Source organism: Actinomyces israelii DSM 43320 (assembly GCF_000711965.1).
Taxonomy (GTDB): Bacteria; Actinomycetota; Actinomycetes; order Actinomycetales; family Actinomycetaceae; genus Actinomyces; species Actinomyces israelii.
Map to the genome: position 1 here is coordinate 56,666 of NZ_JONS01000005.1, position 57,554 is coordinate 114,219.

53 protein-coding genes (2 of these 53 running past the window's edge) are annotated in these 57,554 nt (G+C 69.8%); 11 read left to right on the forward strand and 42 right to left on the reverse strand.

Going from position 1 to position 57,554, the window contains the following annotated elements:
* From O145_RS03600 to O145_RS03610, 3 genes are all read right to left on the reverse strand, one after another.
* Nucleotides 1-246, reverse strand: the 5' portion of a protein-coding gene (locus O145_RS03600) for a cupin domain-containing protein (RefSeq protein WP_043559892.1). Its footprint begins 192 nt before the window's first position; only the first 246 of its 438 coding nucleotides appear in the window; its start codon is at nt 244-246; its stop codon lies beyond the left edge, outside the window.
* A 147-nt stretch (nt 247-393) separates the two neighbouring features.
* On the reverse strand, nt 394-1,749 hold the full coding sequence (locus tag O145_RS03605; RefSeq protein WP_229118324.1) for an NAD(P)-binding domain-containing protein: 1,356 nt from the start codon (nt 1,747-1,749) through the stop codon (nt 394-396).
* Nucleotides 1,750-3,003: 1,254 nt separating this feature from the next.
* Nucleotides 3,004-3,738 (reverse strand): CDP-alcohol phosphatidyltransferase family protein, encoded by a 735-nt coding sequence (locus tag O145_RS03610; RefSeq protein ID WP_229118336.1) that lies wholly within the window; start codon nt 3,736-3,738, stop codon nt 3,004-3,006.
* Nucleotides 3,739-4,098: 360 nt separating this feature from the next.
* Here O145_RS03610 and O145_RS17930 point away from each other — a divergent pair, with 360 nt between their 5' ends.
* Complete coding sequence (locus tag O145_RS17930) at nt 4,099-4,245, forward strand: hypothetical protein (RefSeq protein ID WP_156966588.1); 147 nt, start codon at nt 4,099-4,101, stop codon at nt 4,243-4,245.
* 96 nt (nt 4,246-4,341) lie between these two features.
* Here the strand turns inward: O145_RS17930 and O145_RS03615 are convergent, their stop codons facing one another.
* The 10 genes from O145_RS03615 to O145_RS03660 all read right to left on the reverse strand — a co-directional run bounded on the left by O145_RS03615 (nt 4,342) and on the right by O145_RS03660 (nt 12,996).
* The gene (locus O145_RS03615) at nt 4,342-5,127 is read right to left on the reverse strand and encodes a DUF3152 domain-containing protein (RefSeq protein ID WP_229118325.1); all 786 of its coding nucleotides are present in this window, start codon (nt 5,125-5,127) and stop codon (nt 4,342-4,344) included.
* 229 nt (nt 5,128-5,356) lie between these two features.
* Nucleotides 5,357-5,773: a type II toxin-antitoxin system VapC family toxin gene (locus O145_RS03620; RefSeq protein WP_043559897.1), complete on the reverse strand. Its 417-nt coding sequence runs from the start codon at nt 5,771-5,773 to the stop codon at nt 5,357-5,359.
* A complete protein-coding gene (locus O145_RS03625) occupies nt 5,773-6,060 on the reverse strand; it encodes a type II toxin-antitoxin system prevent-host-death family antitoxin (protein ID WP_043559899.1) in 288 nt (95 codons plus the stop codon). The genes O145_RS03620 and O145_RS03625 overlap by 1 nt, the downstream gene beginning before the upstream one ends.
* A gap of 822 nt (nt 6,061-6,882) precedes the next feature.
* The gene (locus O145_RS03635) at nt 6,883-7,233 is read right to left on the reverse strand and encodes a hypothetical protein (RefSeq protein WP_229118326.1); all 351 of its coding nucleotides are present in this window, start codon (nt 7,231-7,233) and stop codon (nt 6,883-6,885) included.
* 251 nt (nt 7,234-7,484) lie between these two features.
* Nucleotides 7,485-7,850, reverse strand: coding sequence for a hypothetical protein (locus O145_RS03640; RefSeq protein WP_052374641.1), 366 nt, complete (start codon nt 7,848-7,850; stop codon nt 7,485-7,487).
* Between the two features lie 29 nt (nt 7,851-7,879).
* On the reverse strand, nt 7,880-8,155 hold the full coding sequence (locus tag O145_RS19810) for a DUF2599 domain-containing protein (protein ID WP_411265941.1): 276 nt from the start codon (nt 8,153-8,155) through the stop codon (nt 7,880-7,882).
* Nucleotides 8,092-8,883 (reverse strand): hypothetical protein, encoded by a 792-nt coding sequence (locus O145_RS18885; protein WP_052374625.1) that lies wholly within the window; start codon nt 8,881-8,883, stop codon nt 8,092-8,094. Before O145_RS18885 ends, O145_RS19810 begins: the two co-directional genes overlap by 64 nt.
* 493 nt (nt 8,884-9,376) lie before the next feature.
* On the reverse strand, nt 9,377-9,796 hold the full coding sequence (locus tag O145_RS03650; protein WP_229118327.1) for a nuclear transport factor 2 family protein: 420 nt from the start codon (nt 9,794-9,796) through the stop codon (nt 9,377-9,379).
* Entirely contained in the window at nt 9,793-12,213 is a 2,421-nt protein-coding gene (gene purL, locus O145_RS03655; protein ID WP_043559904.1) for a phosphoribosylformylglycinamidine synthase subunit PurL, read from the reverse strand. Before purL ends, O145_RS03650 begins: the two co-directional genes overlap by 4 nt.
* Before the next feature lie 321 nt (nt 12,214-12,534).
* Nucleotides 12,535-12,996 carry a TM2 domain-containing protein gene (locus O145_RS03660; RefSeq protein ID WP_043559906.1) on the reverse strand — a complete coding sequence of 154 codons (462 nt, stop codon included), beginning with the start codon at nt 12,994-12,996 and terminating at the stop codon, nt 12,535-12,537.
* 187 nt (nt 12,997-13,183) lie between these two features.
* Between O145_RS03660 and O145_RS03665 the strand changes: the two genes are divergently transcribed.
* Nucleotides 13,184-14,614 (forward strand): glycosyltransferase, encoded by a 1,431-nt coding sequence (locus O145_RS03665; RefSeq protein WP_043559907.1) that lies wholly within the window; start codon nt 13,184-13,186, stop codon nt 14,612-14,614.
* An 894-nt stretch (nt 14,615-15,508) separates the two neighbouring features.
* On the opposite strand, the gene purQ is transcribed toward O145_RS03665, so the two are convergent.
* From purQ to O145_RS03715, 10 genes are all read right to left on the reverse strand, one after another.
* Nucleotides 15,509-16,207, reverse strand: a complete 699-nt coding sequence (gene purQ, locus O145_RS03670; RefSeq protein ID WP_043559909.1) for a phosphoribosylformylglycinamidine synthase subunit PurQ — start codon at nt 16,205-16,207, stop codon at nt 15,509-15,511.
* Nucleotides 16,204-16,461 (reverse strand): phosphoribosylformylglycinamidine synthase subunit PurS, encoded by a 258-nt coding sequence (gene purS / locus O145_RS03675; protein ID WP_043559911.1) that lies wholly within the window; start codon nt 16,459-16,461, stop codon nt 16,204-16,206. Before purS ends, purQ begins: the two co-directional genes overlap by 4 nt.
* Before the next feature lie 189 nt (nt 16,462-16,650).
* Complete coding sequence (locus O145_RS03680; RefSeq protein ID WP_043559913.1) at nt 16,651-17,562, reverse strand: phosphoribosylaminoimidazolesuccinocarboxamide synthase; 912 nt, start codon at nt 17,560-17,562, stop codon at nt 16,651-16,653.
* Nucleotides 17,563-18,164: 602 nt separating this feature from the next.
* Entirely contained in the window at nt 18,165-18,833 is a 669-nt protein-coding gene (locus tag O145_RS03685) for a hypothetical protein (RefSeq protein ID WP_043559915.1), read from the reverse strand.
* Between the two features lie 61 nt (nt 18,834-18,894).
* Nucleotides 18,895-19,416: a hypothetical protein gene (locus tag O145_RS03690; protein ID WP_043559917.1), complete on the reverse strand. Its 522-nt coding sequence runs from the start codon at nt 19,414-19,416 to the stop codon at nt 18,895-18,897.
* An 84-nt stretch (nt 19,417-19,500) separates the two neighbouring features.
* On the reverse strand, nt 19,501-20,763 hold the full coding sequence (gene purD, locus O145_RS03695) for a phosphoribosylamine--glycine ligase (RefSeq protein ID WP_043559918.1): 1,263 nt from the start codon (nt 20,761-20,763) through the stop codon (nt 19,501-19,503).
* Between the two features lie 457 nt (nt 20,764-21,220).
* Entirely contained in the window at nt 21,221-22,081 is an 861-nt protein-coding gene (locus O145_RS03700; protein ID WP_052374626.1) for a DUF559 domain-containing protein, read from the reverse strand.
* A 759-nt stretch (nt 22,082-22,840) separates the two neighbouring features.
* Entirely contained in the window at nt 22,841-23,059 is a 219-nt protein-coding gene (locus tag O145_RS18890) for a hypothetical protein (protein WP_052374627.1), read from the reverse strand.
* Nucleotides 23,060-23,295: 236 nt separating this feature from the next.
* Complete coding sequence (locus O145_RS03710) at nt 23,296-25,359, reverse strand: hypothetical protein (protein ID WP_043559920.1); 2,064 nt, start codon at nt 25,357-25,359, stop codon at nt 23,296-23,298.
* Between the two features lie 243 nt (nt 25,360-25,602).
* On the reverse strand, nt 25,603-27,456 hold the full coding sequence (locus O145_RS03715; RefSeq protein ID WP_043559922.1) for a phosphoenolpyruvate carboxykinase (GTP): 1,854 nt from the start codon (nt 27,454-27,456) through the stop codon (nt 25,603-25,605).
* 168 nt (nt 27,457-27,624) lie between these two features.
* Here O145_RS03715 and O145_RS03720 point away from each other — a divergent pair, with 168 nt between their 5' ends.
* From O145_RS03720 to O145_RS03740, 6 genes are all read left to right on the forward strand, one after another.
* Nucleotides 27,625-28,437: an LppM family (lipo)protein gene (locus O145_RS03720; protein WP_229118328.1), complete on the forward strand. Its 813-nt coding sequence runs from the start codon at nt 27,625-27,627 to the stop codon at nt 28,435-28,437.
* Nucleotides 28,438-28,629: 192 nt separating this feature from the next.
* Nucleotides 28,630-29,667 carry an LppM family (lipo)protein gene (locus tag O145_RS17935; RefSeq protein ID WP_156966589.1) on the forward strand — a complete coding sequence of 346 codons (1,038 nt, stop codon included), beginning with the start codon at nt 28,630-28,632 and terminating at the stop codon, nt 29,665-29,667.
* Between the two features lie 421 nt (nt 29,668-30,088).
* Nucleotides 30,089-30,913 carry an LppM family (lipo)protein gene (locus O145_RS03725; protein ID WP_156966590.1) on the forward strand — a complete coding sequence of 275 codons (825 nt, stop codon included), beginning with the start codon at nt 30,089-30,091 and terminating at the stop codon, nt 30,911-30,913.
* 137 nt (nt 30,914-31,050) lie between these two features.
* Entirely contained in the window at nt 31,051-31,896 is an 846-nt protein-coding gene (locus O145_RS03730; protein ID WP_043559925.1) for an LppM family (lipo)protein, read from the forward strand.
* Nucleotides 31,897-32,043: 147 nt separating this feature from the next.
* The gene (locus O145_RS03735) at nt 32,044-33,012 is read left to right on the forward strand and encodes an LppM family (lipo)protein (protein ID WP_156966591.1); all 969 of its coding nucleotides are present in this window, start codon (nt 32,044-32,046) and stop codon (nt 33,010-33,012) included.
* A 227-nt stretch (nt 33,013-33,239) separates the two neighbouring features.
* Nucleotides 33,240-33,989 (forward strand): DUF5129 domain-containing protein, encoded by a 750-nt coding sequence (locus O145_RS03740; RefSeq protein WP_229118329.1) that lies wholly within the window; start codon nt 33,240-33,242, stop codon nt 33,987-33,989.
* Between the two features lie 174 nt (nt 33,990-34,163).
* Here O145_RS03740 and O145_RS03745 read toward each other — a convergent pair whose 3' ends face one another.
* From O145_RS03745 to fbaA, 3 genes are all read right to left on the reverse strand, one after another.
* Nucleotides 34,164-35,450: an adenylosuccinate synthase gene (locus O145_RS03745; RefSeq protein ID WP_043559927.1), complete on the reverse strand. Its 1,287-nt coding sequence runs from the start codon at nt 35,448-35,450 to the stop codon at nt 34,164-34,166.
* 426 nt (nt 35,451-35,876) lie between these two features.
* On the reverse strand, nt 35,877-36,104 hold the full coding sequence (locus tag O145_RS03750; RefSeq protein WP_043559928.1) for a hypothetical protein: 228 nt from the start codon (nt 36,102-36,104) through the stop codon (nt 35,877-35,879).
* A gap of 78 nt (nt 36,105-36,182) precedes the next feature.
* Nucleotides 36,183-37,235 carry a class II fructose-bisphosphate aldolase gene (gene fbaA, locus O145_RS03755; RefSeq protein ID WP_043559930.1) on the reverse strand — a complete coding sequence of 351 codons (1,053 nt, stop codon included), beginning with the start codon at nt 37,233-37,235 and terminating at the stop codon, nt 36,183-36,185.
* Between the two features lie 242 nt (nt 37,236-37,477).
* Between fbaA and O145_RS03760 the strand changes: the two genes are divergently transcribed.
* On the forward strand, nt 37,478-37,930 hold the full coding sequence (locus tag O145_RS03760; RefSeq protein WP_084682355.1) for an Hsp20/alpha crystallin family protein: 453 nt from the start codon (nt 37,478-37,480) through the stop codon (nt 37,928-37,930).
* A 190-nt stretch (nt 37,931-38,120) separates the two neighbouring features.
* On the opposite strand, the gene O145_RS03765 is transcribed toward O145_RS03760, so the two are convergent.
* The 6 genes from O145_RS03765 to O145_RS17030 form a co-directional block, all read right to left on the reverse strand.
* Complete coding sequence (locus O145_RS03765; protein ID WP_156966594.1) at nt 38,121-38,867, reverse strand: TrmH family RNA methyltransferase; 747 nt, start codon at nt 38,865-38,867, stop codon at nt 38,121-38,123.
* A gap of 934 nt (nt 38,868-39,801) precedes the next feature.
* The gene (locus O145_RS03770; protein WP_043559933.1) at nt 39,802-40,623 is read right to left on the reverse strand and encodes a carbohydrate ABC transporter permease; all 822 of its coding nucleotides are present in this window, start codon (nt 40,621-40,623) and stop codon (nt 39,802-39,804) included.
* Entirely contained in the window at nt 40,620-41,528 is a 909-nt protein-coding gene (locus O145_RS03775; protein WP_043559935.1) for a carbohydrate ABC transporter permease, read from the reverse strand. The genes O145_RS03770 and O145_RS03775 overlap by 4 nt, the downstream gene beginning before the upstream one ends.
* Before the next feature lie 2 nt (nt 41,529-41,530).
* Nucleotides 41,531-42,880, reverse strand: coding sequence for an ABC transporter substrate-binding protein (locus tag O145_RS03780; protein ID WP_229118330.1), 1,350 nt, complete (start codon nt 42,878-42,880; stop codon nt 41,531-41,533).
* A gap of 11 nt (nt 42,881-42,891) precedes the next feature.
* Entirely contained in the window at nt 42,892-44,676 is a 1,785-nt protein-coding gene (locus O145_RS03785; RefSeq protein WP_229118331.1) for a glycoside hydrolase family 36 protein, read from the reverse strand.
* Between the two features lie 24 nt (nt 44,677-44,700).
* Nucleotides 44,701-45,009, reverse strand: a complete 309-nt coding sequence (locus O145_RS17030; protein ID WP_156966592.1) for a hypothetical protein — start codon at nt 45,007-45,009, stop codon at nt 44,701-44,703.
* A 200-nt stretch (nt 45,010-45,209) separates the two neighbouring features.
* Between O145_RS17030 and O145_RS03795 the strand changes: the two genes are divergently transcribed.
* On the forward strand, nt 45,210-46,472 hold the full coding sequence (locus O145_RS03795; protein WP_052374632.1) for a LamG domain-containing protein: 1,263 nt from the start codon (nt 45,210-45,212) through the stop codon (nt 46,470-46,472).
* 860 nt (nt 46,473-47,332) lie between these two features.
* On the forward strand, nt 47,333-48,313 hold the full coding sequence (locus O145_RS03800; protein ID WP_043559937.1) for a LacI family DNA-binding transcriptional regulator: 981 nt from the start codon (nt 47,333-47,335) through the stop codon (nt 48,311-48,313).
* Nucleotides 48,314-48,457: 144 nt separating this feature from the next.
* Here the strand turns inward: O145_RS03800 and pyrE are convergent, their stop codons facing one another.
* The 10 genes from pyrE to O145_RS03850 all read right to left on the reverse strand — a co-directional run.
* Nucleotides 48,458-49,027 (reverse strand): orotate phosphoribosyltransferase, encoded by a 570-nt coding sequence (pyrE, locus tag O145_RS03805; RefSeq protein ID WP_043559939.1) that lies wholly within the window; start codon nt 49,025-49,027, stop codon nt 48,458-48,460.
* A gap of 567 nt (nt 49,028-49,594) precedes the next feature.
* Complete coding sequence (locus tag O145_RS03810) at nt 49,595-50,431, reverse strand: TlpA family protein disulfide reductase (protein ID WP_084682349.1); 837 nt, start codon at nt 50,429-50,431, stop codon at nt 49,595-49,597.
* The gene (ccsB, locus tag O145_RS03815) at nt 50,424-51,356 is read right to left on the reverse strand and encodes a c-type cytochrome biogenesis protein CcsB (RefSeq protein WP_043559941.1); all 933 of its coding nucleotides are present in this window, start codon (nt 51,354-51,356) and stop codon (nt 50,424-50,426) included. The genes O145_RS03810 and ccsB overlap by 8 nt, the downstream gene beginning before the upstream one ends.
* Entirely contained in the window at nt 51,349-52,908 is a 1,560-nt protein-coding gene (locus tag O145_RS03820) for a cytochrome c biogenesis ResB family protein (RefSeq protein WP_084682350.1), read from the reverse strand. The genes ccsB and O145_RS03820 overlap by 8 nt, the downstream gene beginning before the upstream one ends.
* Nucleotides 52,909-52,921: 13 nt before the next feature.
* Nucleotides 52,922-53,611, reverse strand: a complete 690-nt coding sequence (locus O145_RS03825) for a cytochrome c biogenesis CcdA family protein (protein ID WP_043559943.1) — start codon at nt 53,609-53,611, stop codon at nt 52,922-52,924.
* A gap of 4 nt (nt 53,612-53,615) precedes the next feature.
* Nucleotides 53,616-54,608, reverse strand: coding sequence for a tetratricopeptide repeat protein (locus O145_RS03830; protein ID WP_043559945.1), 993 nt, complete (start codon nt 54,606-54,608; stop codon nt 53,616-53,618).
* 46 nt (nt 54,609-54,654) lie between these two features.
* Entirely contained in the window at nt 54,655-56,208 is a 1,554-nt protein-coding gene (locus O145_RS03835; protein ID WP_043559947.1) for an ammonia-forming cytochrome c nitrite reductase subunit c552, read from the reverse strand.
* Nucleotides 56,209-56,214: 6 nt separating this feature from the next.
* Nucleotides 56,215-56,712, reverse strand: a complete 498-nt coding sequence (gene nrfH, locus O145_RS03840) for a cytochrome c nitrite reductase small subunit (RefSeq protein WP_043559950.1) — start codon at nt 56,710-56,712, stop codon at nt 56,215-56,217.
* Between the two features lie 284 nt (nt 56,713-56,996).
* The gene (gene tpx / locus O145_RS03845) at nt 56,997-57,494 is read right to left on the reverse strand and encodes a thiol peroxidase (RefSeq protein WP_043559952.1); all 498 of its coding nucleotides are present in this window, start codon (nt 57,492-57,494) and stop codon (nt 56,997-56,999) included.
* Between the two features lie 52 nt (nt 57,495-57,546).
* Nucleotides 57,547-57,554, reverse strand: the 3' portion of a protein-coding gene (locus tag O145_RS03850; RefSeq protein ID WP_043559954.1) for an SDR family NAD(P)-dependent oxidoreductase. The gene runs 823 nt beyond the window's last position; 8 of the gene's 831 nt are visible here — the last part of the coding sequence; its start codon lies beyond the right edge, outside the window; the stop codon is at nt 57,547-57,549.

Below are 57,554 nucleotides of genomic sequence, written 5' to 3' on the forward strand. Positions count from 1 at the left end.
CCAGCCGGAGCCGGCCGTGCAGATGAGGACCTGGCCGCCGCCGCTGGTGGCGTGGTGGATGTGCCAGCTGTTGCGGCAGCCCGGCTCGAAGGTCACGTTGTGCACCCCGACGGCGCACTCGGGGTCCGTCACCAGGTTCCGCAGGAAGCTCTGCCCGGTGAAGTACTGGGCGTAGGCGGTGTTGGGCTCGCCCTTGCCGAAGATGTTCTCGGTCGCGAAGGCGGTCTCGTCGGTCGTGGAGGTCATGGCTGCTCCTTCAAAACGATACGTACCGCCAGGCTAGGGGCGACGCCGCGGCGAAACCAGGCCCCTCCAGGCCTCCCCTCGCCCCCGGTGCCGACCCGGACTCACATCCAGTCCGATCTCACACGGACGCTCCAGACGCGAGGCCCCTCACCCCTGGTGCCGCAGACGGCGCCAGATCCTGCGCGCCGCCTCCGCGCCGGCCCGTGACGCGCCGAGGGTCGAGGCGCTGGGACCGTACCCGACCAGCAGCACGCGCGGGTCCTTGGCCACGCCGGTGCGCCCCTCCATGCGGATGCCCGACTCGTAGCGGTGACCGTCGTCGCCGCCGTCGTCCGGGGCCTCACCCATCCGATCGCGCAGGCGCAGCGGCGACAGGTGCGTCAGCGCCGCCCTGAACCCCGTGTTCCAGAAGATGGTGTCGGCCTCGACCCAGGTGGGCTTCGGGTAGGGGTCCCACGAGTCCGGCACCGCCAGCCCCCCGCCCGTGGTCGCGGTGGGGTCCAGCCCGTCGGGCTGGGCGCCGGTGGCCGCCGGGGAGAAGCGAACCGCGCGCTCGCCTATGAGGTTGATCATCCCCCTGGAGACGAGCAGCCCCCGGTCGACGCCGTCGATGTACTCCGCCAGGACGGAGGCGCCCACCGGCCGCACGACGCCGGCCGGGACCGGACCCGCGACAAGCGCGCCGGCCGCCCGCTCCACGGCGGCTCCCCAGAGGTCGCCCAGACCGGCGGCGAAGTTCGGCGGACGCCGCGTGGCCCAGGTCACCGAGGCGGCGTAGGGGGCGATCTCCAGGATCATCTGCACGGCGGTGAGCCCGCCGCCGACGACGACGACGCGCCGCCCGGCCAGCTCCTCGGCCCGGCGGTAGGTGGCGGTGTGGAGCTGCTCGCCGGCGAACCCGTCCTTGCCCGGCACGTGCGGGATGTAGGGGTGGCTCCAGGTGCCGGCCGCGGAGACGACCATGCGCGCCAGCCAGGTGCGCCGTCCTCCCCTGGTGTCCGCCTCGACCTCCAGGAGGGTGTCGCGGCGCACAGGGTCCGGCCTGCGGCTCATGCGCGTCGGGATGCTGCCGGACGCGGAGCCGCCGGCCGCGTGGGCGCCCCCCGTGGACAGCAGCCGTGCGGGCACCTGCGTGGAGCGCACTGAGGTCACACGCACCGGGCGCAGGACCCGAAGGCCCCGCGCCTCCTCGTAGCGGCGGTAGTACCGGGGCAGGACGATGTTGCTGGGGGCCGCCTCGTCCAGGTCGCCGGCGGGGAACCGGGGCAGGTCCGCGATCCGGCGCCCCCCGCCGATCGTCAGGGAGTCCCAGCGGTGACGCCAGGCGCCCCCGGGGCCCTCCTCGGCGTCGAGCACGACGAGCTCGCGCCCCGGTCGCAGGCCGCGGCGCACGAGCTCGCCCGCGGTGGCCAGCCCGGCCTGCCCGGCCCCGATGACGACGACGTCGGCAACGGCGGCATCGACTGCGTCAGGGGCATGCGGGTCTGGGTCCGTGGCGTTCACATCACCATCATGCGTCATCGGCTGCGGCTCGTCCGCATCGGGGCGGGTGCGCCCGGCGGCCCGGCAGGCGGGCTCGCCCGCATTCAGCCGCCGCCCCGCCCGACGGCGCACCGGCGCGGGACGGCCCGACTCGCCGAGAGCACCCCCGATCTGGCAGTCTGCCGCCTGTGCTCTCCTCTCCGTGCGTCGTCGCAGTGCGCGCCCTGACCGCGCGCTCTGTGCTCGACCAGCGGCTCATCCGCCGTCACCGCATTGACGCGGCGCGCATCCGCGAGCTGGCGGGAGTGGCCCGCTGCGGGGACCTGGGGGTCAGGCGGGTGCTGGAGCTGCCGGCACTCGCCGATCTCGCCACGACGACGGCGCCCCAGCTGCGTCTGCCCGACGGCGCCGGGTGGCGGCTCGGCCAGGCGCTCGGGCACGCCCTCGAGCAGGGGGTGCGGCTGTGGCTGTGCGAGGTGGCGGCCGAGGCGGTTCCGCTGATCACCCGCACGATCGGCGACGGGCTCGTCCACGTCGTCTCGCTGCCCGGGCCCATCGCCGAGGGCGCCGAGCCCGACGACGCCGGAGCGCCCGCCGCCGCCGTGCCCGCCCCACCAGCACCCGGCGCCGTGCCCGCCCCACCAGCACCCGACGCCGTGCCCACCCCACCAGCACCCGACGCCGTGCCCGCCCCAGCCGAGACCGTTGTCATTGCCGTGAGCCCGCTCGCGCTTCTCCTGGCCCTGACCGACGACGGCGACGACTCGCGCCGCTACCTGCGCACCGTGCTCGCGGGCGTGGACACCCTGCGCTGCTCGTCCCGGGCGATCGGGGCGCTGCGACGCAGCGGCGTGGAGGTGGTCCCGCGCTCGCGAACCCTGCGAATGCTGTGGAACCCGGTGGCGCTGGCCTACCTCGTGGTGTTCATCTACTCCTCCCTGCGAGCCGTCCCGGTGGCCTTCGTCCCGGGCTTCCACGGCCGGGTGTGGGTGCTGTGGACGATCGACGTCCTCACCGCCATCCCCTACACGTGGGGCCTTGTCGAGATGGTGACGGGACGCAGGATCCGCTACCGGCTCCTCGGCCTGATGACCACGCTCGTCACCTTCCTGGCCCCCTACGTGTACTTCTGGACCAAGGGGCGCAACTACCCGCCGGAGGTGATTGCGATCGTCGTGGCGATGATCGTGGGCAGCGCCGGGCTCGAGGCACTGCGGTGGTGGCGCGAGCGGCTGATCGTCCGGGGCCTGGCTCGGCCCGGCGAGGACCGAGACCTCAGTCTTGCGAGGGTCGGGGATCCTCGCCCCGGACGGAGCGCAGCACGCCGACGCCGAGCAGCCAGGCGCCGCTCGCGACCGACAGGACCACCGCCACCAGCGGACGCCCCCGATGCGCCTCCACGAGCGGGTGCACCGGGTGCACGGCGAGGAGCCAGGCGGTGGCTGCGATCCATACGCCCACCGCGGCGATGTTGAGCGCGCGGAAGCGCCTGACGCGCACCGGGTGGACGTAGTGGGTCGGCACGAGAGTGAGGACGGTCAGGACGAGCGTCGCCGCCACGTTGAGCCAGTCCGGGGTGTGGAGCACCCACAGCATGACGGCGACAATGTTCCAGGCCGCGGGGAAGCCGACGAAGTAGTTGTCGTTCGACTTCTCGCCCTCGTTGGCGTAGCAGAACATCGAGGAGACCAGGATCACAATGAGCAGGACGCCAGCGATCGGCTTCGGCCCCATCGGAATCCTGAGGTACATGAAGACCGCCGGGATGAAGGTCCAGGTCAGGTAGTCGATGACGATGTCGACCACGCTGCCGTCGAACCACGGGATGACCTCCTTGACCCGGGCGCGGCGGGCGAAGGTGCCGTCGATGCCGTCCACGACGAGGGCGATGGCCAGCCACACCCACATCCAGCCGATCTCGTCATGAATGATGGAAAGCACCGCCAGGGACGCGAAGATCAGCCCCGACATGGTGAAGGCGTGCACTCCCCAGGCGAAGAGACGCGACATATGAGTGCCCGCGGGGCCGGGCGAGCCGACGGAGACGGATGCGGCAGCAGGTGTGGGAGGCACGATGAACCTTCTCAAGATGCTAGGGGATTGCCGTAGGTTACGGGGTCTCCGATGCCGACACGTCCCCGGCGAGGGGGAGCCGTACCCGGAGCCGGTCCGCAAGGATGCGGTTCCGCACTCTAAGCATATTCACAGCCTTCTCGTGAGGCCTTGAGTCCTACAGCCCCCGCCCCGCCGGCCACCCGCCCCCTTCGCCGAGATCGGTCGAGCTCCGCGTCGAGAGCGCCCGCAGACTCGCGGCCCTCGGCGGCACGGACGCCCGCGCCGGGCGGCGCCGCGTCACCGGGGCGGGCAGCCGTGATCCTCGTCGACACCAATGTCTGGTCGGCCGTGGATGCCCACCTGCTGGCGTCGGTCTTGGCGGAGGCCGGCTCCCTGGTGTGGACGCGAGATGAACGGCTCATGGCGGCGGCTCGCGAGCTCGACGTACTGTTCGCCGAGTGACCGGCGCTGGGCGCGCAGAGCACGACTCCACCCGGCGTCGGCAACCGGCTGCGCAGCGGACCGATCTTGACGCGGAACCGAACCGATCTCGGCCTCTCAGGGGGCCTGGTTGTCCTCGGTGGGCCAGCCGTTCTGCGTGCAGCCGCCCTCGCGGGTGCGGCTCTGTTGCGCCATGGTGGGCGACTTGAGGCCGGCTCCGGCGCAGAACTCGTGCTCGTGCCCGAGAAAGTGCCCGACCTCGTGGTTGATCACGTAGACGTGGTAGGAGTCGATGTCGGAGAAGGTGGGGGTGCCGTAGGTCCAGCGGTCGGAGTTGAGGACGACGTTGTCGCCGTTGCGGCAGTTCCACATGCCCTTGGTCTCCAGCGGGGCGCATATCGAGTCCACCGTCGGCGGCGTCGCGATGGACAGGACGAAGTCCGCCGCCTCCGGGTCGCCGATCTGCTCGAAGGACACGTTCTCAAGGGTGCGCCAGCCCCGGTCGTCGTTGAGGACGCTCTGGACCGTGGCGGCGGCCGCCGCCGGGTCGACGCCAGCGCCGCCCTCGACCCGCAGCGCGTAGTGGTAGACCGTGTCGGCGCCCGGCTGGGACGGGGGCACCGGGTCGGCGACGGTCCAGGTGCCGTCGCCGACGACGTCGCTGTGGGTGAAGCCCTTGTCATCCACGCGCGGCGAGGGGCTCGCCGTCGGCTCGGAGCTGGAGCTGGGGGCGGCCTCAGCGGCGGGCGCCTCAGCGGGCTCCTGCGCCGCGTCCGAGGCCGTGGGCACCGCGGTGGCGCCGATGCCGTGGCCGGTCCACACGCGCACGCCCACACCGACAAGTGCGATGACGGCGACGAGGATCAGGAGGGCGCGGACGAGCTTCCACGGCCGGGTCAGCACGAGGCGGCCGGCACGACGGCGCCGCGCACCCCCGTGCGCTGCGCGGCCGGAGGCGACGCGAGTCTCGGAGCCCGCGCGGTCGCGGCCGGTTGAGGCCGACGACGGACGGGCAGGCCGCCGAGGAGGACGTGAGAGCGACGGGGACATGACTGCATAGTAGGCACAGTCATTCCGAGAAGGCCGGTGAGATCAGGACCACCGCCCCGCCCGGCATGCACCCGGCGCCGCCTCAGGCGTGCCAGGGGTCGAGCAGGGCGACGCCGGTGGAGGCGAAGTCGTTCACGTTGCGGGTCACGAGAGTCATGCCGTGGACGAGGGCGGTCGCGGCGATGTACATGTCGCGCTCGGGACGGGGGTAGGGCACCTGGAGGGCGGCCGCCTGACGCGCGACGTCGGCGTCGAGCAGCAGGAGCCGGTCGCCGAAGGCCTGCAGGAACTGGTCGTCGATCCAGCGGCGGAGCCGCCTGCCGCCCGCGTCGTCACGGCGTGCGAGCCTGCGCACGCCGACCTCCAGCTCGTAGAGGGTGACCATGCTGACGTAGAGGCTGGTCGCGTTCTGCGTCGAGACCCACTGCACGACCTCGGGCGAGACTCTCCCCTCGGGCTTGCGCAGTTCGCTAATGACGTTGGTGTCGAGGAGGAACATCAGAGCTCCGGAATCTTGGCGCCGAAGAAGCCGGGCCTGAAGTCGGCGTTGACATAGCTGACGTAGTCTTCCTCACTCATGCTGAGCTGCTTGACGAGCTCCTCGCCGCTCGGCTCCTCGTCCGGCTGCCCGGTGAGTCGCCGGTAGTCGTCGATCTCGAGCAGCACGTACGCGGGACGCCCGCGGTCGGTGACGATGACCGGGCCGTCGGCTGCCGCGCGCTTGGCGGCGCTCACGTCCCGGTTGAACTCACGTGCGGTGAACGTTGCTGTTGCCTCCGCTGTCATTCAGGCCACCTCCGGAGTAGGTACGTGTAACGACGTAAGGATGTACCTCCCGAAGGGCCGCGTCAACCTCCCGCGTGATCGGCCGCTCGGCCGCCTCGGCGCCGCGCCCGGAGACGGGCGCCATTCCGCCATTCCACGGGCCTCTCGGGCGGTCGTCGGCCGGCACCGGATCGGCATGAGAGGCGGCGTGGACGGGCCCGACGGCGGCGTCCGCGCCGGCGGCCTTGCGGCACCGGTCGACGGCGGGCTGCGGCCGGCCCCGGGACTGCGAGCACCGCCCAGTCGGCCCCCGTCCCCTCTGCGGAGTCAGCGCGTCGACGGCGGCGCGGGTCGCCGAGTATCGCGCGGCAGCAGCTGTTGCGGATCGAAGCCGTGCTCCTCTCTGGCACCCGAGACCCTCTCAGGGCCAAGCCACCGCCCTCAACGCCGCACCCGGACGGTATGTCCCCCACCTCGTCGAGCGCCATCGGCCCGCACCTCCGCGACAGGGCCCAGCAGTCTGGCGGCAGCTTCGCCGAGAGCCGCGCAGCTCCGCATGAGAGCATCAGCACGGTTGCGATCCTGCTCGACCTCAGCCCGTCCCGAGGACCCGACGATATCGATGATCCGCACGGCGGCGTCGCGCATCTCACGAACGTAGAGGTACTCAGGCCGCCTCACAGAGCGTCTTCGCTCTACCACGGCCCGGTCGCGGATCACGGGGTGGAGCGAGCACCGCGAAACCAGGTCGACCGGCCTGTGGAAGACCTCTTCCAGAGACTCGGCAAGATCGCTGACGGGCCACCCCGCCGCCGTCTGCCAACGGGTCGTCAACCAGCCCGCTCAGAGCGCTGCGCCCTCGGGTCCGGCGATCGGCCCTCCCCTCTCGGGCGGAGCGTTGACGGCTCCGGGCCGTGGATCCTGGCGGCGCCGCCGCGCCCGGCGCCAGGCAACAATAATGACGAGCGCGTCGAGGGCCAGGAGGCTGAGCAGCGAAGCCTGCGCGGCAAACCAGAACAACATATCGTGAGGCAGCAGCTGCTGCGGATCGAAGCCGTGCTCCTCAGCCCGGTTGACGGTAATCATGTCCGCCGCCTGCCACAGCCCGTAGAAGCAGATGACGCTCACATTGAGCACCACCAGGACGGCAGCAACCGCCCTGCGCAGTGCGATGTCATGCTGTTGTTCCCTCACTAGTTGCACCCACCCTGGGTGTACCCACAGGTCAGAGGTGCGCAGCACCTCTCAGACGGCGAGACAGTGGTATTGACAACTACCGATATTGGACCTGATTCTCGGATATTCATCGGAATTCCTCCCATAGCCGAGTGAACGAAAAGCGTTGATACGGGACAAGACTCACCGCCCCAGAGGCCTGCCGCCGCCGATCAACGGCGGCTGCCATGGCCGGCCCCGCCGCCGACAATGCAGAACCGATGCGGTTCTCACTGCGTTGATGGCGGCGCGGGCGGCTGACTCGACTGCTCAGACTGCTGTGCCGGCGCCGCCGCCTGCGACCAACCCGCCCGGACCATCTGCTCGGGCGGGGTAACGACTCCGGGCCGTAGATCCTGGCGGCGCCGCCGCACCCGGCGCCAGACGATAACAATGACGAGCGCATCGAAGGCCAGGAGGCTGAGCATCGATGCCTGCGCGGCGAAATAGAACGGCACGAAGTTCGGCAGCAGCTGCTGCGGATCGAAGCCGTGCTCCTCAGCGCGATTCCCAGTGATCGTATTCGCACTGGCCCACAGCCCGTAGAAGCAGATGACGCTCATATTGAGCGCCAGCAGAGCAATGCCGGCCAGCATGCGAAGCACAGCGTCACGCCATCCAGACATCAGTTGCACCCGCTATCGAGAAATCCGAAGTATCCTTTGTCAGGAAGCCCGGTATCAAGATTCCAACTCGACTTATAAAATTGCGCCGCCCTCACCCAGTCCCAGTGGCAGTAGAACTGATTGCGCATGGAACTGGTATCAGGATCAGGATGGCCCTCTCGTTCCGTCTTGTCGAGAGTCTCCTGCCAGCCGAACTCCCTATACATGAGTGTCATACCAGGCCCGGTCGATATCGCGCCTCCGGCAACTCGCCCCCACCAGGTCGGGTAGACCATGAGGGTGGGGCTCCACTCCCACAGGTCATCCGCCCACTCGGTGTGATCAATGAGGGTTCCCCACCACGGGTCCGCCACGACGGGAAGGCCGTGGTCTTATCGAACGCGATGTGCTGAGTCAGAGTGTTGCCATCCACGCTGTAGGTAGTCTCCACGGGATTGCCGTTGGCGTCCTTGGCCCAAGGGGGCGCCGCGCCTCCTTCCCAGCTCCCATCCGCGCTGAGCAGGGAGACCATGCCGTTGTCCTCCAGCTGGAGGTGAGAGCCCTCACTGCCGGTGACTGTGTAAGTGTAGTCGCTGGGCCCCTGTGCAGAGGTGATTGTTGTAGCGATCTGCAGCGAGCCATCACTCTTGGGAAGCGCCGTGGTGGTGCTGTCATTGTTGTTGTCGTAGGTGATGCCGCCAAGATCGGAGGGCTGCGCTTCGCCCGCCGCATCCGCGTAGGGCAGGCCGATCGCAGTTCCGGGGGCGGTCGGGTCCTTGCCGTCCAGCACGATTCCCGATGAGGGCTGCTGCGGAAGAGTGGTTGTTGTGGTGTCCGCCTGCGCGGTGAAACCGTCCTGGTCCTGCCCTGCGGTGAGGTTCTCCTGCGTGAGGGTTCCTCCCGCAGCGACCAGCGCGTCATCCGAATCCTTCGCCTGAGCGGCACCGGCCGGCGCGACAACTGCGGACAACGAGAAGATGGTAGCGATGGCTACCAGGATCGGGCCTGTTCTTCGGGTCTTCATCAGGTGCTCCTTCCGTTACCGAGTGCACGTGATGGGGTCTGAATCGCTCCAATTGGTCGTGGCCTGGATCATGAGCGTCACCTTGATGCTTCCTGGATGAATCTCCTCCTTCGATTGATGCCTATCACGTTATCGCAGAGTGATATCAGACACAAGGGGCATTCGCCCCTGCACCGCCCCGTACGGTCACGATCACAGCAGCGGCCGCACTGAGCATCACCACGAGCAGGCGCAGCGGGGGCAGCCAGTCGACGTCGAGCCCCATCAGGCCACGAGGCGGCAGACAGGCGCCGGCACCCAGGCGCCGCACCTCGACCGGGCGCACGCTGATCCAAGCGGGAGCATGGGAGTGGTGGCCCGCGGCGAGGTCTGGCGGACCGACTTCGGTGAGCCGATCGGCTCAGAACCCGACTGTCTGCGCCCCGACCTACGACTGCGCCCAGGAACAAGTACACTCAGCCAGCTGAGGACACGGCTGTCCAGGCGCCGCGTATCACACCGCCGGAACGGTCCCGCCGTCCCAGCCCGGCCCCGCTCCGAGCAGGAACTCCCACTCGCGCACGATCACTCCCCCGGAGAACTCGAAGACGTCCAGGGAGCGGCGCCCCTCGGAGTCGACGAGCAGGGTGGCGACCACCCGGCCGTCCGCGGACTCAATGAGCTGGTGCACGCGGAAGCGCGCGTCGGACCCGGCATAGGACGCCCTCATGGCGCGCACGTAGTCCTCGCGCCCGGTGATCGTGCGCCCGCCGACCGTCCACTCCACGTCCGGGTGGAGGAGGCCCGCGTAGGCCTCCCAGTCCCTGCGGTTCTCGGCCTCGAAGAACGCCTCCAGCGCCTGGCGCGGCCGCACAGGGGCAGGGCTGCGGCTCTCCCGGCTGGGGCCCGCCCCGACGGCCCCGGCGCCGCTCACCCGAACAGCCCGGGCAGGGTCGCGCCCACCCGCTCGCCCAGCTCGGCCAGGTCCAGGACGAGCGGCCGGCCGCCCCCGCCGTCGGAGAGCACGTCCCCGCCGGAGACGACCAGCATGTCGCCGCCGGTGGTGCCCAGCCGCGCCCAGGCGACGTCCTCGGCCTCGGCCGCGGCGGCCACGGCGGCCACCGCCCACTCGGGCACGGCCACGACGGCCCGCGCCCCGGACTCGGACAGCAGGGCCGTGAAGTCGTCGACGCCGTCGCGCCCCTGAAGCTGGACCAGGTCGATGCTGGCGCCCACCCCGTGTCGCAGGACGGCGTCCACGAGAGTCTGGACGAGCCCGCCGGCGGAGCAGTCGTGGGCGGCGCGCACGAGCCGCTCGCCGCCCGGCCCGTCGGCCTCGCTCAGGGCGAGCAGCACCCGGCCCAGCGCCATCTCGGCCTGAAGGTCCACGCGCGGCGGCAGGCCGCCGAGGTGGCCGTGGACCGCGCGCGCCCAGGCCGAGCCGTCCAGCTCGTCGCGGGTGGCCCCCAGGGCGATGACCGCCAGGCCCTCCTCGAACCAGCCCGACGGGTTGGCGCGGCGCACGTCGTCCATGACGCCGAGGACCCCGACCACAGGCGTGGGGTTGATGGAGGAGTCGGGCCGCCCCTTGGCCGCCCCGTGGGAGTTGTACAGGGAGACGTTGCCGCCGGTGACGGGCACGCCCATGGCCTTGCAGGCGTCGGCCAGGCCGGTGATGATCTCGACGAGCTGCCACATGGCGTCGGGGTCCTCCGGGGAGCCGACGTTGAGGCAGTCGGTCACCGCCAGGGGGCGGGCGCCGACGGTGCACACGTTGCGGTAGGACTCGGCCAGCGCCTGGGCGGCCCCGGTGGCGGGGTCGAGCTTGGTGAAGCGGCCGTTGGCGTCGGTGGAGACGGCCACCCCGCGGCAGGTCTCCTCGTCCACGCGGACGACGCCGGCGTCGTCGGGCTGGGCCAGGGCGGTGCCCCCGCGCACGAAGCGGTCGTACTGGCTGGTGACCCAGGCGGCGGGCGCCTGGTTGGGGTCGGCGACGACGGCGAGGACCTGCTCGGCCAGGTCGGCCGCGGTGGCGGGCCGCTTCAGGCGCGCCGAGGAGTCGGCGTTGAGAGCGTCCTGCCAGGCTGGGCGGGCGTAAGGGCGCTCGTAGGCGGGGCCCTCGTGGGCCACGGTGCGCGGGTCCACGTCCACGATCCGCTCCCCGAAGTGGTCGATGGTCAGCCTTCCTGAGGCGTTGACCTCCCCGATGACGGCGGCCTCGACGTCCCACTTGTCGATCACCGCCATGAAGTCGTCCAGCCTGTCGGGGGCGACGACGGCCATCATGCGCTCCTGGGACTCGCTCATGAGGATCTCCCCGGCACTCAGGCTGGGGTCGCGCAGGAGGACCTTCTCCAGGTCCACGTGCATGCCGCCGTCGCCGTTGGAGGCCAGCTCGCTCGTGGCGCAGGAGATGCCGGCGGCCCCCAGGTCCTGGATGCCCAGGACGAGGCCAGCGGCGAAGAGCTCCAGGCAGCACTCGATGAGGACCTTCTCCATGAAGGGGTCGCCCACCTGGACGGATGGCCGCTTGGCCGGCACGCCGTCCTCGAAGGACTCGGATGCCAGGATGGAGGCGCCGCCGATGCCGTCCCCGCCGGTGCGCGCCCCGAAGAGCACCACCTTGTTGCCGGCGCCGGAGGCGCTGGCCAGGTGGATGTCGCCGTGGCGCAGCACGCCCACGCACAGGGCGTTGACCAGGGGGTTGTCCTGGTAGGAGGGGTCGAACTCGGTCTCGCCGCCGATGTTCGGCAGGCCCAGGCAGTTGCCGTAGCCGCCCACGCCGGCCACGACGCCGTGGACGACGCGGGCGGTGTCGGGGTGATCGGGGGCGCCGAAGCGCAGCTGGTCCATGACGGCCACGGGCCGCGCCCCCATGGAGATAATGTCGCGCACGATCCCGCCCACCCCGGTGGCGGCCCCCTGGTAGGGCTCGACATAGCTGGGGTGGTTGTGGGACTCGACCTTGTAGGTGACGGCCCAGCCGTCCCCGATGTCGACGACGCCGGCGTTCTGCCCCATGCCGACCAGCAGGTGGGCGCGCATCTCGGGCGTGGTCTTGGCGCCGAGCTGCCTCAGGTGGATCTTGGAGGACTTGTAGGAGCAGTGCTCGGACCACATGACCGAGTACATGGCGAGCTCGGCGGCCGTGGGACGACGCCCCAGCAGGCCCTTGATGGAGGCGTACTCCTCGTCCTTGAGGCCGAGCTCGCGGTGGGGCATCTCCCGCTCGGGCGTGGCGGTCGCGTCGGCGACGGTGTCCGGGTGCTCGACGGGCCGGGGCCCGACGGCGCTGCCGGCGCCGCAGGCGGGGCGCGCGGGATTCGTGGACGCGGTGGGCTCGACGGCCATGGATGCTCCTGAACGAGGGCGGAGTGGGACCATGCGCGACAATACCCGGGTTGCCGGTACGAGTCCGCACCGCCGGCCCGACGCGCGCTGCGCCCCGCGGGCACGGCGGGCGGCGGGCCTCGGTGGGGTCCGCGGACCTGCTGGTGCGCTGCGCCCCGCGGGCGCGGCGGGCGGACCACGCAGCCCGCCGCGCGCAGACGACGACGGCGCTCGCCCCGCGGGGAGAGTCCGCAGGGCGAGCGCCGCCCGTTGCCGAGTGCCGCGCCCGGGCGCCGGTTCCGCAAGGCTCAGCGCGCCAGGGCGGGGAGGGCCGACAGCGATTTACTGGAGCGAGCCGTCCTTGGAGACGAGGATCATAATGAACTCCACGAACGCCCAGATGCTGTTCCCGATAAGGATCAGGTAGCCAAGAACGCCAGCGGTGCCGACACCGGCGCTGGCAGAGTCGGGCACGTTGCCATGGGCGTCCACGCTGCCGACGAGCGTAGCAATGGCAATGATGAACAGGATGATACCGAGCGCCACAAGCCCGAGGTGGCCGAAGCCGCGGCCCTTCTGCCCGCGGTAGAAGTTGTGAATGCCGAGTCCGCCGAGGAAGAAGGCCAGCAGCGCGGCGGTCGTCTTGGACTTGGGGGCGACGCCGGTGCCGTATCCGGGCTGGCCGTAGCCGGCGGGGTACCCGGGCTGGGCCGCAGGGTATGCGGGCTGCTGGCCGGCGGGGTACCCGGGCTGCTGACCGGCGTCGGGGTATTCGGGCTGACCGTAAGGGGATGGGGTGCTCATAGGTCCTCCAGTGATTGCGGGCCTCGGAACAGGCCCTGACTCATCGCCGCATCATGACTCGTCGGCGGCCGCAACGCAAACGGGCACAACTGCCCATCGCCGCGAAGGAGCTCGAGCGTACTCTGCCGTACGACACACCACGCCCGAAAGTGCCTCGCATCACACGCATGTGGTGCAGGATCGGCTCATGAGAAGTATCGACGTCGCTCCCCTTCCCATCCTGGAGCTCGAAAGCCACTTGGACGAGGTCGCCGACCACCGCCTGAAGGGCGGTATCGCCGCCGCCCGCACCCTGCTCGAAGGACGCACCGTGTGGACCGTGACCCCGTCGGCCGCGGCGGGCTCCGGCCCCGCGGAGACCGTCGCCCCCTTGGTGGGCTACGCCCGCGGCCTCGGCGTCGAGGCGCGCTGGCTGGTACTCGATGCGCCCGCGGACTTCGCGCGTGTGGCGTCGCGCCTCCATGCGGGCATCCACGGCGACCGGGGCGACGGCGGCAAGCTCGGCGAGAAGCAGCGCGACCTGTATGAGCACGTTCTGTCGTCGAACGCCGAGAACGTCGTCGACGACGTCCGCGAGGGCGACGTCGTCATCCTCCACGACCCGCCCACCGCCGGCCTGGCGCGCGCCTTCAGGCGGGCCGGCGCCGCCGTCATCTGGCGCTGCCACCTGGGCGGGGGCCGAGCCGGGGAGGCGGCCGAGCGCGCCTGGGCCTTCCTCGACCGGTACCTGGAGGACGTCGATCTCGTCGTCGTCTCCCGGGAGGAGTACCGTCCGCCCTTCATCGAGCCGGAGCGCTGCGCCGTCGTCAAGCCGTCGATCAACCCCGACTCCCCCAAGAACCGCGTCCTCGACCTGGACGAGTCCTGGTCGGTGGCCCGCCTGGCGGGGATCTTCAACGGCGAGCCGCCCTTCGAGGCGGTCCCCTTCGTGCATGAGGACGGCCGCCCCGACGCCATCCGGCAGATGCCCTCCCTGGCGGGCGCGGGGCTGCCGGTGCCGACGGGGGTGCGCACGATCGTGCAGGTCGGCCGCTGGGACCGTCTCAAGGGCGCTAAGGAGCTCATCGGGGCCTTCGCCTCGAGCCTCGGGGCCCTTCCCGAGGACGCGCACCTGCTCATCGTCGGCCCGGACCCGGACCCGGATCGCGACGTGACCTCCGCCGCTGTCCTCGGCGAGGCGCTCGACCGGTGGGACCTCCTGCCGGAGTCCGTGGCGCGGCGGGTGCACATCGCGGCTGTGCCCATGCACGACCGGGAGGTCAACGCGACGGTGGTCAATGCCGTCCAGCGCGTCGCCGACGTCGTCACCCAGCGCTCGCTCGTGGAGGCCTTCGGGCTGCCCGTGGCGGAGGCCATGTGGAAGAAGGCGGCCGTGGTAGCCTCCGCGGTCGGTGGCATCCAGGACCAGATCGCCGACGGCGTTGACGGCGTCCTGGTCGATCCGGACGACGCCGGCGCGTGGGCCGAGGCCGCCGCCGACCTGCTGCGCTTCCCGGAACGGGCTCGGGAGATGGGGCTGGCGGCGCACGAGTCCGTCCGACGCGAGTTCCTTCCCGACCGGCACCTGTGCGAGATCGCAGGGGCCATCGACCGGGCGCTGGAGCTCCACAAGGACTAGGGCCCGGGTCCCGGGAGCCCGGACGCCCTGCTCCGCCGCCCCATTCGCTGCCCCCTTCGCCGAGATCGGTCCAGTTCCGCACCGAGATCGGTTCACTGAGTCTGGCGCGCGCTCCGAGACCCGGCGCGGGCGGACGCAGCATCTGTAACCTCGGGACGCCCGCCCGGAGCACGCCGAGGCGTGAACGTGCCTTTGCCGCAGTCGACGTTGGGCGCAATCAGCGCGACGGACCAGTCCGGACAGGTGTGCGACGTGCGAGGCGGCCCGCACAGGCGCGCAGCAGCGCCTCCGCGCCCCGGAATCAACCAGCGTGCAGACGACGACGCCGGACGGTCCGGCCCGGGCCGCAACCGCCTGTTATCCACAGGTCGAGTCCACAGGCATGTGCACGAGGTGGTCGAACGTCGTCGTGACGCGGCTAACGCTGTGGGTACCCGACGGCCAAGTCCGCCAGTCGAGACGAACGGCATCCGGAGCGGATGACGCCGCGCCCGACATGTCCAATAGACCGTCGGCACCCCCGTGGTCAAATCGTTGCCAGCACGCGGCAATCCACCCTCCGGCCGGACAGGCGCCGGAGACGGGACCCGCTCCACGACGCGCCAAAACCGTTACACGATCGTTACCTTCGACGTCTCACGACAGGCTTCCGCGCCTCCGCCGTTCGCCGACGGCAGAGCCGTCCCTGCCGCCGTCATCCACAGCTGTCCACACCCTCGGCGAGTTTTCCACAGGCACGGCCGGTATGTGAGCGCCGCCCGGCCCAGTGGGCGCTGCTCCCCCGGGCGGCGCTGTCCGCCCAGTCGACGCCGCTCACCCGGCACCCGCCGCATCCTGACGGAGCCAGGGGCCCGGCCAGCGGGCCCCCGACCGCCCGGGCGGCGCCCCAGCCCCTCAGGCGCCCACCAGCGAGCTGATGGCGGACTGGAAGAGCCGCAGGCCGTCCACGCCGGTGCGCGGGCCCGCCGCGGTGTCGGGGCCGAAGCCAGGCTCGACGGCGTGCTCGGGGTGGGGCATGAGGCCGACCACGTTGCCGCGCTCATTGCGCACGCCGGCAATATCGCGCGCCGACCCGTTGGGGTTCACACCGACGTACCGGAAGACGACACGCCCCTCGCCCTCGAGCCGGGCGAGCTCGTCGGGAGCGGCGATGAAGCTGCCCTCCCCGTTCTTGAGCGGGACGGTAATCTCCTCGCCGTCGGCGAACAGGCATGTCCACGCCGTCGTCGTGGACTCGATGCGCAGCCGCTGCTCGCGGCAGATGAACTTCTGGTGGTCGTTGCGGATAAGCGCGCCAGGCAGCAGGTGCGCCTCGGTGAGGATCTGGAAGCCGTTGCAGACGCCCAGGACGGGCATGCCCCCGCTCGCGGCGACGACCACCTCGTCCATGACGGGGGCGAAGCGGGCGATGGCGCCGCAGCGTAGGTAGTCGCCGTAGGAGAACCCGCCGGGGACGACAACGGCGGCCACGCCCTTGATGTCGGCGTCCTTGTGCCACAGTGCCACGGGCTCGGCGCCGGCCAGGCGCACGGCGCGGGCGGCATCGACGTCGTCGAGGGTGCCGGGGAAGGTGATGACGCCGATACGAGTCACTGGGCCTCCTCGTCGGCGGCGACGGAGACGACGTCCTCGATGATCGGGTTGGACAGCAGCGTCGAGGCGGCCTCGCGGGCCGCGGCCAGATGCTCCTCGGTGACCGGGCCGTCCACGGTCAGCTCGAAGCGGCGGCCCTGGCGCACGCCGGTGAACTGGTCGAATCCGAGGCGCGGAAGGCTCCCTACGACCGCCTTGCCCTGGGGGTCAAGAATCTCCGGCTTGGGCATGACCTCGACGACGATGCGTCCCATCGGTCCTCCTGGGTACGGGGTGGAGAGTGCAGGTTGGAGAGCGTCGGAAGGAAGAGTACCCGACGCTCCGGCGGGACGGTCGCGCCACCCCGCCCGCCGAGACCGAATGGCCGCGCGCCGGCGCACGGGCTCCGGCCAGGTGGCGGCCCGATCCGTGCGGCCAGCCGAACCGGGGATGTCGCCGGGTCCTCACACCGCCAGCGGCGCGCCGGTGAGGCGCTCGTAGGCCTCCAGGTAGCGCGCCCGAGTGCGCTCGACGACGACGTCGGGCAGGGCGGGCGGCTCCCGGTCACCGCAGCGGTCCCATCCGGAGGCGGGCGAGGCGAGCCAGTCGCGCACGTACTGCTTGTCGAAGGAGGGGGTGACGCTGCCGGGGACCCACTGGTCAGCGGGCCAGAAGCGCGAGGAGTCGGGGGTGAGGACCTCGTCGCCGAGCACGAGCCCGCCGTCCGGGCCGGCGCCGAGCTCGAACTTGGTGTCGGCCAGGATGATGCCGCGCTCGCGGGCGATGTCGGCGGCGCGCGCGTACAGGGCGAGGGTGGTCGCGCGCAGGGCCGTCGCGTTCTCAAGGCCGACCATGTCCGCGACCCGCTCGAAGGTGATGTTCTCGTCGTGGTCGCCGAGCCCGGCCTTCTCGGCGGGGGTGAAGACCGGCTCGGGCAGGCGCGAGGCCTCCGTGAGGCCCTCCGGCAGGGGGACGCCGCACACGGACCGGGCCCTGCGGTACTCGGCCAGGCCCGAGCCGGTGAGGTAGCCGCGCGCCACGCACTCGACGGGGTACATGTCCAGGCGGCGGCACACCATGGCCCGACCGGCGACGACGTCGGGCGCCTCGAGGCTGAGCAGGTGATTGGGGACGACGTCGGCGAGCTGCTCGAACCACCAGGCGCTCAGGGCGGTCAGCACCCTGCCCTTGTCCGGCACAGGCGTGGTCAGGACATGGTCGTAGGCGCTGATGCGGTCGGAGGCGACGACGAGCAGGACGTCCTGCCCGGCCCACGTGGAGCCGGCGGCGGGGGTGTAGACGTCGCGGACCTTGCCGCTGGAGCGGTGAGTCCAGCCGGGCAGGGCGGGAGCGGCGGGCGGAGTAGGGGCGCTCATGGGCCCATCCTGCCACCGGGGCCGCCGGCGGCCCGCCTCAGCGCTGCGGTCCAGTGCGGGCCGGTGGTGCTTACTACGCTCCTTTGTCCCTTACTGTACGGGGAAAAGGAGCGTAGTAAGGAACAAAGGAGCGTAGTAAGCGTCGGGGTCGCTCGTCGTCGAAAAAGCTGGGGCCGTAGTGCGTCGCCTCCAGCCTCTCCACCGACTCGGTTCTCAAGGTGACATTGGCAACGAAGTCCGGATCCCTGTTGTCCTCTTCCACCAGGCACTGGACCGCGCTCACGGTCATGGGCCCGTCCCCGGCGTCCCGTACTGTCTGGACCAGATTGCGCCCGCCCCAGGCTCCGATCCCCAGGCTCATCACCACCAGAAGAAGGCCCTTTGTGCGTGAGACGATGGGAGCGGCCCCATCACCTCGGAGACCGAGCCTCCCACGACTCCCACCAAGCCGATCGCGACCCTTATCAGGTCAACGACAATCGTTCTCATGACCCCGATTACGCCGGTTCCAACGCCCTCGCCTGCGTCTTCTGCTTCTCGTCATGCGGGCGTCCGGCGCACGACACTGCCATCCACTTGTCCACGATACCGCGCGGCCCGGCTCAGGCGGGCACGATCCCGGCGATGATGTCCGTCTGCCTCCACAGGCGGACCTCCACGGGACCGCCCCCGCGGCACGCCCGCCGGACGCCCGGGTCCACCGGCCCGTCGCCCAGGTGCACGTAGTCGGCCCGCCCGTCCGCATCCACCAGCGCAAGGCGGTCATCGGGTACCGACACGCCGTCCGGCTCCCGGCCCCAGTCCCACGGCCCGTAGCAGTGTTCCACGTGAAACGTCTCAGGGCCCTCCAGAAGATCCCCGCCGATCCTGCCCACGGTGAGAGCAGCGATCGGCACGCCGACCACGAGAAGAACAGCACCCAGGCCGGTGGACACGACCTGGGCCGCCCTGACCCGCAGGGCGCAGCCCTCCCGACAGCGCTCCACACGATCGGCCCGCTCCTTGCCGAGACCCGCACCGATGGCATCGAGCTCGCCGGAGCGCGTACGGGACAAACGGCGCTCCAGGGCCTCCACGCCCACGAGGAGGGTCACGGAGAACAGGAGCAGGCCCGCCGGGAGCAGCGCCGGCCGCAGCATGCCGAAGGGCCTGGTGCCCGGCAGGGCCCTGGGGACGAGGAGGCAGATCAGGCAGCCCGCGAAGGTCACGCCCGCCACGACCGCCGGCGGCACGGGCCGGTCGCCGGCCCTGAACAGGCGGGGCGTTCTCACACGCTCATCCTGCCATTCGGTCGCGTTCCGTGCCCCCGCCCGACGGCGCGGCAGGCTCGGCTCAGCCCTCGCGGATCTCCAGGACGGGGCCCTTGGGCGGGTGCCAGCGCATGGTGAAGGGCTCGCGCGCGGCGCACAGCCGCCGGAGCCGGTCGTCCACGTCGCTGCCGATGCTCCCGGAGACGTCGACGTCCAGCCGCTCCCCCGTCCCGGTGACCAGCTGCGCCTTCTGGCCGCTGCGCGGCCCGCGGCTGGACAGGCCCAGGCACTGGGCGACGTCGACCTCCTGCGGCCCGGCGACCAGGGACCGGACGGTGAGGCCCAGGATCATGACGGCGCTGGCGCCGAAGACCACGGCGATGACCGCGACGACGGCCGTCGCCGCCCGCACCCCACGACGTCGGAGCGCGGGGTTCGCGGCCCGACGGCGCCACCCGAGCCGGAGCGCCCCGCTGAACAGGGCGCACCAGAAGACGCACACCAGGACGAAGGCGGCCCGCTGCACCCACCACCAGCCCCCGTTGACCGGGGCGACGACGGCGGTGACGAGGATCGCGAGAACCGCGAGCGGCCCGCCGATCACGCAGGCCCACTGTCGCGGGGTCGGACGCGGCCGGTCGGCGCCGGGCCTTCCCAGCCGCCCCCCGGGGCCCGACCGGGTCACGGCTCAGCGTCCGGCGGCGATGTCGGTGCGGTACTGGCCGCCGTCGAGGTGAATGCGCGACAGGCCCTCGTAGGCGAGCTCCCGGGCGGCGGCGACCGTGTCCCCCACCGCCACCACGGACAGCACCCGCCCGCCGGAGGCGATCAGCCGGCCGTCGTCGTCGAGCCCGGTGCCGGCGTGCAGGACATGGACGCCGGGGAGGGCCTCGGCCTCCTCAATACCGGTCACGAGGCCACCGGCGACCGGGGCGCCGGGGTAGCCGGGGGCGGCCAGGACCACATCGACCGCGGCCTGGTCGGACCAGGTCGGCGCGGGCGCCTCGGCGAGGCGGCCGGTCGCGGCGCTGTGGAGCAGCTCGGGCAGGGAGGAGGTCAGGCGGGCCAGGACCGCCTGGGTCTCGGGGTCGCCGAAGCGCACATTGAACTCGACCACGCGCAGACCGTCGCCGGTCAGCGCCAGCCCGCAGTAGAGCAGGCCGATGAAGGCGGTGCCGCGCCGGGCCATCTCGTCGACGACGGGCTGGGCGATCTCGCGTACCACCCGCTCGGACAGGTCCTCGGGGGCCCAGGTCAGCGGCGAGTACGCGCCCATGCCGCCGGTGTTGGGGCCGGCGTCGCCGTCGGCCAGGCGCTTGAAGTCCTGGGCGGGCGCCAGCGGGCGGACGGTGGCGCCGTCGCACACGCAGAACACGGAGGCCTCCGGGCCGTCGAGGTAGTCCTCGACGAGGACGGTGCCGTGCTCCTCGGGCCTCTTGGCCAGGCAGGCCAGGCCGTGGTCCATGGCGGCGGCGCGGTCGGAGGTGACGACGACGCCCTTGCCGGCGGCCAGGCCGTCCTCCTTGACCACGTGCGGCGCGCCGAAGCGGTCCAGCGCGGCGGTGAGCTCGGCCTCGGTGGTGCACACGGCGGCCTCGGCGGTGGGCACGCCCGCGGCGGCCATGACCTCCTTGGCGAAGGCCTTGGAGCCCTCCAGGCGGGCCGCCCCGACGCCGGGGCCGAACACGGGGATGCCGGCGTCGCGCACGGCGTCGGCGACCCCCGCCACGAGCGGGGCCTCCGGACCCACGACGACGAGGTCGGCGCTCATCTGGGTGGCGAGCTCGACGACCTCCGTCGGGCTGGCGGGGTCGATGGCGAGGTTGGTGGCCACCGCGGCGGTCCCCGGATTGCCCGGGGCGACGACGAGCTCACTGGTGGCCGGGTCTGAGGCGAGGCAACGGGCCAGGGCGTGCTCTCGCGCGCCGGAGCCAAGAAACAGGATCTTCACGCCTCCAGGTTAGCGGCCGGGCCGCCCACGGTCGCGTCCTTCGACCGGTATCACAGCAGCATCACAGAATGTTCGTGTTCAATCGGTCGTTCCCTGCCCTGCCCCCCGCGGCCTCGCCTTCCTCTCGCATCTCCCGCGCATCCGCCTTCCTCGCAGCCGACTTTCGTCGAAATCGGTCGAGTTCCGCGCCGAGATCGGTTCGCTCCGGCCCGAGAGCATCAGAAGCGACTGCCCTTGCCACCACACGCCCTAACACCCGCATCCGCTGGCAAATCACTCCCGTCCTTGTCCGTCAGAATGACATTGGAATCGGACGACGTCGTGCCCCGCTGTACAATCCGCAGAATTCCAACGCTCGCCCCACCGCCGCGCCCGCCCGGTGCGGCCAATGTCATTCTGACGGACATCCAGGACGGCAGAGCGAACCGGCCCCACGCCGTCGTGCCCCATACCGATCTCATGCCGGCCGGGGCCCGCCCGTCTCCGGGCGAGCCGCAACGATCCTGCGGACCTCCGTGACGATCTTGCCCGAACGCACGTCGTTCGAGGTAAAGCGGACGACGGCATAGCCCCGTCGGACGAGCTCGCGGTCCCGTCGCCGATCTTGGTCGAAGGTCCACGGATCAGAATGGAAGGTGAACCCATCCAGCTCGACAACCAGCCAGCCGTCCACCACCAGATCGACCTCTCCGACTCCAGCGATGACGACACCGTCGGCCACATCCAGACCAGCTGCCCGCAGCTGGATGCGAGCCAGTGTCTCCAGCGGGCTGCGGGCCCGACCACTGGCCCGCCCCAGCCGAAGGCGACCCCGAGCCCGTCGCGGCCCTCGCAGATGCGCAAGCACCTGTGCCCTCGTCGTACCGCGGTGCAAGGCGGCGTCTGCGACCACGAGCGAGGTCCGCTCATCGCCGCAGCACAGCAGGTCGGCCACACAGTGCTCCACAGAAACGACCGGGAAAGCGGTCGGCGGAAGAATAGAACGCCCCCGAACCTCATGAACACGCTCGCCACCAACCGAAGGAATCTTACTGCCCTGGGGAGCCAGCACGTGAATCTCCCGCGGAGCGCCGAGCAGCGGCAGGCCGTAGTAGGCAGCGGCGTGCTCACAGGTGATGAGACCGCGGTGGATGCGGGCCACCAGCACACGTCGGTCGGCATTGGGGACGGCGACAACGCCGTGGGGGTGGAGCCGGAGGCGGCCCGATTCAACGAGCCGCTCAAGGTACCTGCGCTCATTTCGAGTCAGGTGCAGATCAGCCCGGCGCACGGCGCCCCGGGCCGCGCCGACACGGGAGAGCAAGACGTCGTCGTCCATGGAACGATTGTCGGCCGCGTGCGGGAAGCGGCGCCAGGGAGGAGCGCGCCTGTGGATAACTCTCCGCAGCCCTTGGCGCTCCCATACGGATGGATTCTGGCGACCTCAGCGGGTCATGTGCTCCCGTCCGTGTCCGTCAGAATGACATTGGAGCCGGAAGGAGCAGCTCCCCGCCACACGATCCGCAGGATTCCAACGCTCGCCCCGCCGCCGCGTCCGCCCGGTGCGGCCAATGTCATCGTGACGGACATCCAGGACGGCGGCGCGGGCAGGGGAAGGCCAGGGGGTCGGCAAAGTTGGTTTAGGTGGGTGGTTGGGTGAGCAGTCTGATGGCTTGTCCGGGGTGTCTTGCCGGGGATCTGGTGGTGGCGATGGGCTGGCGGGGCCGTGGGTCAGGCGAATGAGGCTGGTGGCGGCGCTCCTCAGGGTGGCCATGACTTGTGGGCCGCCTGCGGTGCGCGGCTGGTGGCGGTCCTCGTCGAGGGTGGCGTCTTGGATCCGGCGGAGGCGGTTCTCTGTTCCCCGGTGCCCCTGGACCCAGGTCAGCCACCGCCCGGGGGTGGGCCTGGTCAGCAGGTAGGGAGCAGGTCAGGTAGACCACCTCGACAGTGGTCTTCCTGGCGCTGCCCGAGCCGTTGCCGCCCTTGCTCCTTGGGTCCTTGATCGTCCTGGTGCGCCCGACCTGGAGGACCTGGGCGGCTGCGGGGAAGTCGGTCCAGGCCGCGGTGGCGGCCTGGGTGCGCATGGCGTCGGCGGTGATCACGGCCCCGTCCAGGCCAGGGGCTCGACCGGCTCGGGCAGGGCGGGGATCTCGTTGGACCTGTCCGCCACCTTGCGCTGGGTCAGGACCGTTCCGGTGGCGTGGTCCAGGGCCGCCAGCAGGTGCGGGGCGGCCTGGTCGCCGCTACGGGCGCCGCGCACGGTCCTGCCGTCCACCGCGATGAGCCTGCGTCCCTGGACTGCCAGGGGCAGCCTCAACGCCCTCCACCGTCACCAAGAACCACGCCGCACCCGCGCAAGCACACCGAAACCCCCACACCCCCAGAAACTCCGCCGACCCCCTGCGGGGAAGGCCCGGGCCGGACGCACGACGGCGCCTGGGTGCCCGAGCTGCCCGGGGGCTCCTCGAGCCCGATGGGTCCGACGCCGCCCCCGACGGTTTCCGCCCGGTCGCTCCCCGCAGGCACGGGGAGATCGTAGGGAATCGGCTAGGCTCAGGGAATCTCCCAGGCGATCCTGTCTCCAGCGGAGTTGGTGAACTCGAGGAAAGCGTCATCCGATAGCTCTCCCGTTACAAATGCAACTTTTCTCTTTACGCATTGACCCTCCTTAAGGACATTCACCCACTCCTCGTCATCATCAGCATCGCTGACCAACTGACTCGGCGTGACGCTATGATCACTGCCGTCCCAATGAAGTAAGACTCTATCTACATACATTTCACGCTGAGAGGAAGCAGAGGCATTGGACGCCCTCGTATCCCTTCCTCCACACATTTCCAACACATACGCATGCCTTCTTGGATTCACATCGGAATCGCGGAGGCCATAGGTCTCCGCGCGCGCAACCGTCCCGTTGCTGAGCGTCACCGACTGCCCCAACGGAACAGTGGTATCCACGACATCCGCCATGCGCAGCCAGTAGGAGAATACGTAGCCGCCGACCAGCAGCAGGGGGGCCACGCAGACCACGCGTCGCACGGCGCGCCGCCTGCGCCCCTGCTCAAGCCTCCGCTTCCTCGCCTCCATATAATGCCGGTATCCGGTATCGAAATCGCACGACAGTACGGGTACACCGGCGAGCGCCGCGTCAAGACGGCGCTGCAGGCTCCGACCACGCTTGAAGAACCTGGGATTGACGGTCGCCTGACGCCCCGAACGATCGACCACCCGGTATCCACCACAGGAATCGCGCAGCACGCATTCAAGATGATCCAGATCCACAACCCGTGGCGCATAATAGCTCGCGACGTCCCGCGCCACCCATGTCGCCAAGCGCCCTCCCCTGATCGCCACTCGGTGCGGAAGACAATCCCATTGAAGATGGTTGCTGCTCGGCGCCTCCATACTGCGCCACCCCGGGGCCACCAGTCCCGGTCGACGGGGAGCCTTAAGATCCTCCACCAGACACGGGTAGCCCTCCTCGGGTGTCCTCCGCGGATCATCGATGAGGTGGATCGTGTCCAGGAGCTGCAGGTAGGCGTACCGGACCTCATCCACGCCGACGTCCATCCGATCCTCGACGCCGTGCAAGCGAATCATCGCACGATGCTTCTCGGACATCGACGGTCTGGCCCTCTCGATGGCGCGCCGAACCTGATCATCGCTGACCACTCGGGGCAGCTGGGAGATGCGGTGATGAATCTCAGGCAGCCACTCGCCCTCGATGCGCGTCGGGGAGCTGACGCGGAACAGGATCACGCGGCCCAACAGAAGCTGCACGAACTGCAGCCCCTCGTCGCCCACCAGCCCCCGGGGAAGAGCGGAGAGAGTCCTGTCCAGCAGTCCTGCCAGAAGATAGAGGGCGCTGTCACCCGCAACGGAGTTCGCAGTAACCGCAGTCATGAGCTCATGCGCGCGCTCAGCGCTGAGTACGGTGCCGCACCGCTGATTCGGGTCATCAGCAATGCTTCGGATGATCTCGACCGACGTCTCAGGCCCGCCCGGGGATGTCCCGACCGCCGCAACGCCAGCAGGCGGGCTGCTGAAGGCGCAGCCGACGAGCAGCACATCGTCAGCGATCAGCACGTGCGCGCAGGAGCCCGTTGTCGGATCGAGCCGGGCGAGAAGACTGCGTGCCTTGACCTGCACCTCATCCTGCTTGACACCCGGCTGATGCAGCGTCCAGCTGTTGGCGCCGAAGCGCAGCACCAGGTCCTCAGTCTGATAGTGGTGGGCGACGTCCTCGTCGCCCACCTCATCGGGCAGCTCGGGCCTGGAGAAGAACTCCTCCAGCCGTTTCATAGCACCCGCCACAACGTCAAGATCGCCACCGATCACGATGTCGAGGTTCGATGGAGCAGCGCTCACCTGCACATCGGGGAATCCCACATGACCGGGACCGGTCTCCACCGGCCGCACCAGCTCCGCCCGCATCGCCGCGGCAAGGTACCGGAGCACACCCATGTCCTCAACGGCCTCATCGAGCTCGCCGTAGGCAATACTGATACCAGCCGTGTGGGATCCCCGGGGCTCGATGAGGAGCCAGTCATGGCCCCGGTACGTGCGCCACTCGACACTGGGCGGTCGAGCCTCCCGGGGCTCGTCCTCAGTGTTCATCTCCGATCAGCCTCGATCTTTCTCCCGGCCCGCACCCCGCGTGAAATCGACCCGGACGGCGTCTGCCGCGATCAGGTCGACGTCATCACCATCCGGTCGGTCCGCCTCGCTCATGATCGTCGACATCGCGGAGCCGACCGACGGCGCACAACGGCGCCCGGCCGCCTCCGCGATGGGAGGCGGCCGGGCACCGTCGGCCTCGGACTCAGCCGCCGGGCCGGCCCGGACTAGCAGCCGGCCGACTCAGGCCTTCTTGGCCTTGGCGGCCGCGATGCGCTCACGGAACTTGTCCAGCTGCGCCTTGACGGCGTCGGGCACCTTGTCGCCGAACTGCTTGAAGTACTCCTCGGTGTCCTCCATCTCGGCGGCCCAGGCGTCCGGGTCGATGTCATACATCTTGTCCCAGGTGGCCTCATCGACGTCCACGCCGTCGAGGTTGAAGTCCTCGAACTTCGGGTACAGGCCGGTCACGCCCTCGACGGCCTCGACCTCGCCGCCGGCGCGGCGCACGATCCAGTCCAGGACGCGGGAGTTCTCGCCGTAGCCGGGCCACAGGAACTTGCCGTCCTCGTCCTTGCGGAACCAGTTGACCTGGTAGACCTTGGGGAACTTCTCGCCCAGCTCGTCCTGCATCGCCAGCCAGTGGCCCCAGTAGTCGGCCATGTTGTAGCCGCAGAAGGGCAGCATGGCGAAGGGGTCGTGGCGCAGCGAGCCGACCTTGGCGTCCAGGGCGGCCGCGGTGACCTCGGACGCCACGGAGGCGCCGATGAACACGCCGTGGGCGGGCTCGTACTGCTCGGCGACCAGCGGCACGTTGGTGGCTCGGCGGCCGCCGAACAGGACGGCGTCGACCGGAACGCCCTCGGGGGCCTCCCAGTCGGGGCAGATGATCGGGCACTGCGAGGCGGGCGTGGTGAAGCGCGAGTTCGGGTGCGCGGCCTTCTTACCGGCCTCGGCGTCGGCGGGCGTGTAGTCGTTGCCCTGCCAGTCGATGAGGTGGTCCGGCAGCGGGGCGTCGATGCCCTCCCACCACACGTCGCCGTCGTCGGTCAGGGCGACGTTGGTGAAGATGGAGTTGGCCTTCATGGTCTCCATGGCCATCGGGTTCGTCTTGTAGGACGTGCCCGGGGCGACGCCGAAGAAGCCGGCCTCCGGGTTGATGGCGCGCAGGCGGCCGTCCGGGCCGGGGCGCATCCAGGAGATGTCGTCGCCGACGGTCTCGACCTTGTAGCCGGGGATCGTGGGCTGGAGCATGGCCAGGTTGGTCTTGCCGCAGGCGGACGGGAACGCGGCGGTGACGTGGTACTGCTTGCCGGTGCTCTCCTGGGTCAGGCGCAGGATGAGCATGTGCTCGGCCATCCAGCCGTCGCGGCGGGCCATGGTCGAGGCGATGCGCAGCGCATAGCACTTCTTGCCCAGCAGGGCGTTGCCGCCGTAGCCGGAGCCGTAGGACCAGATCTCGTTGGTCTCCGGGAACTGGGTGATGTACTTCTCGTCGTTGCAGGGCCAGGCGGTGTCCTTCTCGCCCGGCTGGAGCGGCGCGCCCACGGAGTGCGCGCAGGGCACCCAGGTGCGGCCCTCGCCGATGAGGTCCATGGCGGCGGCGCCCATGCGCGTCATAATGCGCATGTTGACCACCACGTAGGGCGAGTCCGTGATCTCGATGCCCAGCTGGGAGATCGGCCCGCCCAGCGGCCCCATGGAGAAGGGGATCACGTACATGGTGCGGCCGACGTAGGTGCCGTCGAACTTCTCGTTGAGGATCTTCTTCATCTCCGCCGGGTCGTACCAGTTGTTGGTCGGACCGGCGTCCTCCTCCTTCTCGGAGCAGATGAAGGTGCGGGACTCGACGCGGGCGACATCGCTCGGCAGCGACCGGGCGAGGAAGGAGTTGGGCCGCTTCTCCGGGTTGAGGCGGGTGAACATGCCCGACTCGACCATCTCGGAGGTCAGGCGGTCCCACTCGGCGTCGGAGCCGTCGCAGAAGTGCACCTTCTCCGGCTTGCCGAGCTCGGCGAGGCGGGCGACGAACGCGATGACATCCTCGGGCGCGTTGGCCGGCGCGGCCGCGCGCACATCCTTCTCAGACACAGTCATGTGGGTCCCTTCCTGGGTGTCTTGAAACACTGGCTGACACTCCCAATCCTCTCCCAACCGCCGACTTCGGTCACGCCCCCTTAGGTCCCAGCAGCGCCCCAATCGTCACACACGCCACACGCGTCCCGTGTTTCCGGACACATCTGCGCCCCGTGTAGCGTCGAAGGCGTGAAGAACCGACGTCGTACTGCCCCGATCCTCATGGCGGCCGTGGCCGCGGCGCTCAGCCTGTCCGCCTGCACGGCCCACATGGACATGACCATCAGCCCCTCCGACACCTACGACGCCACCCTCGTCCTGCGCGACACGACCGGCAGCGTGCTGACCGCCGACACCGACTGCCAGGACTACGCCGACCCCTCCGTCGTGGGCACCTCCGACGGCGCCGACGTCACTGCGACCCCGATCGGCTCGGCCGACGACAGCGAGGGCGTGGGCTGCGAGGTGAAGGCGACCGGCGTCAGGATTCCCGACGCCGATGAGGCCGCCGGCTCCGGAACGGTCCCGCTCGTCATGCGCGACGGCGACCGCTATATCGTCACCGTCTCCCCGATCGCCACCGGCCTCGACGGCGCTCCCGCCACGTCCGACGCCGGCGCCGCCTCCACTGCTGAGCCGCTCGCCGCCGCCGTCGACGCCCGCCTGTCGGTCACCTTCCCGGGCGCCGTCGTCGACGCCGGCGGCGGCAGCGTGTCGGGACGCACGGTCACCTGGGAGGGCTCCGACAGCCTCACCAGCGGCGTGAGCGCCTCTGGCTATGCGACACCGGACGAGGGGCTGGGCGTGCTGGAGCGCTTCGGGGCGTGGATCGCTGCCGGCACCGCGGCCGCGGGGCTCGCCGCGGTCGCGGTGGTCGCGGTGGTCGCGGTGGTCGCGGTGCGCCGACGCCGGTCGGCGGCCGGGTGGGCAGAGCGCGGCTCGGCCGAGGATCGGCGTCCCGGGTCGAAGAAGCGGGGTCCTCGCAAGGGCTCCCAGCGCTGACTCGCTAGGCCGGGTCGCCAAGCCGGGCCCTCCCCTTCGCCGAGATCGGTTCACTTCCGCGCCGAGATCGGTCCGGTTCCGGCTCGAGATCGGTCCTGAGGCGGCCGTGGTCGGCCGCCCTGGATCGGCATCCGCTTCCGTCCTGGCCCGAACGGGCTTCCAAAAGCTCGACGCATCCGTAGACTACTGAGCATGCGCGCCATGGCTTCCGCAGCCCTTCGTCGGCTCGGCCTCACCCTCATTATTCCAGCCCTACTCGCCCTGAGCGCATGCGGCATCAATTACGATGTCACCATCCACTCCAATGACACGGTCGACCTGACAGCGGTTTTCTGGGGCCTCGACAAAGAAATAATGGAGTCCGCCTGCTCAGCAAAAGGGACGGCCAACAGCGCCCCACCCTCCAGCAAGCTGAAGCCCACCTACACCCTCACCGAGTACAAAGGACATCCGGCCTGCCAGGTAGACGCAGAGGCGGTTCCCCTATCAGAATTCTCCAGCCCTCATGAGAACCCGTCCATCACGCACAGCGACGGAAAGTTCGAGATAACGGTGCCGTCCACCGATTTCAATAACAGGTACGAGGGCCTGGACTCCCGGTACACAGTAACTTTTCCCGGCAGGGTCATCGAGGCGTCGGGAAACGCAAAGACAAGTGGAAGCACGGTGACCTGGGACAACTACCTGAACGCGAACGAAGACTTGCACGCGGTCGGGAGAGACTCCCCCGATCCGCCCTGGGCATGGATTGGCGTCGGAGCCATCGCGGTCATGATTGTCGGAGGCGGAGCTGCGCTCACCGTCATCATGGTCACCCGCAGGAAACACTCAGCGAATGGCGCCCCGCCCGGCCCCTACAACCAACCCGGCACACCCTATCAACTCTACCAACCGGGAATTCCTCAGCCCGCTTACGAGCAGTCCGGGCATGCTCAGCCCGGCTACGGCCAACCAAGCTATAGGCAGTCCGGGTACAGCCAACCCGATCACGCTCAGCCTGGTTCCGAGTACGCCCAGCAGGGACCCACACAGCCAGGGTGCGGCCAGGCGGACTACGGACGCCCGGGCTACGTCCAGCCGGGGCACAGCCAGCCGGGCTACGGCCAGCCCTGGTACAGCCAGCCCGATTACAGCCGGCCCAGCCAGGAATCCCCTGGCCCCACCCAGTCCTGGCCGCCGAGCGACGACCACTCCGACCAGCAGTCGTACAATCCCTATCAACGGTACTGATGCCCATATCATCTGCGCACCCCCGAAACCGGGCCGCTTCTCCCCTCTCAATGGTGATTCTCAATGACGATGCACCGCAAGCCGGTAGCACCGCGCGCCTCCAGCAGCCGCTTCCATGGACCCGGGACTCACGCACATATACGTCCTCCACGCTCTTCGTCGGATCAGCGCGACTTCGGCCGTCCCCGCGCTTGTCCGATGTCTACGACCAGTCTCTGCCCGCACCCAACCGCCAGTCAGGCCGCTGGCCCGATTCCTCCGCAGCCCCGGCCGCCGGTATCGAGCCCGGCCCCGCGCACCCCCTTGCCCGACCTCCGCGCCCGGAGGCCGGGCGTCTCTGTGGAGCATCAGGCCGGCCGCTCAAAATCCCGACCCGCGGCACGGGTGCATTAATTCTCCCTCATACCGTAGACTCACCGTCATGAGCAGTCTTGTCCGCACTCGCCTACATCTACATCGTTTCACAGCGGCGATGGGCGTCCTCGCCTTCATCCTCATCGGCACTGCCAGCGCCCCACCCGCCGCCGCTGCCCCCAGTCCGAGCGATGTGAAGATGACGGCCGCATACCAGATTGAAATCCATGAGAACGAGACGGTCGACGTGACCGTCACGATGGAGGTCGAGGGAAGCTCCCCCAGCTCTTACTGCACAAAAGACCTGACGGACTCGATGAAATTCGAGGATCAGCCCGACGTCACCGTCGACGTGGAGACCAAAGACAATCAGTGCATCATGACCTTTACCGGCATAAAGATCGCCAATATGAACGATGACGCCAGTATGAGCATCGAGCATAAGGACAATAAGTACTTTTTCTCGGCATCTGACTTTTTCGAGATAAAAGACATCGACTCGACCATGTCGGTCACCTTCCCCGGAAAAGTGACCAAGGCTGACGACAATGCGAAGGTCAGCGGAAACACCGCCACCTGGCCTGATCTCGACTCTCTCAAATCGATCAGCGCCGAAGGCAGGGACTCTAAGTCTTCAGGGCTGCTCTGGGACTCTTCGGACTCTTCCTGGACATGGATCATAGTCGGAGCTCTTGTCGTCATCGTCATCGGAGGCGGTATCGCGGCCGTCGTCGTGCTGTCCAACCGCAAGAAGAAGCGGCTCGGTGCGCCAGTCGACATCTACAGCCAGCCCCAGGTGCCCGGCCAGCCCGGCCAGCTCCAGGTGCCCGGCCAGCCCCAGGTGCCCGGCCAGCCCGGCCAGCAGTCGTACCACCCCAATCAACAGTACTGAACCTGCATTCTCTCAGCCTCGATAGGTCCGAGACCGGAACCGCACTTCCTCCCAGATGACAGGACAAACAGGAAAACGATCCCACCGCGTCGCCGGGATGGCGCATCTCGACCCTCCCGTCCAGTAGGCTCTCCTGCATGCGCGCCCCTCTCCGCACCAGGCTGCACCGACTCAGCGCAGCGACGGCCGCCCTTGCTCTCAGCATCATTGGCGTCACCAGCACACCTCCTGCCGCCACCGCCGCCCCCGAATCCAGGAGCGTCACGAGTTCCTTCGAGTTCGACATCCACGAGCAGGACACCTTCGACATGACGTTCACTATGAGGAATGCCGACACTCCCCCCAGTCTCTACTGCGATAAGGACCTGATAACCGTCGACGACTCGACCGCCGACGTCACCACGAGGGTCCAGGGGGATCAGTGCGTCCTGTCCATATTCGACACAAATATCGACGGCTCGAAGAATGGCGAAGGACTGAACATCAGGCACGAGGGCAGCACATACGTATTTGAAGCCTCCGACCTCTCCGGCATGAAGGGCATCGGCGCGACCATCAAGGTCGCCTTCCCCGGCAAAGTCATAAGCAGCGACGAGCACGCCCAAGCGGACGGGAACAAGGTCACCTGGTCCGACATCGACACTCTCAGCTCGCTCAGGGCAGAGGGTGAGGACTCAGCAGGAAATCCAGCCCCAGACAAAGACAAGAGCAACGGGGGCTCCATCGGAGACAGAAGCTCCCAGCGCCTGTTCTGGGCATGGATCATCGCGGGCGGCGTCGCTGCTCTCGTCACCGGCGGTGTCATTGCGCTCATCGTTCTCAACCGCAGGAGAACACACTCCGACGCCACCGCACCGGTGAGCGCCCGCGACCTGTCTCGAACACCCGCCCAGCCGGGCTACACCCAGAGCGGCTATGGCTACACCCAGCCCGGGCCGGGTCAGCCGGGCCAGCAACCGTACAATCCCAGCACCCGACACTGATTCGTGGTCTGCATCACGTTCGTTCAGCCTCGGCACCGGCAACCGGGCGAACGACGGTGGCGAAGTCGCCGCGGGAACGCCGAGTCGCGCGCCTACGGCGCCACATACCGCACACGTCCAGCCGTCACTTCCGTAGACTATGGGACCATGCACTTCCCCCACGTTCTTCGCCGGCTCGCCGCAGCCGTGGTCGTTCCAGCCCTCGCCCTCATCGGCGTCATCGGCATCTCGCCCACCGCTGCCGCCTCCTCGGACTCGCTCACTGTCTCGATCGAGATCATCAAAGAGAACAACATCAAAGTGAAGATCGCATTCTCGAGCAGCTCTATCAGTCGCTCATCATGCGAAGATGCCAGTTCCTTAGACAGCCTCGACTCTGACGTCAAGGAAAAGCTCAAGACGGACTACGACTCCAAGAGCGACACATGCACGGTCACCGCCAATAACATATCCATGTCGCAGTACAACAGGCACTTCCCTGGAGAGATCGACCACGAGGGCAAGGAGTTCACCTACACGAGCAGCGACTCAGCCTTCTCGTATTACGATAGCGCAGAGGTATCGGTGACCTTCCCGGGCAAGGTCTCATCTGTCTCCGGCGACGGCAAGAAGTCCGGGAACACCGCCACGTGGAAGCAGGCCGACAAGGAGAAGAAAGACCTCAAAGCCACTGGGGCCGACCACAGCACGCCCTACCTCGCCATTGCCCTTGTCGTTCTGGTGCTCCTCGCAACTGCCGGCGGGATCTCCTACTACGTCCTCGTCGTGCAGAAGAAGAAGCAGGCGGTCTACCCCGGCGCCCCCATGGCGAACCCCGGCATGGCCCCGGGCTACAACCCTCAGGCCGGCCAGCCCGGCTACCCTCAGCCCGGCCAGCCGGACTACACCCAGGGCGGCTACGCCCAGCCGGGCTACACTCCTCAGCCCGGCCAGCCCGGCTATCCCCAGCCCGGCCAGCCGGACTACACCCAGGGCGGCTACGCCCAGCCCGGCCAGCCCGGCTACGCCCAGCCCGGCCAGCCCGGCTACGCTCCTCAGCCCGGCCAGCCCGGCTATCCCCAGCCCGGTCAGCCGGGCCAGGGCCAGCAGCCCTACTACCCCAACGGTCAGTACTGAGCCCCCGAGCCAGACGATTGGCTCTGGGCGGCGGGGTCCTCGGCGGACGCCGGGCTCTGCGAACCGATCTCGGTGCGGAACTCGATCGATCTCGGCGGGCGAAGGGGGCCGCGCGAGGGCGGAGGGCTGCGGGGTGGGGCGGGCTGGGCGCTCGACTCCCCGGGGCGCTGGAAGGCCGACTCCTCAGGTCCGAGCGCCGCGTACGGGGACCGGCATAAACTGCGGGCATGAGATCCCATGCCAGATCGACCCGCACCGCTCTTACACTGATCGTACTATGCGCGCTCGCTCTGGTCGGCATCGCGCCCACCTCCGCAGCCGACATGCTCAATCCGCAGCTGAAGGCGAACTACGAGTTCACGATCCGTGGTGAGGACGAGGTGGACCTCACCCTGATTATGACCGCTTCCGGCCTGCCGGGCGAGGCATTCTCCCAGTTCTGCAGGAAGGAGAACTTCCCCACCATCGAGGGTCCGAACCCGGCCACCGTCGAGCAGATAGAGCAGGACGGAGAGCCTGCATGCAAGATATCAACCACGAACATCCCGCCCGAGGGCACCTCCAGCATCTCCTGGTCAATATCCCACGAGAACGGCAAATTCATCTTCTCGGCGACGACGAAGGCCGATCTCGATGACGCCACCATGACCGTGAACTTCCCCGGCAAGGCCGTGAAAGCCAGCGAGGGCGGTAAGACCGACGGAAACAGTGCGACCTGGACCGGACTCAGCACCGGCACATCGGTGACGGCCACGGGCAAGGACTCCCCGAGCCAACCCTGGATATGGGTCGCCGTCGGCGCCATTGCCGTTCTCGTCATCGGAGGCGGCATTGCGCTCGTCGTCGTGCTGCGCGTCCGCAGGAATAAGCGGGCCAACCTCGCACGGCTGGCCCCGCCGCCCGGCCAGCAGCCGGCCCCGCTCAACCAGCAGCTGGCCCCGCCGCCCGGCCAGCAGCCGGGATCCTTCACCGGTTAGAGCCGAGCGCGCGGCTGCTGGACCACCAGCGGCCCCGGCCCGCCGGCCCTATGCTGCGGCGGCCCGTCACCCGGAAGGCGGCGGGTCGCCGCATCATTCCCCGTCCGGGCCCTGCTCAGCTCGCGTCGGCCCCGGCGGTTCCAGCCACCGGCAGCCCCCGGCGTCGGGAACGGATCAGCCGAGCAGCGCGTGACGTGTAATGGTGGCCTCGCGCCCCGGCCCCACGCCGACAGCGGCCACCCGCGTGCGGGCGAGCTCCTCGACGCGCAGCACATAGTCCCGGGCGGCGCGCGGCAGGTCGGCGAAGGCGCGCACCCCGGTGATGTCCTCGCTCCAGCCGGGCATCTCCTCGTAGACCGGCACCGCGTGGTGGAAGCCGGTCTGGGTCAGCGGCATCTCGTCGGTGCGCTCGCCGTCGACGTCGTAGGCCACGCACACCGGAATGGTCTCGTGCCCGGTCAGCACGTCCAGCTTGGTCATCACCAGGTCGGTGAGCCCGTTGACACGCGCCGCGTAGCGGGTGACGACGGCGTCGTGCCAGCCGCAGCGGCGCGGCCGCCCGGTGGTCACCCCGTACTCCCCGCCCTCGGTGCGCAGGCGCTCGCCCATGTCGTCGTGCAGCTCGGTGGGGAATGGACCCTCCCCCACACGGGTGGTGTAGGCCTTGACGACGCCGACGACGGAGTCGATGCGGGTCGGCCCCACGCCCGTGCCGGTGCAGGCGCCGCCGGCAGTGGGGCTGGAGGAGGTGACGAAAGGGTAGGTGCCGTGGTCGATGTCGAGCATGGTGGCCTGACCCGCCTCGAACAGGACGGTCCTGCCGGCGTCGAGGGCCTCATTGAGAACCAGGGAGCAGTCCACGACCATGGGGCGCACACGGTCGGCGTAGGTCAGGAGATCGTCGGCGACCTCGTCGGGGTCGATGGCCGGGCGGTTGAAGACCTTGAGGAACAGGCCGTTCTTCTGGTCCAGCGCGGAGCGGACCTTCTGGCGCAGGATCGACTCGTCGAAAAGGTCCTGGACGCGCAAACCCACGCGGTTCATCTTGTCCGCATAGGTCGGTCCGATGCCCCGCCCCGTGGTGCCCAGGTGACGAGCGCCGAGGAAGCGCTCGGTGGTGCGGTCCAGCACCCGGTTGTATGAGGGGATGAGGTGGGCCGAGGCGGAGACGCGCAGGGCCGAGGCGTCCTTGCCGCGCGCCTCGATCTCGGCGATCTCGTTGAAGAGCACCTCGAGGTCCACCACGACGCCGTTGCCGATCATGGGCGTGACGCCAGGCGTGAGCACGCCCGCAGGCAGAAGGTGCAGGGCGAAGGCCTCGCCGTCGACGACGACGGTGTGGCCGGCGTTGTTGCCGCCGTTGAACTTGACGACGTAGTCGACGTCCTGGCCGAGCTGGTCGGTCGCCTTGCCCTTTCCCTCGTCCCCCCACTGAGTCCCGACGACGACAACAGCTGGCATGGGCTTCTCCCCTGTTCGTGACGGTGGCGCACAAGCGTCTGCGCCGATCGCCAGCCTACCTGAGTGGCAGCGTCGGCAGGCCGCGGTCGGGGCCGTTGGGAGGGCCGCGGTTGAGGTTTCACACGGGGGGAGGAAGCCTTCGTGAGACGCTCCGGGCGGGCGGCGGGTCCCAACGTCAACGGAGGTTCGTCACGTGAACGTACCTTTCCATCCTTCTGGGGGTAGACCTCAGAAGGACGGGAGAAAGGCACGTTCACGTCCCGACGCACTCCGGCCTGCTCCGCGCGGGCGCCCGAGCACTGCACCCGATCGCAGTCCCGGCACCCGCCCCGGCCGACTGAGGCGGGCACCCCGAACCGATCTCGACGCGGAACTCGACCGATCTCGACGGGCGCCCGCCGGCTCGCCGCCACCCCTCCGCAGACTTCAACCGCCCGGCAGAGCCGCCGGCCACGGCCGCCGCTCGGTCCACACCAGCCGGTGCAGCTCGATGCCGCTCGCGCTCAGCACCGTCCGGCGTCGGAACAAGTTGATCGCCCGCAGCGCCGCGGGAATCGCTAGGGTGATCACGACCACCCAGAATGCGCCCCGGCTGTCCCGGCGCGCCGTGCTGTCCCATGCCTCGCCTCCGATCATGCCTGTCGAGATAGACATTTTCGGACGAGATAGACGGCGACACCGCCTATCTCGTCCGAAAATGTCTATCTCGACGCGGGCAGCGCCCGGCCGGTCTCAGCGCTTGGCGGAGCCGACGGAGCCGAGACGCTCGCAGGCCTCGACCACGCGGGCGGCCATGCCGTTCTCAGCGGCCTTGCCCCACGAGCGGGGGTCGTAGACCTTCTTGTTGCCGACCTCGCCGTCGATCTTGAGGACGCCGTCGTAGTTCTTGAACATGTGGTCGGCGACCGGACGCGTGAAGGCGTACTGGGTGTCGGTGTCCACGTTCATCTTGATGACGCCGTTGCGCACGGCCGTGGCGATCTCCTCGGCTGTGGAGCCGGAGCCGCCGTGCATGACCAGGTCGAAGGGGGAGCCCTTGTCCCCGACCTTGGTCTTCAGGCGGTCGCCGAGGCGCCTCGCGACGTCGTCCTGGATCTCGCCGAGGAGCTCGGGGCGGAGCTTGACGTGGCCGGGCTTGTAGGCGCCGTGCACGTTGCCGAAGGTCAGCGCCGTGGTGTAACGGCCGTTCTCGCCCAGACCGAGGGCCTCGACGGCGGCCCACGCGTCGTCGGCCGTGGTGTAGAGGCTGGCGTTCTCCTCGCCCTTGATGCCATCCTCCTCGCCGCCGACGGCGCCGATCTCGATCTCCAGGATGGTGTTGGCCTTCTTGCTCATGGCGAGCAGCTCGACGGCGATCTTGATGTTGTCCTCGAGGCTCTCGGCGGAGCCGTCCCACATGTGAGACTGGAAGGCGGTCGGCTCGCCGCGCTTGGCCTGCTCGATCTCGATCTCGAGGAGGGGCCTGAGCCAGACGTCGACCAGCTTGCGCGGGCAGTGGTCGGTGTGGAGGGCGACGACGCCCACCGGGTAGAGGTCGGCAACCGCGTTGGCGTAGGCGGACAGGGCGAGGGAGCCCTTGACGCGGTCGGCGCGCGAGGAGCCGGACCAGTACGCGGCGCCGCCGTTGGAGACCTGGATGATGCCGTCGGACTCGGCGTCGGCGAAGCCCTTGAGAGCGGCGGAGAGAGTCTGCGACGAGGTGACGTTGATCGCGGGGATGGCGTACTTGCCGGCCTTCGCGCGGTCAATCATGTCGGCGTACGACTCCGGGGTTGCAATAGCCACTGTGTGCCTCCTGATAGTCAGTGAATGGGCAGTGGTGTGCCACTGATTCTTCCACGGATCAGGGCGGCCGTGTAGCGGATCATGGTCCCGGATCGGCCGCGCGCGGCCGATCGCGCTCCTCCCTGAGCGATACTGCTTAGCACTCTCGCATCGAGAGTGCCAGAATGGAGCCACCCGGAGGGAACGCGGGAAGCGCCCTTCCGGAGCTGTGCCGGACAGTCCGGCACAGCGACCGCATGGAGATGGTTGACATGGCGACAGCAGCATCGTTTGATCCGTTCCGCGACCTGGACCGCCTGCTGACGGGCGGCATGGTCCGCACCCCCGCGTCCGTGGGAATGCCCCTCGACCTGTACAGGAAGGGCGAGTCCTTCGTCGCCCGCATCGACCTGCCGGGGGTTGACCCCTCGACGATCGATGTCGACGTCGAGGACCGCACCCTCACCGTCCGCGCCGAGCGTCCGGCCCAGGACGCCGAGGGCATCCAGTGGCTCGCCCACGAGCGCCCGTCCGGGACCTTCGCCCGGCAGCTCACCCTGGGCTACGGGCTCGCGCTGGACCAGATCTCGGCCCGGTACACCGACGGCGTTCTCACGCTGACGATCCCGGTTGCCGAGGAGGCCAAGCCTCGCAAGATCGAGGTCACGCACGCCTCGTCCTCGCACCCCGTGATCGAGGGCGCCGACGAGTCCTGACGCCGGCCGGCGCCTCTGGCGCCCAGCATTGCTCGGCGCCCGCCCCGCGCGGGCCGGGCCCCACCCGAGGGGCCCGGCCCGCGCGACCGCGTTCCGAGCGGCGCGGCAGCACCCTGGACCTGCGGTCGCAGGTCCGTCCTTCGGCCACGGGCCCCGCGGCGGTCAAGGTAGACCGCGGGAGTCTCAGGCCTCAGTCCGGGGCGGGGCCGGCGTGCTGGAGGATCCAGGCGTGCATGGCGACGGCGGCGGCCGCGGCCACGTTGATGGAGCGCGTCGAGCCGTACTGGCCAATGCGCAGCAGGCGGGAGCACCGCGCCAGCAGCTCGGGGCTGATTCCCTCGCCCTCGGAGCCGAAGATCATGAGGCAGCGCTGGGGCAGGGCCTCGCCCTCCAGCCGCCGCGAGCCGGGGCCGTTGTCGACGGCGACCGCCTCATAGTCCGCCTCGGTGGCCCAGGCGAGCAGCTCGGCGGGCTCGGGATGGTGGCGCACGTCGAGGTAGCGGTTGGTGACCATGGCGCCGCGCCTGTTCCACCGACGCCGGCCCACGATGTGGACGCCGGCGACGTTGAAGGCGTTGGCGGTGCGCACGATCGAGCCGATGTTGAGGTCCTGGCTCACGTTCTCGACGGCCACGTGCAGCAGGTGCGCGCGGGCGGCGAGGTCGGCGCGGATCGCCTCGACGCTCCAGTAGCGATAGCGGTCGACGACGTTGCGCCGGTCGCCCGAGGCGAGCAGCTCGCGGTCGTAGCGCGGATCGGCCGGCCAGGCCGCACGCCCGCCCGGCCAGGGCCCCACCCCGACCTCGCGGCGGTCGGCCGGGGCGTCTTCGTCCAGCGGAGCGGGCCGAGGCCGACGGCTGGCCCGCCACTCGCCCTCAGGCGGGTCGGACGTCTCCACCGGCTCGCTGTCGGCAGACCCCTGAGCAGCTGGGCGCATGTCGTGATCCATGGCGGCATTGTCCCGCCCCGCCCGCCCCTCTCGCCGAGATCAGTTGTGAGCCAATCGTCGATCCGCTCGGGCGGGACGGCCGCCGGGCGATGGCGACCTGACGGCTGTGTTCTCAGCGTTCCATCTGCGCTCGGAGCGGGGTCGAGGCGCAGTTGCACATGGGAGGAAGCGACTTCAGAGACAGGACGCTAATTTTCGTTGAGATTCTGCGCTTTTTTCGACGTCGTCAAAGCTCGTTGACACGCTCCCACGTGCGCGTAGGGGGTCTGCGCACATGGGAGCGGTGCTTCGCTCACCACCGATACTTCGTTTCCGCATGATTCCGCGCTTCCAGCTGGAGCGGGTAGCAATCGAATGTGCAACTCCCGCCCGCATGTACGAGCCGAGGCCGACTCGGCGAGGCCTCGCGACGCTCCAGGCCATCGACCTGCAGGAAGTTCCTGCGGGGTCCGGCCTCTATGCCGTGAGCTCACGCGAAGGATGCCCGGCGGTAGAGCAGCGCGATGTTCTTAAGCGTCGCCCGATCGGGCTCCGCATCACAGGCGTACGTGCCCGCGTCAGGATCGAAGGCATGTTGTGCAGCGGCTCTCACCTCATAAGGGTCCTGCCCCCGGTCACCAGCCGGCGCGTCGACACGTGCAACTCGTCACCGAGGGCTGCCGGCTCCACCGCAGCGAGGCTGCGGGCACCGCGGAGTGACTTGGAGAAGGCTGAGGCGGAATGCCCGCAGCCTGAACCACGTCTTCCCGCGTGCGGCTTCCACGTCGAACTCACCGTCGCTGGCGCCCTCGCGGAGCGAGGGACCGCCAGCGCGGCCTCCACGTATCGGGCCCGCCAGACGAGGGCCGGCCTGGGGTCGGCCAGTCGGACCCGCCTGGCCGGCGTCGTCGGCCCAACCCCAACGCCCCAGCCCCAACCGCCCCTACTTCACGGCCCCGGAGGTGATGCCCGAGATGATCTGCCGCTGGAAGACGGTGAAGAGCACGACCAGCGGGGCGCTCATGAGGAGGATGTAGGTGAAGATGAGATGCCAGTTGTTCAGGTGCACCCCTGCGCTCGCCACCGCGAAGAGGTTGAGCGGCAGGGTGTCCATGTGCCCGCCCACCACGAAGAAGGCGTAGAAGACGTCGTTCCACACGTACAGGCTGATGAGAATGGTCGCCGTGGCCAGCACCGGGCGCAGCAGCGGCAGGATAATGGTGAGGAAGACCCGCAGCGGCCCCGCGCCGTCGATGCGCGCCGCCTCCTCCAGCGAGACCGGGACCGTGCGCACGAAGCCCGTCACGAAGAAGATGACGGTGGACAGATACATCCCCACGTAGGCACAGATCATGCCCACGGCGGTCCCCGCCAGGCCCAGCTGGCGCAGCAGGAGCACCAGGGTCACCACGGCCGGCGGCAGGATGATCCCGCAGATGCCGACGGCGTAGACCACGGCCGCCGCCCTCCCCGAGCGGCGCGCCAGCACCCAGGCGGCCATGGAACCCAGGACGAGCACGAGGGCTACGGAGGGGACCAGGAGCAGCAGGCTGCCGATGAAGGCGGCTCCGACGCGGGCACGGGAGACCACCTCGGCCGTATTGGCCCCCAGCTGCCAGTGCGAGGGCAGGGACAAATCCGGGCTGAGGGCCTCGGCCTGCGACTTGCCGGCGGTGACCAGGACCGTCCACAGCGGCACTCCCACCAGGACGGCTGCCAGCAGCACCGCGACGACCGGCTGGATTCCACGCTTGAGGCGGTTCATGCCATGTTCCTCTCTCGACGCCGGAGCATCCCGATGACGGGGAAGGCCAGCAGGACCACGGCCAGGAAGAGCACGAGGCTCATGGTCGTGGCCTGGGCGTACAGGCCCTGGCCGAAGGTGCGGAAGATGTACAGGTTGAGCAGCTCGGTGGAGCCCCCGGGCCCGCCCCCGGTGGTGGCCTGGACGATGTCGAAGGAGTTCATCGAGCCCAGGAGGGCCGTGGCCACATTGAAGGTGACGGCCGGGGCGATCAGCGGGATCCGGATCCGGGTGAGGGTCTGCCAGCGCGAGGCCCCGTCGATGCGGGCGGCCTCCAGGACCTGGTGGTCAATGGTCTTGAGTCCCGCCAGGTAGACGAGCATGGACATGCCCATCCACTTCCAGGCGTGGATGATGATGACGACCAGCAGGGTCCAGCGCGTGGAGCCCAGCCAGGCGATGCTCACCGGCCCGCCCGTCAGCAGACCCAGGAGCTGGTTCACTCCGCCGTCGGGCTTGAGGAGGGCCTGGAAGACGTAGCCGACCGCCAGGGCCGACATAATGACCGGGATGAAGAAGACCACCCGGACGACCTTGTTGACGGCCGTGTCCCGCTCCAGGAGGAGGGCGAGCCCCAGCCCGAAGAGGTTCTGGACGACCGCCACCCCGCCGGCGTACAGGAGGGTGATCACCAGGGACCGGCGCAGGTCGCCGGAGGAGGCCAGCTGGGCGAAGTTGCTCCACCCCGTGGGCTGGATCGAGGACTTGAAGCTGGACCAGTCCGTGAAGGCGTAGACGAAGTTGTACAGCGTGGGGGTCAGGAAGAACACCGCGAGCACGGCGAACGCCGGGACGACGAAGGCCCAGGGGTGGGCGGCGCCCGAACCGCGGACGCCGCGCCGCGACCCGCCTCGTGCGGCCGCCATGCTCAGAAGCCCTTCGCGCCGATGGCCTTGGCGAGCTGGACGAACTGCGCCTGCGTCTCCTGCCCCACCTGGGCGGGCGTCTTGGTCCCGGCGATCATGTCGCCCAGGTTCTTGGCCAGGTCCGGGTTGGCAATGGCCAGGGACTGCATGGAGCCCACGGAGGAGGCCAGGGTCTTGTTGGACTCCACCAGGGCCGCGGGAGCCGTGGCGGGGGTGTCAACCCCCGAGATGATCGAGACCGTGTTCTGCTCCTTGATGAAGTCGGCGTAGCCCTCGGAGAGCCAGTAGGTCAGGAGCTGGCGGGCGGCGGTCTCGCGCGAGGAGTCGCCGGTGGCGAAGACGACGACGGCGTTGGTCTGGTCGGGGATGGACGTCGCCAGGGCACCCTTCTTGGAGATCGGGAAGAAGCCGATGGTGGAGTCCAGGGTGCTCGCGTCCGCCTGGGCGGCCATATTGGCCAGGAGGCTGGTGACCTGGATGGCCATGGCGGCCTTGCCGTCCAGGAGGGCTTTGGCCTGCTGGTCGAAGGTGGCGGTCTTGATGTCCTCGTTGAACAGGCCCTCGCCGATCATGGAGCTGTAGGCGTCAATGGCGCCCTGGATGTCCGTGCCCGTGAAGGCGTCCTCGTTGGCGTTGACCCTGTCCCACAGGCCGTCCTTGGCGGCGTCGGCCAGCTGGACCTGGACGGCCCACTGGGAGGCCCACCACTCGCCTCCCATCTCGTAGAAGGGGGTGACGCCCTTGCCCTTGAGGGAGCGCGCCGCGGTGAGGAGCTCCTCGAAGCTCTTGGGGATCGTGACGCCGTTGGCCTCGAAGACCTTCTTGTTGTACCACACTCCCATGACGGAGGGGGCGGAGATGAAGGCGGCGTAGCGGGTGCCCTCCAGCGTGCCGCCGGCGTCCAGGACGCTGGCGTCGGTGGCGGCCTCCCAGGGGGCGCCGTCCAGGGGCAGGAGACGCTCCTTGGCGCCCAGGCTCAGCAGCTGGGAGGCGGTGGGCTGCCACATGGCCAGGTCCGGGAGGTCACCGGTGGCGACCTTGGTCTGGACGCCCTGCTCGTAGGGGTCGGGGATGGTGACGATCGAGACCCTCGCGTCGGTGGCCTCCTCGAAGGCCTTGACCACGGTGGCGGGGATCTTGGCGGAGGACTGGGCCGCCCAGAAGGTCAGCTCGACGCCGTCGAGCCCGTCCGTGGCCGCCGGCCAGGAGGCCGGGGCGCCCTGGCCCGCGGCGCCGCTGCCAGGGTCGGAGCAGGCGGCGAGCGCGATGGCGCCGACGAGCGAGGCGGCCATGGCCAGGGAGGCGCGCCGGGTCACGGGCGCGGTCAGCGGGTTGAGGGGGCTGCGGTTCATGGGTTCTCCGTTCATGCGGCGTCATTGACGCAGTGGTGGGACCGGACCAGGTAGGCCCGGGCGAGGGGTGTGGCCGCGCCGGTCAGGCGCAGCCCGTGCGGACCGGGCTCGGCGCGCAGGCCGGGCTCGGGGACGAGGTCACGGGGCGGGTAGATCTGCTCGACGCCGCAGTCCGCCAGCGCGGGCAGGAGGATCTCGGGCGCACCGGAGCCCAGGCCGGGCCGGTGCCACACCAGGAGGATCCCCTCGCGGGAGTGCGGGGAGGCGGCGCGGGCGGCCACCACCCAGGGGTCGTTCCAGCCGGCGACGTCGGCGGGCCACCAGGGCGCGTCCCGGCACAGGTGTGTGCGCAGGGCCTTGGCCAGGTCGGCGGCGGCGCGCACCAGGGCGATCTGGTGGTCGCTCATCCGGTCCAGGTGCCCCGAGAGGTAGACGGAGCCGGCCAGGGAGGTGACCAGGGTGTAGACGATCTCCTCGTCGCTCATCCCCGGCTGCGGGTACCCCCAGCTGGCGGCCTGCTCGGGCAGGACCGTCAGGGGGGCGTTGGCGGCGATGGGCGGGTAGCGCAGGGGGTCCTGGAGGTCTGAGGTGGACTGGAGGCGGGCGGCGGCCAGAAGCGCGTAGTCGGTGGTCATGCCGCCGGAGGCGCAGTTCTCAACCACCAGGCCCGGGTGGCGCCGCCCCAGGGCGGCGAGCCACCCGGCCCACGCCCGGGAGTGCTCCAGGAGGGCGTCGCCGGCCGAGTCGGCACCGGCGTCGGGCCCGGCGCCCGCGGAGTAGTTGTCGTCCACCTTGAGGTAGCCGATGCCGTAGCCGACCATCCGGTCCACGACGGCGTCGAGGTGCTCGCGCGCGGCCGGGTGACGCATGTCCAGGCGCAGGCGGCCCTGCTCGATGAGGAGGCTGCCGCCGCGGCGCATGAAGGCTTCAGCGGGAAGGCTGCGGGCCAAGGGGCTGCGCGCCCCGACGGCGAGGGGCTCGATCCACAGCCCGGGGGACATCCCCTCCGCGCGGATGAGGTCCAGAGTGGCTCCAAGCCCCTCGGGGAAGCGGCGAGCGGAGGGCTCCCAGGCGCCGACGGCGTCCCACCAGGCCCCGTCCTCCTCGTCGGAGTGCCAGCCGTCGTCGATGCAGTAGACCTCGGCGCCGGCGCGGGCGGCCGCGGGCACGAGGGTGGCCAGGCGCTCCGCCGTCGGGTCGGCCATGAGGGTGTTCATGTAGTCGTTGAAGACGACGGGGGCCGGGTCGGTGGTGGGCGCCGTGCGCTCACGCAGGGCCCGGCGGTAGGCCGTGAGCTCGACGGCGGCCCCCTGCCAGCCGCCGTCGGACAGGACGAGGGCCGCGGTGGGGGTGGCCGCCTCCTGGCCGGGGTGCAGGACGCGCATCCAGCCGTGCTGAAGGTCGGTGGGGCCGCAGACCACCAGGCCCAGGACGCCGCCGCGGCGGGAGACCTCCACCGTCCAGGCGCCGTTGTGCTCCACCTGCCAGGCGAGGGCCTGGCCGCCGGCCGGGTCGGTGAGGATGCCGACGGGCTCCCAGCGGCTGGAGGACCACCCGGACTCCGCGCTCAGGCGCAGGGTGTCGCGGGGGGACTGGCCGTGGACGGCGGTCCCGACGTCGACCAGCTCCTCCCCCAGGCGCTGGTGGCGCCAGCGCTGCTCGGCCATCCAGGCCGAGGGCGCGGTCATGAGGTCGAGGTCGTCCAGGGGCGCGCCGGGCAGGACGGTGGCGGACAGGATGCTGAGGGCGGTCAGGTGCAGGGGCGCGGCGCCGTCGTTGCGCACTCGCGTGCGCACCCGCAGGGAGGCGGGGGTGGGGCGTCACAGGTCGGTCAGGGCGACCAGGCCGGTGGTCTCGTCGCGCTGGGTGAGCAGGTGGTGCGGCCAGGGCCCCTCCTTCTCCTCCAGGGTGACAGGCCGCAGGGCGGCCCCCTGCGCGGTGCGGGTCAGGCGGTGATCCACGAAGGCCCGTCCGGTCTCCACAGTCAGGCACTCCACCAGGGGGAGGGCCGGGACGTGGGCCGGGCTGCCGCCGACCGCGAGCGCCGCGGGCCGGCCGGGCTGGATGCGCAGGCGCGCCATGCCCAGGTCGCGGACGGGCACCGCTGCCGGTGCAGTCAGTGCGGTCATCGCAGTCATCAGAACCTCCAGACGAGGCGGCCCGCATCGGCCCCCTCTCAGACTGCGCCCACCGTAGGAAGGGTCGCATTCGCCTGTCCACGAGCTGTGAAACATCCGTTTCACAAGATTCTGCGGGGATCTTCCCGCTGTCTCCGTCGAGGTCTACCGTGCGTTGAGGACCCTCCGAGTCGTGCGAAGGAGCATGAACGATGACCCCGATGACCCCGGTGACCCCGGTGACCTCGATGACACTGAGCCGACGTCGCGCCGTCCTGTCCGCGGCGGTCCTGACCGGGCTCCCCCTTCTGGGCCCGCCCGCCCCGGCCCGCGCAGAGGGAACGGACATCAACCTGAAGGAGTGGACGCTCATCGACTCCCTCAGCGACGGCTTCGACGCCCCTCTGGACTCCGCCCGCTGGCACCGCGGCCTGTGGTACCCGACCTCTGGGGTCGGGGCCTTCCGCGACGAGAACGCGGAGGTCTCCGACGGCGTCCTGCGCCTGTGGGCCAGGGCCGAGGGATCCGGGGGCGGGGGCGGCGCCAGCCACACCTTCGGGGCTGTGGAATCCGTCTTCGACACCCCCGGCGTGTGCAGCTACGTGGAGGTCCGCGCCAGGGCCCTGCCCTCAGCCGCCCGCGTGCTCTCCGCCGTCTGGCTCCAGTCCTCCACCCTCAGCGGCGAGAACGCCCTGGCCGCCGACCCGAACCCGGAGATCGACGTCCAGGAGACCTTCGACTTCCACGCCATGACCTCGGCCACGCACATCTGGCCGGGCGGCAACGACGCCGGCCACCGATCCTTCGGCGGGCACACCTACCCGACGGCCGATGACGTCTCCTCGGACTACCACTTCTACGGCGTCGAGCGCCGGGAGGGCGAGGTGCTCATCTACTGGGACCGTCATCTCGCCTGGCGCCTGCCCGCCCCCGACCCTTCCCTGTGGCGCATGTCCCGGCACGTGGTCCTCAGCCTGGAGGGGCACCTGGGCAGGGTCCAGGACTCCGCCCTGCCGGCCTCCTTCGACATCGACTACGTCCGCACCTACTACCGGACCCCCGCCCGGGTGCAGCCGGACGGAGACGTCCGCGTCCTCGACCCCGAGGGCCGGGCGCTGACCCTGGGCTCTGCGGGCGTCGTGCTCAGCGCCTCCACCGGTGAGGACACTCGCTGGCGCCTGCGCCGCCAGGACGATCTCACCTATGTGCTCGCTTCGCCGTCGGGGGCCGTGCTGGGCGCCGAGTCCGCCACCGGCTATGCGGGCGGGGGCCTGGTGGCCTCCCCCGGGGCGGGTACCGGGACGGACACCGCGGGCAGCCGGTACCGGTGGCACGTCCTGCCGGTGGAGGACGGAGTGAGGATCCGCTCCAAGCTCAGCGGCCTTGCCCTGTCCTCCGGAGGCGGACAGCTGGTCACCGGGGAGGAGGAGCAGGCGACGACGTGGCGGATCGAGTCCCCCGCCTCCACCCAGTAGGGACCCCGCCGCCCCCTCTCATCGAGATCGGTTCAGTTCCGGCTCGAGATCGGTTCAGAGCACCAGACGCCTCATGAGCCCCTTTGGCCACAGCAACCTCGTCGCGGGCCGCCTCAACACATCGCGGCCGAGAAGCACCCTACGCCCTCTTCACCCCCGGCACTCCGCGAGTGCCGCACAAAATACCGGAATACTGCGGCGGTGCACGGCCGGGTCTCGGGACCGGGTGTCCGCCAGAATGACATTGGACCCCTCGGACGCCCTTCCCCTCGAAGACATCCCTGCAATGACGCGGTTCCCCACCGGCGCCTCAGCAGCCCGAGCAGCCAATGTCATTCTGACGGACAGCTGCGCACTCCGACAGGCCCAACACATCATCATCCGGCCGACCCGGCCCATCCTCTGGACCGCGAGAAGAACCATGACGCCCGAGCCCCCCAGCGGCCAACCCGCATCCCCGCCCCGCACCACTGCCAGAGCGACAACGAACCGATCTCGAGCCGGAACCGAACCGATCTCGACGTGGGAAATCACGACCGGCTCTCACCCCAGGTCCAGCCAGCTGAGTCCCAGCAGACAGCGACGCTCGGCCTCGCCCGCCGAGCTCCGCCAAGCCGACGACGCACTAGGTCACCGGGCCTGACAAGACCCACAGGCGCACCGGCCGCAACCGGCCGGGCGGTTACAACCCGCGCCGAGCAAAGCGGCCTCCCGTCCCGCTACTCATGCGGGCCTCACAGCAGCATGACTCGAACTCGTGACCTCCAGCAGACGGGGACGGCCGCCCCCTCGCGTAGCCTGGTGGGGCGCCCGTTCCGCCTCGGGCGCCCCACCGGGGAACGACGTCGGAGAGGTGGCGCATGAACGAGACCAGGCGCCCGTGGTTCCCGCCCCGGCTCGCCGACGTCGCCGCCCGCGCCGCGACATCCAAGGCGACCGCATCACGCGCCCTGAGCAGAGACCAGCCGGCGGCCTCCCCCACCACCAAGCGGGTGCGACGGGCCGCCCGCGACCTGGGATATCGCCCCGCCACCGACCGCGCCCACCTCCTGGTCCTCTCCACGGACATCAGCCGCACCGGCTACTGGGCGACCGTGTCGGGGGTGCTAGCCGCCTCCGACGAGTTCGGCGTGGACCTGTCCGTCCACGGCCTGAGCGGCGGCCCGCAGCGGCGGCGCGAGATCCTCTCCCGCGCCCTGGACGGACGCGTGGACGGCGTCGTCCTCCTGGAGTTCGACTCCCTGAGCGTGGCGACCCTGGAAGACCTGCCCGTGGACCTGCCGGTGGCGATCGCCGGAGGCCGCCCGGACCCCGAACAAGAGGAGCCGCCCCGGGCCTGGACGGACGACTACGCCGGCGCCATGACCGCGACCCGGCACCTGTGCGACCTGGGCCACGAGCAGCTGGCCTATGTGGGCGTACCGAGTGCTGGCCACCCGGATCCGCGCCTGGCCGGCTGGCGCGAGGTCCTGGCCCAACGCCACCTGCGCGGCGGCGAGCCCCTGGCCCTCGGCTGGTCGGTGGAGACGGGGCTGCGAGCCGCCGCGACCGTGCGGGCCTCAGGGGCGACGGCGGTCCTGTGCGGCAACGACGACCTGGCGATCGGGCTGGTCGCGGGGCTCGCGCGCGAAGGCGCCCGGGTGCCGCAGGACGTCTCCGTGGTGGGCGTGGATGATCACCCCCACGCTCCCGGCATGATCCCGGCCCTGACGACCGTGCGCCTGGACTTCGCGGCCGTGGGCGAGGCCGCGGCCCGCCTGGCCCTGGGGGTGGAGGCGGGGCCCGTCGTCGAGGTCCCCACGCAGCTGGTGGTCCGCGACTCCACGGCGCCGCCTCCGTGAGTCCGACGACGCCGGGGGTCCAAGCGAGACGATGAACGGAGGCCGCTTGGTGCACACGTGAACCGATCTCGAGCCGGAACTCGACCGATCTCGGTGCGGGATACTACCGATCTCGGCGAAAAGACGGCAGGCGGGTCGGGCGGGTCAGCCCAGACCGAGGTCGGCCAGGCCGAGCGCGGCGTAATAGGGCAGGCCCTGGGCCTCAATGCGCTCGCGCGCGCCAGTGTCGCGGTCCACGACGACGGCCACGGCCAGCACGTTCGCGCCGGCCTCGCGCAGCGCGTCGACGGCCTCCAGCGGGGAGCCGCCGGTGGTGGAGGTGTCCTCCAGGACCACCACCCTGCGACCGGTGACCTCGGGCCCCTCGATGCGGCGCCTCATGCCGTGGTCCTTGGCGGCCTTGCGCACGACGAATGCGTCCAGGTCCAGTCCGCGCGAGGCGGCGGCGTGAAGCATGGCGGTGGCCACAGGGTCGGCCCCCATGGTCAGGCCCCCGACGGCGTCGACGTCGTCCGTGCTCAGACCCGCCTCCTCCAGCATGTCGAGCATGACGTGGCCGATGAGGGGCGCGGCATCGTGGTGCAGGGTCGCCCGGCGCATATCGACGTAGAAGTCGGACTCGGCACCGGAGGCGAGGGTGACCCGGCCGCGCACGACGGCGAGGCTGGTGACGAGCTGGGCTAGACGGGCGCGCTGGGAGTCATTCGTTGTCACCCCACCAGGCTAGATGATTGATTCCGGCGGGGCGCAGGACGAGTCGGGCGTCTGAGTGCTCGCCTCTGCGCCCCCCCGGCAGACCCCGGCGCCCCCTTTCGTCAAGATCGGTCGTACTACGCGCCGAGATCGGTTCGAGGCGCCCGCCCGGGCGACATCGGACGTCAACGTCCTGAGGGAAAAGGTGGCTCCTACGCACTTTTAACGCCGAACCCCGCCCCGCCTGTGCTGCAGAACCGCGGAATCACACCGATCCACACCGCGCCCGAGACCGCCGACCACCTTAAAAGTGCGTAGGAGCCACCTTTTCCCACCGCGACGTCCAAGGCGCGACCTGGCGGGCGAGGGCACGACCCCGTGCAGGACCCGGCCGGGCGAGTGGAGTCTGCCGGCCTGTCGGGGCTCTGGGGTCTTCGAGGAGACCGCTCTTGACGGAGAAGTGCGCAACGGGTGTCCCGGACCGATCTCGACGCGGAACCCGACCGATCTCGGTGCGAGGCTGAACCGATCTCGGCAAAAGGAAAGGGGACGGGCAGAGGACGGGGGACGGGCGGCTCGCCGATGGACTCAGCCGGCCTTGACCGCCTCGATCGACTGATCCATCTGATCGGGGCCGAGCGGCCCGACGTGCACCTGCTGGACCACACCGTCGGCGTCAACGAAGAAGTGCGAGGGCACGCCCATAATCCCGTAGGACGCGGAGACGGTCTGGTCCTGGTCGGCGACCTGGGTGAAGTCGTTGCCGACGCGCTCGGAGTAGGAGCGGACCGCCGGAAGGCTCTCCCCGACGTAGACCACGACGACCTGGATGTCATCGCCGTGGGCGGCAGCAGCGGCCTGCACATCGGGCATCTCGGTGCGGCAGCCCGTGCACCAGGTGGCCATAAACACGAGCCACACCGGCTTGCCCCGCATCTGCGCCAGCGACACCCGGTGGCCCTCGATGTCGGCGCCCTCGAAGGCCGGGGCCGCGTCCCCCGCCACCGGTGCCTTCTGCACGCCTTCGACCTCCACCTGGGTGACGACGGCCGTCTCGGCCTGGGGGTCCTCGGCGGTGCTCGGCTTGACCACCCACCAAGCCGCAATGGCGATGGCGAAGGACGTCACCAGGACGACGGCGATCTGGCCGAAGCCGGAGCGGCGCAGGCGGGCCCGCCAAGCCGGCTCGTCGGCGGACGAGCGCTTCTCGTCCGACTCGTCCGACTCGTCGGACTCGGCGGAGCCGACGTCGGACTCGGCCAGCTCATCCGGCTCGGCCGGCTCGGCCAGCTCATCGGGCCTGACGTCAGACTCGGCCAGCTCATCCGGCTCGGCCGGCTCATCGGGCCCGTCGGCCCGTTCGTCAGACTCTGCGAGCTCGCCCGGCTCGTCGTCGTGCTCGGGCGGATCGGAACGATCAGGCATAGGAGTGCAGACCTCCGAAGAACAGGTTGCCCAGATAGGTGAAGATGACGGCGCAGAAGCCGAGGATGAGCAGCCACGCCGACTTCGATCCCCGCCAGCCGCGGGTCACCCGCGCGTGCAGGTATGCGCCGTAGATCAGCCAGGTGATCAGGGCCGCGGTCTCTTTCGGGTCCCAGCCCCAGTAGCGGCCCCACGCGACATTGGCCCAGATCGACCCCAGGATAAGCATGAGGGTCAGCATGGGGAAGGTAACCACCGTGGCCCTGTAGCCGAGGTCGTCGAGCACCTCCTCCCTGGGCCAGCCCTTCCACTTCACGTAGGGCGCGAGCAGGTACATGACCGCGGCCGCGAAGGAGACCACGGCCGCACCGTAGCCGATGGAGGCGGTGAGCACGTGCAGGGTGAGCAGCGGGGAGTTCTGCAGCGCCGGCATGAGCGGGCTCGGCCTGTAGGACAGGGTGGAGGCGTAGATGAGCATCGCCAGAATCACCGGCAGCACAATGACCGACATGGTGCGCACCCGGTAGCGCCACTCGAAGTACACCTGGGCGAGGATCATGCCCCAGGCGAAGGAGATTGCGAACTCGTAGTGGTTCGAGAAGGGCATGTGGCCGGTCGCGATCGTGCGGGTGATCAGCGACCCGGTCAGCAGCACCAGGCCCAGCTGCGTGGACTTGGCGGCCCACCAGGTGACGGTGAACCGCTTGATCGGGGCGTGACGGATCCCCCCGGTCACCGCCACGGTCCGGTCGCCGTCGCCGGTGTTGATGACCACCGTGCCGGCAGGCTCGGAGGCGGCGGTCGGGGCCGCCCTCGCCGCCCTCGCCGACATCCGGACCGCGAAGAAGGCGCCCAGGTAGGCGATGGTGGACAGGGCTACGAGTGTTGTGGTGATGAGCAGGAGGGCCTGGGAGTACTCAATCATCGGTGGTCGTCCTCTCGTGGGTGCGGACTGTGCCGCTCGTGCCGCTTGTGCCGGTCGCGTCGGTCGCGTCGGTCGCGTCGGTCGCGTCGGTAGTCTCGCCCGCGTCACTCATCTCTTTGCTGACGCGCACAGTCATGTCCGTGAAGAACCTGGTGAACCCGGAGTCCTGCCGGTCCGGCGAGGCCATCTGGACGAGAGCCCCGTCATCGGTCTCGGTCACTCGCACCCACAGCCGCCGGTGCCGGGCGAGCATCGTCATGCAGGTGCCGACGAACAGCAGGAGGAACCCGAACCACACGAGCCCGGTCCCCGGGTCCTTCTTGACGATCATTCCGGTGAACTGCTGCTCCCGCTCGAAGGTGAAGGTGTAGTCCCCCAGGGGCGTCGGGGTACCCGTGTCGAGCGTGGTCCTGTCAACGGGGTTGCTCGTGTCGCCCTCGTAGATCTCGATCCCCACCTGGCCGGGCTCGATGCCGGTGGCGGTCTGGCCGGAGGCCGATCCGACGACGACGAGGGTGTTGCCGTCGGGCAGGGTGGTGCGCCCGTAGATGAGCTTCTTGTCCTTGGTGGTCCGTTCCAGGGCGACGCCGTCGTGGAAGACCTCCGCCCCGGAGGAGTCGGTGATCCTCAGGACGGCGGCCACGCCGAAGTAGGCCTGGTGGAACATGACGCCGTCGTAGGACAGGGGGGAGTTGATCCGCACCTGGCGGCCGGCCACCTGGCGGTCACCGTCGTAGAGCACCAGATCGGAGACGTAGTCCTTGGGGGAGCCGTCGTCGTAGTAGGTGTCCTGGAACCCCTTGGCCTCGGCCACCAGGGTGGTGCCGTGGCCGACGTCCTTGGGGTAGCCGACGGTCAGGGTGAACTGCTGGTCGCGGAAACCGGTGAAGGAGGAGACGACGAAGCCGGCCATAATGATCACGAAGGCGGTGTGGGCGAAGATGGTGCCGAAGGGCCCCCAGGAGCAGCGGTCGATGTAGGCGCTGCGGCCGGGGCCGCTGCCGTCGATGATCACCCGCATGCGGTGCCCGCGGGCGTCGGCGCAGACGGTCTCGAAGGCCTTCTCGGCGCTGACCGGGGCGGTGAAGCGGGAGCGCAGCCGGGCGCGGTCGAAGAACCGGGCGGTCACCCTGACGCGCGGGTGGCGGGCGGCCCTCCAGATGATCGGCAGCCGGTGCACGGTGCACGCGATGATCGAGGCGGCGAGCAGCCCCATCACCATCAGGAACGGGATCGAGGTGAACATGGTGAAGACGCCGGCCCTGTGCAGGACGCCGGTCCAGCCGCCGTAGACCTGCCGGGCCTGCTCCAGCCACCGGGTGGTGGCCTCCGGGTCGCTTCTGACCTCGGCCGGCATCTGCGCGAAGAGCACGCCCAGGAGCGAGAGCAGTCCCGCCAGCAGGAGGAGGACCAGGCCGACGACCTTCTTGTAGAAGAAGGCGTAGATCTGCCCCAGGACCTGCCCCGGGGAGAGGGCGGCCGGGTCGTCCAGGCCGTCCACCGGAGCGGAGCTGTTCGTCCGGCTCTCCTTCGGGGTGATGTCCTCGCTCATCCGCTGCCTCTCCTCAGATCCCAAGCTCCGGGACCAGACCGGCCAGCTTGGCGAACAGGTTGGTGATCATGAGAAAGCCGACGGCCACCAGCAGGCTCCCGCTCGCCAGCGAGACGCCCACGTGGTGGCGCCGGAACCAGTCGAAGCGCCTGGTGACCTGCGCGGACCCGAGGGCGACGGCGACGATCGGCGCGCCCAGGCCCAGGCAGTAGGCGCTCATGAGGGAGACGCCCGACCAGGCCGTGGCGCTCATGGTCGCCAGGGCGAGGATGCCGCTGAGGATCGGCCCGATGCACGGGGTCCAGCCCGCGCCGAAGACGACGCCCATGAGGCCGGCGCGCAGCGGCGAGGCGCTCCCCCGCGGCATGGAGGCCCGCACCATGCCGTTGAGCGGGCCGATGCTCAGGACCCCCGCCACGTGCAGGCCCATGAACACCAGGACGGCCCCGCCGGCGATGCGGGCGTAGACCGCGTAGGGGCCGAGCGACCGCCCGACCAGGCCCAGCGACGCCCACAGCGCGATGAAGACCGCGGAGAACCCCGCGACGAAGCACAGCGCATTGCCCAGGGCCGCGCGCCCGCTCACCCGCCCGGCGCCCGTCCCCACGAGCTGGCCGACGAAGGCCGGGACGATGGGCAGGAAGCAGGGGGAGGCGAAGGAGACAAGTCCCGCGAGCAGGGCCACCGGAAGCGTGATCTCCATGCGGCTACCCTCCGGCCGACGGCGTCGCAGGTGCTGGCGTCGCCGTGGGGGAGGCGGTGGCAATGCGGCTCAGGTGGGTGCGCACGCCCGCCGCCAGCTCCGAGTCGGGGGAGATCTCGAGCACCTTGTTCCAGCACTCGACCGCGCGCCCGGTGTCCGGCGGCGTCTTGGCCATGTAGAGGAACCCCAGGTTGTACCAGGGCTCGGCGACACCGGGATCCACTTCGGCCGCGCGCCGCCAGTGCTTCTCCGCGGCGTCGTACTGGTTCGACCCGTACTCCGCGCTGCCGATCGCCAGGAGCGCGTCCAGGTTATTGGGGTCGATGTCGAGGACCTGCTGCAGCCAGGTGATGGAGTCCTGGTACAGGTCCGCCTTGAGGTACATGACGCCCAGCTCCTGGCGGGCCGTGATGTTCGTGGAGTCCGCCTCGGCCTCGGCCTTGAGCGAGGCCTCCTTGTCGGTGTCGACCGGCTCGGCCTGGTCCATCGCGGCCACGGCGGAGGGGTCCGCGCTGGCGCCGACCGCCGGATGGTTGGACGGCATGGTCATGGCCGACCCGTCCTGGCCCGCCTGCCCGATCAGCCCCATCTGCCGGACAATGATGACGACGGCGGCAGCCAGGAGCATGACCAGCACCAGGTTCACCCGGGAGACCCCGGTCCGCTGCTCCAGCTTCGACGCCGGGCGCGGGCGGTTCTTCGCAGTCCGGGGCGCCCGCGGGGCCGGCTCCTCGTCGTCCTCCCCCAGGATGTCCTCGACATCGGCTGCCCGCTCGTCGTCGGCGCCCTTCTGCCCGCCGTCGCCACTCTTGCCGCCGGGGCGCTTCGGCTTCCGCCCGGCCCCGGGGCCTGCGGGCCCCGCCTTCTCGGCCCCGTCGCTCTCGGCGCCCTCGAGCTGGGCCAGCTGCTCGCCGGCCCAGCCCTTGAGGTGCTCCGGAGCGGTGGCGAGGAAGGATGCCAGCTCCTCCCGGTCCACTCCGCCGCCTTCAGGCGTCATCGCCTCGCACCACTCCCCCGCATGTCTGCGATCCCATCAGCCGCAATCACTTCTTCCCGGTCGGCAGGTGCTGCTCCGGGACCGCCGGGGCGACGCCGTTGTCGACCTCGACCCCGCGCAGCGCCAGCTGGCCGGAGCGCGCCCAGTCGGTCGCCTGGTTGAGGATGGAGATCGAGTACGCCGGAGCGTGGAAGCCGCGCCCGTTCTCGGAGAAGGAGTAGTCGACGACGAACTGCGCCTTGCGCTGGTAGTCGCGCGCCGTCGCCAGCTGCGCCTCGGTGGCCGAGCCGTTGCCGGCGGCCGTGGTGATATCGGTGATCAGGGCGTCGAGGGCCGTGAAGCTCACGTTCAGCGAGCTCTGCCAGCGGGTCTGGATGCCCTCGACGCGCTCGCGCATCTCGGAGGCGCTCGAGTGGTGGCAGGTCAGGCAGGAGGAGTTGATCGTGTCCTCGTTCGCCATGGGGCTCATGATCTGGTGGTTCGAGACCTTCGACGCCCCCTCGCGGTTGTACGCCATGTGGCAGTCGGCGCAGGTGACGCCGTTGGCCGCGTGAATGCCCTGCGACCAGGTCTCGAAGTCGGGGTGCTGCGCCTTGAGAATCGAGGCGCCGCTCTCCTCGTGGGTGAAGTCGGTCCAGCCGACCTCGTCGTAGTAGTCCATCGCGTCGTAGACGGTCAGGCCCTTCTTCCACGGGAATGTCAGGGTCTTGCCCTCGCCGGCGAAGTAGTACTCGACGTGGCACTGCGCGCACACGTAGGTGCGCATCTCCTCATTGGTGGCGTCGCGGTTGACGTCGTAGTCGGTGATGCCCTCCGCGGCCTTGGCCTGCTTAATGCCCTCCATGAATGCCGGACGGGTGATCGTCAGCTCCATGGTCTTGGGATCGTGGCAGTCGATGCAGGCGATGGACGAGGAGGCGTGCTCGACCGCCTCGCCGTAGGACATCGCGTTCATGGCGTCGAACCCGGCCTTGCGGTCCCCGTTGCCGAGCTCGTCATAGACCTCGGGCATTGAGGCGTGGCAGTTCAGGCAGGTTCCGGGCTGCTTGAAGGGGGGCTTGGTCCGCTTGGTGTTCTTCTGGTCCTCCAGCGCCCACTCGTGCCCGCGGGGCTCGGTGTAGTCGACGGAGAACGCGTAGCCGCGCCACATCCGCTTGGCCCGAGTCTCCATGTCGATGCGGGAGAGCGTGTGGTACTCGCGAGGGTCCTCGGCGGTGGGGGTGACCTTGACGAAATCGCCGTCGGTGTCCTCGATGGTCTTCTTGTACTGCTCGTACTGGATGGGGAAGTTCTCGCCCCACACGGCCGGGTCGTAGGTCGTGTCGGTCAGCTGAACCACCTGGGCGAAGGGCCACTTCGCCTCCTGCTTGTGCTCGACGATCGTGGTCAGCAGCCAGGTCAGAGCCGCCGAGCCGACGGCGACGACGACAAGGACGGCGATCGGCACCCACCGCCTGCGCGGACCGGTCCAGGAGGTGCGCCTCCTGCGCTTCCCGCGGCGATCGGCGCGCGTATCGGCGTCGTCGTCGAAGTCCTCGACGTCGGCGGGCTTCTCCGCGTCGGTGACGGGCACCTCGGCGTCGTCGTTCTCGGTACTCATGTCGCATCACCTCTTGTGCCCGACGCCGTCGTGGCAGTGGATGCACGACACCGTCTCACCCTTGTGGGTCGAACTGTTAGTAGCCTGCTCCACGTAGTCGGAGTGACAGTAGAGGCAGGCGGCCTCGGTGATCTCGCGATTGTGCTCGCGGATCTGAATATTCTCCGGATAGTTCTGGAACGTGAACTTCAACGAGTGCCAGAAGCCGTTGTCCGCCTTGTTGATGTACTTGTGGACGATGCTGTCGTGCGGGGCGTGGCAGGAGTTGCAGGTGGCGACGTCGTGGTGGCTGCCCTTCTGCCACCCCTCGTACTCCTCGCGCATGGCGTGGCAGTTCGCGCAGGTGGCGGGGTCGTCGCCGAGGTAGCCGGTGACGCCCGAGTACTGCAGCGTGAACAGGCCCACACCCAGGACAGCGCCGAGCAGCGCCGCCAGAGCGATCCCCGACCACCCGGCGAAGGCGCGCGTGAAGCCGCGCCACAGCGACTTGATGAGACGTCTCACACGGCCCTCCCCTGCACCTGGTCGTGTCCCGGTCTCGCTGCGCGTCGTCATCGACCCTGCGCTCGCCGGACAGAACAAGGATAGCACACAACGTCATCAAAGTTGAGGTTCAGCACACGCGGCCCCGCCCCCGCCCCGCCGAGATCGGTCGAGCTCCGGCTTGAGACCGGTCCGAACGCACAGACACGCGCAGAGGCGGCCCGGACCGAGAGCATACAGCGCTCGCGGTCCGGGCCGCCCCCGGGCCGTCGTCCCCGCAGGCCCGGACCGACCCGCGGGATGCGTCAGGACAGGGCGGCGACGGCCGCCTCGTAGTCGGGCTCCTCGCCGATCTCAGAAACCTGCTGGGTGTAGAGCACCGTCCCGTCGGCGTCGAGCACGACGACCGCGCGCGAGAGCAGGCCGGCCAGCGGGCTGTCGGTCAGGGTGACGCCGTAGTCCTCGCCGAAGGCGGAGCGGAAGGCCGAGGCCGTGACGACGTCGTCGAGCCCCTCGGCGCCGCAGAAGCGCGCCTGCGCGAAGGGCAGGTCCTTCGAGACGCAGACCACGACGGTGTTGGCCAGACCGGAGGCGCGCCTGTTGAACTCGCGCACGCTCGTGGCGCACACGCCGGTGTCCACCGACGGGAAGATGTTGAGCACGACGCGGCGGCCGGACAGGGACTCGGAGTCGATCGGGCCGAGGTCGGCGCCGACCAGCTCGAAGGCCGGGGCGTGCGAGCCGACGGCGGGCAGCTCGCCGACGGAGTGAACGGGAGAACCGTGGAGCGTCATAGAAGCCATGCATTCATCATGGCAGTTAATAGGTGGACGCTCCAGTGAGATGCACAACCTTTCACTGAG

Bases quoted from the DNA above. Each gene is read 5' to 3' on its own strand.
- O145_RS03610 (WP_229118336.1), bottom strand. From the start codon at position 3,738: ATGTCGCGTCTCTTCGCCTGGGGAGTGCACGCCTTCACCATGTCGGGG.
- O145_RS03620 (WP_043559897.1), bottom strand. From the start codon at position 5,773: ATGTTCCTCCTCGACACCAACGTCATTAGCGAACTGCGCAAGCCCGAG.
- O145_RS03625 (WP_043559899.1), bottom strand. From the start codon at position 6,060: ATGACAGCGGAGGCAACAGCAACGTTCACCGCACGTGAGTTCAACCGG.
- O145_RS03640 (WP_052374641.1), bottom strand. From the start codon at position 7,850: ATGCTGGCCGGCATTGCTCTGCTGGCGCTCAATATGAGCGTCATCTGC.
- O145_RS19810 (WP_411265941.1), bottom strand. From the start codon at position 8,155: ATGGTCTACCCGACCTGGTGGGGGCGAGTTGCCGGAGGCGCGATATCG.
- O145_RS18885 (WP_052374625.1), bottom strand. From the start codon at position 8,883: ATGAAGACCCGAAGAACAGGCCCGATCCTGGTAGCCATCGCTACCATC.
- purL (WP_043559904.1), bottom strand. From the start codon at position 12,213: ATGGCCGTCGAGCCCACCGCGTCCACGAATCCCGCGCGCCCCGCCTGC.
- O145_RS03660 (WP_043559906.1), bottom strand. From the start codon at position 12,996: ATGAGCACCCCATCCCCTTACGGTCAGCCCGAATACCCCGACGCCGGT.
- O145_RS03665 (WP_043559907.1), top strand. From the start codon at position 13,184: ATGAGAAGTATCGACGTCGCTCCCCTTCCCATCCTGGAGCTCGAAAGC.
- purS (WP_043559911.1), bottom strand. From the start codon at position 16,461: ATGGGACGCATCGTCGTCGAGGTCATGCCCAAGCCGGAGATTCTTGAC.
- O145_RS03680 (WP_043559913.1), bottom strand. From the start codon at position 17,562: ATGAGCGCCCCTACTCCGCCCGCCGCTCCCGCCCTGCCCGGCTGGACT.
- O145_RS03700 (WP_052374626.1), bottom strand. From the start codon at position 22,081: ATGGACGACGACGTCTTGCTCTCCCGTGTCGGCGCGGCCCGGGGCGCC.
- O145_RS03710 (WP_043559920.1), bottom strand. From the start codon at position 25,359: ATGAACACTGAGGACGAGCCCCGGGAGGCTCGACCGCCCAGTGTCGAG.
- O145_RS03715 (WP_043559922.1), bottom strand. From the start codon at position 27,456: ATGACTGTGTCTGAGAAGGATGTGCGCGCGGCCGCGCCGGCCAACGCG.
- O145_RS17935 (WP_156966589.1), top strand. From the start codon at position 28,630: ATGCGCGCCATGGCTTCCGCAGCCCTTCGTCGGCTCGGCCTCACCCTC.
- O145_RS03725 (WP_156966590.1), top strand. From the start codon at position 30,089: ATGAGCAGTCTTGTCCGCACTCGCCTACATCTACATCGTTTCACAGCG.
- O145_RS03730 (WP_043559925.1), top strand. From the start codon at position 31,051: ATGCGCGCCCCTCTCCGCACCAGGCTGCACCGACTCAGCGCAGCGACG.
- O145_RS03735 (WP_156966591.1), top strand. From the start codon at position 32,044: ATGCACTTCCCCCACGTTCTTCGCCGGCTCGCCGCAGCCGTGGTCGTT.
- O145_RS03740 (WP_229118329.1), top strand. From the start codon at position 33,240: ATGAGATCCCATGCCAGATCGACCCGCACCGCTCTTACACTGATCGTA.
- O145_RS03745 (WP_043559927.1), bottom strand. From the start codon at position 35,450: ATGCCAGCTGTTGTCGTCGTCGGGACTCAGTGGGGGGACGAGGGAAAG.
- O145_RS03750 (WP_043559928.1), bottom strand. From the start codon at position 36,104: ATGTCTATCTCGACAGGCATGATCGGAGGCGAGGCATGGGACAGCACG.
- O145_RS03760 (WP_084682355.1), top strand. From the start codon at position 37,478: ATGGTTGACATGGCGACAGCAGCATCGTTTGATCCGTTCCGCGACCTG.
- O145_RS03765 (WP_156966594.1), bottom strand. From the start codon at position 38,867: ATGCGCCCAGCTGCTCAGGGGTCTGCCGACAGCGAGCCGGTGGAGACG.
- O145_RS03770 (WP_043559933.1), bottom strand. From the start codon at position 40,623: ATGAACCGCCTCAAGCGTGGAATCCAGCCGGTCGTCGCGGTGCTGCTG.
- O145_RS03775 (WP_043559935.1), bottom strand. From the start codon at position 41,528: ATGGCGGCCGCACGAGGCGGGTCGCGGCGCGGCGTCCGCGGTTCGGGC.
- O145_RS03780 (WP_229118330.1), bottom strand. From the start codon at position 42,880: ATGAACCGCAGCCCCCTCAACCCGCTGACCGCGCCCGTGACCCGGCGC.
- O145_RS17030 (WP_156966592.1), bottom strand. From the start codon at position 45,009: ATGACCGCACTGACTGCACCGGCAGCGGTGCCCGTCCGCGACCTGGGC.
- O145_RS03795 (WP_052374632.1), top strand. From the start codon at position 45,210: ATGACCCCGATGACCCCGGTGACCCCGGTGACCTCGATGACACTGAGC.
- O145_RS03800 (WP_043559937.1), top strand. From the start codon at position 47,333: ATGAACGAGACCAGGCGCCCGTGGTTCCCGCCCCGGCTCGCCGACGTC.
- O145_RS03810 (WP_084682349.1), bottom strand. From the start codon at position 50,431: ATGCCTGATCGTTCCGATCCGCCCGAGCACGACGACGAGCCGGGCGAG.
- ccsB (WP_043559941.1), bottom strand. From the start codon at position 51,356: ATGATTGAGTACTCCCAGGCCCTCCTGCTCATCACCACAACACTCGTA.
- O145_RS03820 (WP_084682350.1), bottom strand. From the start codon at position 52,908: ATGAGCGAGGACATCACCCCGAAGGAGAGCCGGACGAACAGCTCCGCT.
- O145_RS03825 (WP_043559943.1), bottom strand. From the start codon at position 53,611: ATGGAGATCACGCTTCCGGTGGCCCTGCTCGCGGGACTTGTCTCCTTC.
- O145_RS03830 (WP_043559945.1), bottom strand. From the start codon at position 54,608: ATGACGCCTGAAGGCGGCGGAGTGGACCGGGAGGAGCTGGCATCCTTC.
- O145_RS03835 (WP_043559947.1), bottom strand. From the start codon at position 56,208: ATGAGTACCGAGAACGACGACGCCGAGGTGCCCGTCACCGACGCGGAG.
- tpx (WP_043559952.1), bottom strand. From the start codon at position 57,494: ATGGCTTCTATGACGCTCCACGGTTCTCCCGTTCACTCCGTCGGCGAG.